Origin of the sequence: Lentisphaera araneosa HTCC2155, from assembly GCF_000170755.1 — a bacterium.
GTDB lineage: Bacteria > Verrucomicrobiota > Lentisphaeria > Lentisphaerales > Lentisphaeraceae > Lentisphaera > Lentisphaera araneosa.
On sequence record NZ_ABCK01000023.1, the window covers coordinates 1 to 57,671 of the forward strand.

Sequence of the window (57,671 nt, forward strand, 5' to 3'; positions counted from 1 at the left end):
AAGTCTCAGCAAGTGTCAAGCCGTTTTGATTTCAAAGGAGTTGAAGCTGGTCTAGGGAGCAGCTTTTTAAGAGCTTGGGGAGAGCCTTTTATTGGAGCGATAGATGAATTAACCCTTTCCCCAAAAGCACTGAGTGCTAAGGAAGTTGCGGAGCTCTATCAGGCTGACTTGATAAAATAATCTCATGCGGTTCTCACTCAAGTAGAATCCCTTACTCTATAGCGCAAGAAGACGATCCCAGTACAGATTTTTTATTAGAATAGGGAGACTCATCAGGCCCGATGACGACATGAGTCACGATAGGACTTCAGGTGATAAGAGGATATTTACGAGGGTGCATAAATTTATAATATAATCTTCATTTTTGGGTAAAAAATATTTTATGTGCAATGAAAGATAGTGAATTTTCTTGACATTCTATAAGATGTGGAGTATGATTGTTTGATTAATCAAACAATCAAAAATGGATTTTCCATAAGAGATTAGTTATTTTAATAACAAAATTAAGGCTTTTTATGAATTTCAATTTATTTATATTTCTCAGTTTCTGTGGATTCTCAGTCATGGCAACTGATCCTGTCTATCGTCATTGGTCTTTTGATGAAGTCTCGAATAATCAAGTAAAAGATCACTCTGGCAATCAAGTGGATTTAAATTTATCAAGCCAAAAGTCGGACGATGGCGTTCTGGGTAAAGGACTTGAGTTTCCGGCAGGAAGTCAAGCGCTTGACTTAGGTGACTTAGGTTTAAAGGCTCCTGTGACGCTTAGTTTTTGGATGAAAACAAATACGACGCAAAATGATGGTAGAATCTTTTCACAGCTCAATGGTCCCGTTCATGGTCAAGCGGGTGCTTTGCGCATCAATGGGATTAATATTGAATTGTGGAATGCAAAGAATTGGATTTCTATCATCAAAGGCATCAGTGATCAAGGCTTATGGCAGCATATAGCCTTTGTTTTTAGGCAAGATGGGAAAGTGATTGGCTACCTCAATGGTAAAGCGAGTAGTGCATACAGAAGTTCTTTTGATTTTAAGGGAGTCAGTGCAGGGCTGGCAGGCAAATATATGGGCCAATATGGTGAAAATTTCATTGGCAGTTTGGATGATTTTAGGATCTACAAAAGTGCTTTAAATGAGCAAGAAATTAAGGACTTATACCCTAGTGATTTATTTGAGAAGTCTCAAAAGTTACTTGCTAAAGAAGTGAAAAATCAAATTGGGGCTAATGGCCTATACGACTGGAAAGATAACATGGTGATTGCGCCACGAATGCGTGATGCGGCAGGACTTTTATTGCCTTTGCAATCCTATGATGAAACGATTAAACGCGGCATGTCTTTTATCTTAGATGATCACTTAGAGTGGTTTGGCGCAGAAGAAACCTTGCTAGATGACAAGGGGAAAATGCAGAGACCTTGGGTTTATTATTCTAACGTTCAGCACAATGGCATACCTTTCCCGAGAGCGGTCGATAGAATGACTTCTTACCCAGCTTTTCACCATGCACTTAATATAAAAACCTTTATTTCTTATTGGAAATATGCGGGGGATGAACGAGCCTTGCAGGAGGCCATTGATTTAGCGGATTGGGATATAGCCAATAGCACACCAACTGACTGGGCTTATGGTAGCATGCCCTACAGTACTTTTGAGCACAAAAAGCCAGGTGGCTTTCGCGATGGTGCGGGGATTATGCCCGATAAATCAGCTATCTTAGCACTGGCTTATCTCGACCTGTATGAGGCGACTGGCAAAGATCGTTTCCTCAAAGCAGGAGAAGCGATTGCAAAAACCTTGAGCTTGCGTCAGCGTCCCAATGGAACTTGGCCCTTTAGAGTCGATCCCAAGACCGAAAGAGTGGTCGAGGAATATACCAGTAGCGTGATTTATGCGGTGAAGTTATTCGAGCGCGTGGACAAGTTTAACGAGAATAGTCATTATCGTCCCTATCGCGATAAAACTTGGCATTGGTTGGTGAATGGTCCCATCAAAACTAAAGAATTCCGTGGCTTTTACGAAGATATTCCCCCGAGCCCACGTGGCCGTACAAATTATGATTGCCTCGATACGATTCGCTACCTCTTGGCCAATAGAACAGAAGATAACGGCTACCTCGAAATGGCCATTGAACTGAATCAATGGATTGAGAAGATCTTTTTGGATAAGATTTCCGGTTTTGAGCCAGCGGAAGGGATTCGCGAGCAATTGCAATGCAATTATGTGATGGGGATCCATAGCTTGAACTGGGCGTCTATGCTGATGGAATTAGCACAAGCAACAGGCGACGAAAAGATGCGTCAACGCGCCCAACAAACCGCCAATTACACCACTTATTACCTTCAGCCTGATAATCGTATAGTTGTGGGTTTCGATTATAAGCAGTTGTGGTATAGCTGTCACGTCGGTGTCATTCTTTACCTCTTTGATTTTGTTGAGACAAGTAAGAAAAATCCCAAGAGCAAGGTCAGATTTAAAATTTAATTAGTACGATTTAGATGAACTGCCTGTAAGCATCGCAGGCGAAACTTAATAAGAGACATAAACAAGGAAATAGCATGAATACAAATAGCTTAAAACAGCCAAGAAGTTTCACCTTGATTGAATTGCTCGTGGTCGTAGCAATCATTGGAATATTAGCATCGCTTGTATTACCAGCTTTAGGAAAAGCGAGGAAAAAAGCTAGGACAGCAGTGTGCAAGAGTAACCTAAGACAAATAGGTACCCTGAGTCAAATGTATTCAGATGATCATAATGGATCATTTGCTAGTTATGATAGCAATACTGTTCAGGTTCAATATGATTACCAGAACTGGGGTGGCAAGCAAGGGACAGAGTATCAGGGGACGATACGTTTTTTAAACCCCTATCTCGGAATAGAAGGTCCTGTGACAACAACAAGTAAAGGAGCCATTGAGGTTTTTAAATGTCCGAGTGACGATGGTACAGAAGGAACTTGGGGTAGGGGTCCAACGATTTGGGATGCTTTTGGAACGAGTTATTTATATAATAATAGCGAAAATGGTAATAATCATATCTCGTCCATGGTGGGACGTACACAAAATAGTATAGCCAATCCATCACAAGTCATTCTTGCGAACGATTTTTCCTTTAATGCGTTTTTTGTTAATTTGGTTCCTTTTCACATTAGTTCTTGGCACAAAGAGGATAATGGTTGGGGGAACGTTTTGTTTGTTGACGGCCATGTAGCTTTTCGACAAGCCAATTATACGGCGGGGAACAATCACACTTTTGATGATTGGACTTTCATGCTCGATGGACCGTAAGAATTCTTTTAAAAGACAATGATTTGTATATAATAAGTAAAAAACATAAGGGTATAAAAAATGAATCAAGATAAATCGAACTTATCTCGTCGTGGATTTTTACAGGGCATAGGAGGTGCTGGTGCTCTACTTGGCATGGGCGCTCTGAATCAACAGAGTTTAGCAGCTGAAGCACCGCGTGATGCCCAAGGCAATATTATTCCGGGTTTTGAAAAAAATCAGAATACAGGAACACATGCGCAAGGTTGGAAGCCCATTTCTGACCGTAAGATTCGTGTGGGGATAGCGGGCTACGGTCTCTGTCAATTTGGTGCTTCTTGGTTTTATCAAAATCATCCCAATGTTGAAGTTGTGGCGGCAACTGATCTCGATCCAGGACGTTGTGCGGCCTTAGCAAAAGCAGTGGGTGCGAAAAAAACTTATCCATCTTGTGAAGAGATGATCAAGGACAAGAGTATTGAGGCGGTATATATTGCCACTGATGCGCCGAGTCATGCTCGTCTCGCTATCATGGCGCTCAATCATGGCAAGCACGTCGCTTCTGCAGTTCCCGCAGTTTTTGGTTTTGAAGCGGAAGATGAAGCTGAAGAACTCTTTAATGCGGTCAAGAAAAGCGGTATGAAATACATGATGAACGAGACCTCAACATTTCACGCGGGGCTTTACGCCGATCGCATGCAGTACCAAGCAGGAGCCTTGGGTAAAGTAATTTACTCTGAGGGTGAATATTATCATGACTTTGGCCCTCATGGCTTAGCAAGTTATAATCCCAAGAATGGTAAAATTGATAAGAATGGTTGGCGCCGTGGACTCGTTCCCATGTGGTATCCGACACATTCAACTGCTTATTATGTTTCTGTTACGGGTGGGCGTTTTACTGAGGTGTCAGGCTTGGGTACCAAGAGCCTTTACGCTGAATTCCAAGCAGAAAATAATGAGCATAAAAACCCCTTTGGCACTGAAGTTGCCATGTTGAAGACAAGTGAGGGAGGTATCTCCCGTATGGCCGTGAGTTGGGATATGAAAAATGCCCATGGAGAAAAGGGGCGTTGTTATGGTCAAAAACCACGAAGCAATAAAGTTAAGGGCACTCGACCAGCACTGCCTCCAGGGGTGAATGCAGGACATCATGGTGGATCACATGGTCAGTTAACCAGTAATTTCATCGAATCCATCTTATTGGATAAAAAACCGATAGTCGACATCGGTGATGCTCTCAATATGACTCTCGCTGGAGTGATTGCCCACAAATCAGCACTCGCTGGTGGCGAATGGATGAAGATTCCTCAGTACGATCTATAAAGATTGAAATGAACGTCAAGAAAAAGCGTGAGTTTTCTTTTAAACTCACGCTTTTTTCTGTCTGCTAGTGGGAGTGAGCTAGTCATTTATATGGTGAATTGTAATGTGAAATAAACGATTGCACAATCTTGTGTTGATGGCGAAATTTGGAGTTCCTATGAACTCGTTTGAAACTTGATGGTGAATAATGAAAAAAGCAAAAATTGGTTTGGGCGTGATTGGTATCAGTGCTGAGAATATGGGTAGTACGATGTTTTTGCTAAAGGATGAAGCGGATTTGCGCTATTCGCTAGAGGCCATTTGCTCTAATGAAGAGGGGATACACGATCTAGCTAAAGAGAAAACTGTGCCTTTTGCTACGATGGATTACCGAGAACTCGTGGAACATCCTCAAGTCGATGTGGTGGCGGTTTATTCACCGGATGGCTTACATGCTGAGCATTGCCTCGCAGCACTGGAGGCGGGCAAGCATGTGATTTGTACTAAACCCATGGTGACGAGTCTTGAGTATGCAAAGGCTATTGTCCAAGCAGTAAGAAAAAGCGGGACTAAATTTTTATTGGGTCAAACTATGCGTTTTGATCGTCAATTTAGCGCTCTGCGCAAATTTTATAAAGAAGGTGATTTGGGCGAAATTATGGCCGCAGAGGCTTATTATAATCACGATATGCGCCCCGTTTATGACTTCACTCCTTGGCGCCTTAGCATGCCGCAAGATTTGATGTATGGCGGGGTGACTCATCCCGTCGATATTTTGCGCAGTTTTATGGGTGATATTGCCGAAGTTCACTGTTTTTCGACTAAGGGTAAACTTACTCCCGAATTTCCCCAGGATAACTTATTCTTTCTCAATCTTAAATTTGACTCAGGCGCTATTGCGCAGGTACGCGGGCTCTATGATGTGGTTGAACCACCAAGTCCGATGATGCAAGTGACGCTTTATGGGACTAAAGCTACAGCAGTAGCGGAATTTAGTGATAATGGTCCCGGAAGAATTGTTTATTCGATGGATGGACAAAAAGAAAGGCAAGAGTTCCATTTTGAACCCGAAAAAGACCTCAGCGTTTATGGTCATGGTGCGACGGTTATTCGCTATATGCGCCATTTACAAGATTGCCTAGATAAAGATCTTCCACCATCACCCAACGAGATAGATGGAGCCAAAGCCGTATCAGTAGCTCACTCTGCATGGGAGTCATCTAGGACGGGTACAATGCAAACTATTTTTAATAATTTTTAATTCCATCAGGCATATTTTGTTTCTTTTTCGTCAATTTATATAATTTTAAAAGAAATATTCATGTATGGGCTTTAGTGATGTAGCATTAGGGTTTTTTTTTCTGTTTAAATTGTTTTTAGTATCAATAATTAAATTTCAGGTTAAGTCGATGAAGAAGATCTATCTATTACTCGCATACATGTTTGCGACTTGTGCAATTATAGCGAATGAAGAAGGCCCTAATTTAGTCCCACAAGCGAAAAGCACAGTTGCTAATTATTGGTGTACTTGGTATGCGCAAAATTATTGGATTGGACGAGGTTCTGATCTCAAAGACCTCAAGGGGGTGACCAATTCGGCTGCGCGGGAAGAGATCAATTATCACACAATATTTAATCCCAAGGATGGCTGGGCATCGACTTATTTGGATCGCGAAAGCCGGAAGGATTATGTTTTTCTGATTGACCATGGTTGGCAATCCAAACGCAAAGAAGAGTACATCGCCGGAGGGATGCCATTTTTTAATATGATCACTGACCCGCGTGATTTTGCGGAATACGCACATTTGGAGCCCAAGGATCGCCTTAAAAAGTTTAATGAAGAAATAAAAGCACTTGGCTGGAATTCACTGGGTCTTTGGACGCGGGGCAATATTACTGAAAAGCAGGCGCGAACTTTTGTTGAGTGGTCCAAGCATGCGGAGATTAAGTACTGGAAGATTGATGGCGGAAATGATGGCGGGAAATATTTTTCACAAAAAGTAAAGGATGCAATCTATCCAGAGCTCGTCCTCGAATACATCACGGGCTCAGGCGGCAATATCAATCCCAAATGGAATCAGGATCAGGCTTCTTACCCGTCGGTCTACGACTTTGGAGGCAATTTACGCAGGGCAATGCTGAGCATGGTGCAGAGTGTGGATGTCTTCCGCACTTACGATGCTTCGCCCCTATTAATGACCACGACGACTTTGCGAAGAACGCATGACGTTTTAAAACAAACTCAGCAGCAAGCCAAGTATAAAGCTTTAATTAATGTTCAGGATGATTGTAATGTCTCTGTAGGTTTAGGGGTGTTGGTGGCGAGTAAGCGTCACCCCAATATGGGAGAGAGAACGTATAATGGCAAAGATCTGCACCATCAGCTTTCGGGGCCAAGGCTCATGCAAAAGCGTTTCGATGAAGTGTCGCGCTTTGGACGTTGGGCACGCATTGCGCCAGCATTTTCAGCCGGAACGGGCACTTATCTGTCATCAGATAATGAATTAATTGATCGCTGTGTGTACACGCCTTGGGATACTTGGGCAGCGGGGACCTATGGTCGCATGGTGAGTCAGAGTGCACCAGCGATAATGGCGCGTAATATGCCTTTGCCGAAAGTCGAGAGTGATGGACCGGCACCATTTGTTTGTGTGAGTACCTATCCTAATGGGCCGACGGGGATTGCCACTGATGGTCGCGTGAGTCCTGAGAAGCGTTGGTTTGAACCAAGAGCTAAAGTGACGGTAAAAATCAAAGATGCTTCACAGCCAATCGGCGTAGTCGGGCGCTATAAAGAATTGATTTTGGCGTTTGCCTCTTCACTGGAGGATGTTGAACACATTTGGGCACAAGATCTTTTAGACGATAGCTCGATGGATATAAAATCGAAAGTCAAAATTAGTGGCAATACCATTTCACTCTCTGGAGATCTCATCGACGAGATTGGTTTATCAGCAGCGAGCCCCGGAGATTTGTCAGTGCCGGGTTTAGTTCTGCGTTTAGAGGGGAAAAATCTGCCGTTTTTTGGAAAGGAGTATACCCCAGTCGTACCAATACCTCAGGCGAGTGCTTTTGTGAAGGCAAAAACTAAGGGCTATGTCGGCCCAGCTTCAATCAAAAAAGTGAAGGATGGCCATGAAGTCATGTCCGATAATAAGTCTAAAATTGATTTTGCCCTCAAGAAATTAGCAAAGCCGATCAACACCGGCAAAGTGCAAATTACTTGGACGATGAGAGATCTTGATCCACGTGCGCTAACTCGCAATGGATTTCTGGTGGTGAGCAGCGATGAAGATGCGCTTTCTTCTGTTCTCGCAGGTGCTTGGACGGGCTCCAATGAAGTGACGGTGTTTGAGGGGCTTGGAGGACATAGTTCAGCGCCTAAGAAGAAATTTAAGCCAGGAAAAGAAATGAGCTGCAAACTGGTCTTGGATTTAGATAAACGCAGTGCTGAACTAACAGTCAACGGAGTGAGTTCCAAGATTTTATTTTCCGAGAGCATGACCAGTGTAAGTTATGTTGGTTTTGGCGTGAAGGGAGCAAAAACCTCCTTTAGTGATATAACGATCAAGTGAGCAAGGATTCATGAATGAGTAATCCATTGAAAGCGGTTCTTTTTATTCTAGTAACAATCAATTTGGCTCTGGCTCAGCTTTGTGCTCAAGAGTCAGCCGATTCTCAAGTTCTTGAAGTCAAGGCCATGTCCTTTAATATCCGCAATAGTTATGCTAGGGACAAAGAAAACTCCTGGGATCTCAGGAAAGAACTGGTTTATAAAGTCATACAAGATTATGCACCGGATGTTTTGGGACTACAGGAAGCTAATCACGAACAACTCGGTGAGCTTAAAATACAGTTCCCGAATTATAGACACATTGGCGTGGCTTCTGATGGTGGAACGAAGGGGCAGTATTCAGCTGTTTTATACCTAAAGAGTAAAGTGAGGGTTCTTGATTCAGGGGACTTTTGGATATCGGAGACTCCTGAAAAAGTATCTAAAAGTTGGAGAAGTGCTCACAGACGGATTTGTACTTGGGCACGATTGCAGGAATTAAAAACATCTAAAGAATTAGTCGTGTATAATACTCATTTGGATGATGGCTCAGGCAAAGCCAGAGAAAAGGGAGCTGAGATGATCATGAAGCATCTTCATGGTCAAAAACTCAAAGATGCATTTATTGTCATGGGCGACTTCAATGCGGCAGAAGAAAGTAAGGCCATAGCGCAAGTAAAAGGAACTGGGGCCTTTGTAAACGCCGTTTATCCCAAAGCAGTAGACCCTTTTCGAGTATTAAATCCTGAGGCAAAAAATGTTGGAACTTATCATGGTTTTTCCGGGAAGGATAGTGGGGCGAAAATTGACTATATTTTTGTTCCCAAAAACGCTCAGGTTTTAGCTGCTGAAATCTTAAAAACAAATCACAATGGGCGCTACCCTTCTGATCATTTTCCTGTAACTGCACGAGTCAGTTTTAAACAAACGTCAAGTGAGGTGCCAAAGAAGAAAGAGGTGCCAAAGAAAAAAGTGGATTCTAGAGATACGCTGCCAACTTATGCCAATGTGACTTATGGGGATTTTGAGCGTAATAAGCTGGATTTTTGGCAAGCCAAAGGTGAGGGGATACGACCTGTTCATGTCTATATCCATGGAGGCGGGTGGATTCAGGGAGATAAGACCCGCATGAAGGGGATTAAGAAATATTTGGATCGGGGGATCTCTGTCGCGGCCGTCAATTATCGCTTAACGGGTGAGAACCCATTGCCTGCGCCGGTACACGATGCCGCTCGAGCGATTCAGTTCCTGCGCTACAAGGCTAAGGAATGGGATATCGATAAGAACCGTTTCGTTCTTTCTGGTGATAGTGCGGGTGGTTGTACTTCCATGTGGCTCGCTTGTCACGATGACCTGGCCAAGCCAGATTCAAAAGATCCGGTTGAGCGAGAATCTACTCGCGTTCAGGGCATTGCGGTTGCGGGTGCACAAAGTGCTATAGACCCAAAAATGATTGCGCCCTGGATTGCGCCCTATGTTTATCACGGCATGATTGTCATGGCCGTGGGTGAAAAAAGCAAGGAAGACGTCATTGCCAATTACGCTAAGCACCAAGCGACTTATCAAGAGTTCTCGCCTATTAATCACTTAAGTAAGGATGATCCTCCCATGTGGCTGGCTTATAATGGTGATATTAGCTTGCCATCCAAGAGTTTTGGTCATGCGATTCATCACGGAAACTTTGGGATAAAAATGAAAGAAAAATCAAAGGCCATTGGCCATAATAAGCTTTACCTTCAGATCGGGAAAGACCGGGACCCAAAATACAAAAATGGCGATGATTTTATATTTCAGATGTTACTACAATAAACCATAGTTTTTAAGGTGTAAACAAGGGGCTTTTAACTCTGATTTAAAAGTGTGTTTTGTTCTAAAAATAGGTGATTAGCGCATTGTAAGTACCACTTTTCGTAATTCGAATAATGCATTCAGGCATGAAACGAAATATGAAAAATTCAAGCAAATCATTTAAGTAAAATAAGATTAGCTAAGGCTCGGACAATCTAGTCTTAGATAAATAAAAGAAAGGAAAAATGATGTTGAGAAGATCGCTCATGAATATTTTAGGACTCTTAATATTGCTCATGCATGTCGCTCTGGCAAAAGAGAACAAATTGAGTATCGGTTTAATAGGGGATTCAACAGTAGCCACAACCTATGGATGGGGACCTGCCTTTGCCTTAGAAGTCAATAAAAATGTCAATGTATTAAACTATGCTAAAAATGGTGCCGCACTCGACTCACTATCCTCAAAGCTAGATGTGCTCCTCAAGCAAAAACCTAATTATGTAATAGTGCAATTCGGGCATAACGATATGAAGCGATATGATACTAAAGCCTATGGTGATAAGCTGAAGAATTATGTAAAGAGAATTACAAATGCTGGCAGTAAAGCTATTATTTTTAGTTCAGTCACTCGTCGAAATTTTGATAAACATGGTAAAATTGAGCCTCGGATGATCAATGGTAGATCTCTGGCTGATTACGCGCAAGTAGCCAAGTTTATCGCTACAGAAATGCATGTGCCGTTCATTGACCTGAATTCAATCAGTATTAAACATCACAACAAGATAGGACCAAAGTTGAGTGCTACATATAATTTCACAGAAACTGACACGACCCATTTTAGTAAAGAGGGTGCCAAAGCCATTGCAGCGCTCATAATCAAGGAGCTAAAAAGTGTTATTCCAGAACTCGGAACGCACTTTAAATGATTGCGAATGGCCTATATGTAAATTTACCTTAAGCTGATAATTACGTTAAGTTTTTACTTATGTGCATCCCACATAGTATTGTTTACTGGATTGTTGCTAAAGCTACCCGAGGAGGTCGTTGCTGTAGAGAAGTAATTGAGCTTTCGCACACTTCCGTCCATTAATAAATAATTAGTTCCTTGCAAGCCATCGTGAGGGAGCTCAGCATCAGGGAAGTCAAGTGCAACGTTGAGATTTTCGTTTGCTGTACTGGAGCCGAGGTAGTGCGTGTTATGTGGACGCTCCGCCATGGCGATGACATCTGAAGGATCAATGGTGTCTGTTATTCTGGATGAACCATAAGGAGGGACTTCTCCTGGCCCCCAACTTGTTATGCCACGACAATATCCTCGCCAGTTAGTTTGACCCCATACAATTCTACCTAGGTTTAATCCGTAAGACATGCGTGCTTTTGTGCTGTCGTCTCGGGCGACTTCATCGGAGGGGCATACATAAACTTTTATATCTTCACCGATGATACCATTGGCATTTTTTTCTGCATCTGTATAATTCCGTCCATCATAATCAGAAAGTTTATCATCCCAAGACCCTGCGCCATTGGCATTGGCATTGACTGGGTAATAATTGTCGTTGTCATCCAAAAATGAGAAAAGAAATAAGTTAATTTGTTTTTGGTTGCTTTTACATACGGCAGTTTTAGCTTTCTCTCGAGCTTTACTCAAGGAGGGCATTAATAAACTGGCCAGTATACCAATGATGGCCACGACGACGAGTAATTCTATGAGAGTGAATTTTTTCCTTTGCATGATATAACCTTTAATAATTTCAAATCTTAAGCTTAAAAGCAAAAAAAGTTTTTAAGTGATACAAAAAAATCCCTAACGGTCCCTCATATTCTATGTTTTGAAGGTTTTGTTATATTTTATGGCGAATAAGCACAAAAAAAGAGCATCAGTTAAGATGCTCTTAGGCTTTAATTGGGTTTTAGTCTTCCCAAGAAAAAGCGATGTTGTAGCCTGAGTGGGCACGGATATTAAAGACTTCGTTAGTGTCAAAAATGAGGTACTGACCTTTGATGGCGATAAGAGTCGCGGTGTAGATGGGGACTTTATCGAGTTTGACAGATTTTACTTTTGTTGGCCATTGCAAGTGCGGGTACTCAAGTTGAATGGTCTGAGGAGTTTCTAACAAAAATTGCTTTTGCTCATCGGTGAGGATCTCATGAACTTGTTCAATGATGGGCTCGAATGCGGTGTCCGCAACATCGTGTTTGAGCATTTTTTGCCATCCCGTGCGATCTGAAATTCCGCTTGAGCTGATCGCTTTTTCTGCCTTGCCCACATCGAGGCGGCTGGGGAAAAGTCCGAGTACGAGCGCTTCTGAAGCGCCTTGGTCAGCCCAACGTGTGAGGTGATTGCCCCCACGAGTGATACCGATTTTAACACCGGATGAACGGGCTAAATAAAGTGCTTGATCCGTCATGCAATGTTCATCGGCCCACTTGGGTTGACGACAAGTACCATTAGCATAGTGACAGGTTTCTGGTTTCATGATACAGAGGTCATTGCAGGCTAAGTTATTGAAGCAGGGCCAGCATGAACCTTGGCCAACGGCCTTTTTTGTGCGAGCGCCGCAATGGATACAATTAATTTGTCCTTGGTATGACCACGAGATCTTCTTGCCGAGTAAAGAATTGAGCGGAAGTTTAGCTTCGCCATTCATAGTGAGTGAGTATTCCACTAAGCCGCCATTTGAGGGGCAGGAAGTGATCATTTTTTCGAGATTACCAATGAGCTGATTCATAGAGGTGAGTCCTAATTTAGTGGGTTGATCCCGTGCGGTAACCCGCGAGATCTAAAGTGATATGACGATAGCCAACTTTTTTGAGCTGGCTTAAAATGTTTTTGCGAAAGTCTTTGTCTAAAAAGCGCTCAATCGCCTCTTCTTCAACTTCAATTCGCAAGAGATCGCCGTGATGACGGGCGCGGTATTGATAAAATTTTTGTTCCTTCAGGACTTCTTCGGCCATTTCGATTTGAGTGAGTTTTTGTACAGTGACTTTTTCACCCACGGGCAAGCGTGAAGCTAAGCAGGCAAAAGAGGCGCGTGAAGCCGTAGGTAAATCACGTTCCCGCGAGAGCTCACGAATTTCTTCTTTACTAAGGATTTGCAGTGGGGCAATGACGGCATGTTCTGCTGCCGCTTTTGCGCCAGGGCGGTGATCGCTCAAGTCATCTAAGATGGCTCCATAAGCTAAAGTGCGAATATCTTTTTCTTTAGCATAAGCCGACATTTCGGAAAAGAGCTCCGATTTGCAGTAGTAACAGCGGTCACCAGAGTTTTCTTGGTAGTTGGGGTTATCAATCTCGTGAGTGTAGATAATAGTTAAATCCCAATTCCTTTCTTCAGCTAAAGCTTTGGCTTCTTTGAGTTCCGAGCGCGGAATAGAGGGGGAATCAGCAATGATGAGTTCAACTTTTTCAGGTGAGATGAACTCATAGGCTAAGGCGGCAAGAAGGCTGGAGTCAACCCCACCAGAGTAGGCAATGGCGAGGCTATCGAGACTTTGAAGTTCTTGTTTAACTTGAAGGAGTTTCTCTGTGAGTTCTTTATTCATCGACTAATTCGGCCATTGCGAAGTCCGCAACAGTATGAGTGATTTTAACGCGGCGAATATGACGGCTAAGGTTGCCGGGATACTCGACGGAGACGCGGATGAAGTTCTCGGTGTAACCGGTCCATAAGCCATCGTGACCTGATTCGAAAAGAACATCAAATTCCCTTCCGATGTAGTCATTATAAAACTTTAAACGTTTGCGTTCGCTGATCGCGCGTAGAACGGAGGAGCGATGTGATTTTTCTTTAGGATGTACTTTTTCCTCCATTTTAACTGCGGGAGTTCCATCGCGTTCAGAAAAAGTAAAAACGTGGAAATAATTCACCGGTGATTTAATTAGGAAGTCACAAGTATCTTCGAATTCTTTTTCGTCTTCGCCGCACATACCAACCATGACATCAGTGCCGATGCAGAGGTCGGGAACGCGTTCTGAAGCCATCTTGATAAAGTCGAGGAATTCTTGACGTTCATAGCGGCGTTTCATGATCTTGAGAACTTTATCAGATCCACTTTGAAGTGGGATATGCAAATAAGGAACTAAAGCGTGATTGGGGTCCGCCATGTAGTCAAAGATCTTCTCGGGAATAGTGGTGGGCTCGATGGAACTAATGCGAATGCGTTCGATTCCTTCGAGCTCGTTGAGGCGATCGATGACGTCGAGGAAAGTTCTTCCTTGGGAATCATACGTTGCCACATTGACACCAGTGATGACGATTTCTCTAAAACCTTGGCCAATGAGTGTGCGGGCTTCTTCTAAAAGATTTTCCATGTCACGAGAGCGAGAACGGCCACGAGCCATGGGGATAATGCAGAAAGTACACATGAAGTCGCAACCATCTTGGATTTTGAGGTTGGCGCGAGTTTTTGAGTCGGATTGACCCATGGTGTCGATCGTGAAATCTTCTTTAACAATGCGGTCACGAATGATGAGCGGCTTCTCGTTTTTACCCATCTTGACGTAATCAAGCACAGACATTTTATCTTGGTTGCCGATGATGAGATCGACACCCTCGATTTCTGCGAGAGTTTTGTAGCCCATTTGTGAGTAGCAACCAACCACAGCCACAAAGGCATCGGGGTTGCGGCGGATGTACGAACGGATGACATTACGGCAGTCCGAGTCGGCACGAGCGGTGACAGTACAGGTGTTTACAATAGCTATATTTGATTCGCCTTTAAAATCGACGATATCAAACCCTTGTTCTTTGAGTCCTTGTTCCATGACGGATGATTCCGACTGATTGAGTCGGCATCCGAGAGTATATACACTAGCTTTTTTTGTTTCTAAATTTTCTGTTGGGGTCATTCTGAGATATTCATGAGCCATTTTGCTAGGAGTCGAGCTCCAAAGCCACTGGCAAGGTTTTCGTTAATATATGAGCAGCCTTTCATTCCCCAAGCAGTTCCTGCAATATCGAGGTGAGCCCAGCGAGTATCGCCGGTGAAGTTTGAGAGGAAACAAGCAGCCGTTACTGTGCCAGCATAGGGAGGGCCAATGTTACAGAGGTCAGCGTCTTTGCCCTTAAGTAAAGATTTGTAGTCGTCGTTGATCGGCAAAGGCCAAAGACGTTCGTGAACTTGTTTGCCTGCTTCAATAAGCTCGCCTTGGAGTTCCTCGTCTTCCGAGATCACTGCAGCCATTTCATGGCCTAAAGCAACGATGGCAGCACCCGTAAGAGTGGCTACGTCGACCATGACATCAGGCTTGTGCTTTTCGACTGTATAAGCCATCGCATCACAGAGGATGAGTCGGCCTTCAGCATCAGTATTGTAGATTTCGATGGTTTTACCACTGTATGAAGTGACGATGTCGCCAGGCTTCGTTGCATCGCCATTGATCAAGTTTTCTGAGCTTGGAACAACGCAAACGACGTTGATAGCAGCGTTGCATTCGCAGATAGCTTTGAAAGCACCGAGTACGGCGGCTGCACCACACATATCGAACTTCATGTCTTGCATGCCTTTACTTGGCTTAAGGCTTGTGCCACCCGCGTCAAAAGTTAAACCTTTACCGACGATGGCAACTGTTTTACTGGCACTTGGGTGAGTGTGTTTGAGAGTGATGAGCTGAGCTTCTTCAGAAGAACCTTGGGAAACAGAGAGTAGGGCGCCCATGCCGAGTTTCTCCATATCTGTTTCGCCAAGCACTTCGATTTCGGACTCAGTTTCTTTGGCGAGTTCGCGAGCTTTTTCCGCAAGGATTTTAGGTGTGAGGGCGTTGCCTGGGGCATTGCCTAAGTCACGTGCATAATTAGCACATTCCGTGAAAGTCTGAGCACGATTAGCTTTGATCTGTTCGATAGTGATTTCTTTACTTGTGCAAAGGTGCACACAGAGGTTATCGACTTTGATTGTTTCAGAAGCTTTTGTTTTAAAGGCCGTGTGTTCGTATTGAGCGAGGTTAACTGCGGCAACGAAGTGGCGCGTTTGAAGTTCTGGTGCGTGTTCAAGTTCGAGGAGTAGGTGGTGCTTTTTGTACTTCTGTAAAAGCCCTACAGCTTTGCCCGCAGCATTGCGGAACTTATGGCTCATGTCGCCTTCTTTTTTACCGAGACCTAAAATGAGGATGCCACGATAAGCACTCATGGGAGTGGGGAGATAAAAAAGATCTTTTCCAGAAATTGTACCACGATCATTAATAAGGTTGAGTGAAGTTTGATCTTCTAAAGCGATTAAAGAACTATTGATGGCGACATGGACTTCGTTCTCCCAAGCAGGGATAACGAGGCAGTCGACTTCAGGTTCAATTTCGCAGTTCGTGATAAAATGTATGTCCATAATTGCGTTCCGGAATGGTGGTTATAGTTTCAAAAATAAGCGCTAATATGTGTTGCAAGAGTGGGTTTGTAAAGTTTTCTAAAAATTAAAGCTATGCTTTTCCTTATGTTTTCTGCTGTAATGGATTGTTATTCAGTAGTTTTTGATTTTCTTAAATGTTCTAATTTAGTGGCTCAAAAAGTGTTCCGATGAACATATTTCTGTTCGACTTTAAGTATTGACTATTTAAGGCATATTCAACTTTGCTAAATTCTACTAAATTAATAAGCTTTAAAATAAACTTTATGAAACGCGTAAAACATATCTTTTGGGACTGGAACGGAACCCTATTAAATGACGTTGACCTCTGTGTTCACGTAACGGGTAACTTTTTACAAGAGCGCCATGATAAATTATTGGATCGCGAGATGTACCTGAAAGAATTTGGTTTTCCAGTGATAGATTTTTACAAAAAGATTGGAATTGAACTCAAAGAAGAAGATTACGGTCAGATGTCGATAGACTGGATTGGAGCTTATAATCAATCTTTTGGTGAATTTGCCGAACTCCATAATGGAGTCGGAGAAGTTTTGCTAGGCCTGCAAAAGTTGGGTTACAAACAATCGATTTTGTCAGCCTGTGAAAAGGGGCTTTTGGATACATTAGTAAAAAAATTCGACTTGTGGGATCATTTTGATTCAGTTCATGGGGTTGAAGACTTCAAAGCTCATGGGAAAGTGGATTTGGCGCACTCTGCTGTGCGTGCGAGTCAGCTTAAGGCAGAAGAATGTATGCTTATTGGCGATACGATGCACGATTATGAAGTGGCGCGAGAAGCCGGAATGCAGTGTTTGCTAATTGGGGGAGGTCACCAAAATTCCGACCGTCTCAGAGCAACAGGCTGCGAAGTACTTGAGGATATCAGTCAAGTACTCAATAAATTTAAAAATATATAAAAGTTAAGGATTCAATTAATGTCTAAACATACAGTTGAAAAAATTGGTGGCACTTCGATGTCTCGTTTTGGCGAGATTGTGGATAATGTCATTTTGGGTAATCGCAAAGAAAATGAGATTTACAACAGAGTTTTTGTGGTGAGTGCCTATGGTGGAATTACGAATGCTTTGTTAGAGCACAAAAAAACTGGTGAGCCAGGTGTTTATCAGTACTTCAAAGATGGTGATCAGCGCTGGGAAGAAGCCCTTGATAAAGTGACGGAGCAGATGAAAGCAGTCAACGAAGAAATGGTGGCTGCGGGACTCAATCTCGAAGAAGCTAATAGTTATGTGGATCAGCGCGTTGAAGGGATTCGCAATTGCTTAAGAGATATTTGCCGCATTTGTTCTTATGGGCACTTTCACTTAGACGAATTTTTAATGGCGGCACGTGAATTATTGAGTTCAGTCGGTGAAGCACACTCGGCGTGGAACTCAGTTAATATTCTCAATAATCGTGGCATCAATGCTCTGCTGATTGATTTGACTGGCTGGAAAGATAATGAAGCCAAGCCTTTTGCCGAAAAGATTGAAAGCGAATTTGCGGGCGTTGATTACGCCAATAATATTTGTGTCGCGACGGGTTACACGAAATGTAAAGAAGGCTTGATGCATACTTTCGATCGCGGTTATAGTGAAATTACTTTCTCTAAAATTGCCTGTGTAACTGAAGCGCGCGAAGGCGTAATTCACAAAGAATTCCACTTGTCCTCAGGTGACCCCAATCTCATGGGTTTAGAAAAAGTTGAGATTATCGGCAGAACCAATTTTGACGTAGCCGACCAACTCGCCGATTTGGGCATGGAAGCCATTCACCCTAAAGCCTCCAAAGAAATGGAGAACTTAAGTATTCCAATCCGCGTCACAAATGCTTTTGAGCCTGAGCACCCAGGGACTTTGATCGACACGAGTTTCCGCAGTGAGTTCCCAAGGGTAGAAATGGTGACGGGTCGCGATGATATTTTAGCCATTGAAGTACACGACCCCGACATGGTGGGAGAAAGTGGTTATGATTTCAGAATCATGGAAGTTTTTGCTAAACATAAAGTGAGCTATACAGCTAAGAATACGAACGCCAATACCATTACGCATTTCTTGCCTGAGAAAGATGTGAAAGAACAATTCATGCTCGATTTGAAAGCGAATTTTCAAGGTGCTGAAGTTAGTATGAAGGAAGTGGCGATTGTCTCAGCGATTGGAAGTAACATGAATAAGCCCGGTTTCCTTTCGAGATCAGCGGAAGATTTAGCTCAAAATCAAATTAATATTTTGGCAGTCAACCAATGCATGCGTCAGGTTAATATGCAGTTTGTCGTTGAACGTCACGATTACGAAAAAGCCCTTAAGTCCTTACACAAAGGTCTCGTAGAAGAAGAGAAATAATTTATGCCTGAGAAGACTCACAGAATTGCAGTTGTTGGTGCGGGGCTTAGTGGCCTCGCAACCGCCTATTTTTTGGGTAAAGAATTACCCGATGCCGAGATCACTGTGTTCGAAGAAGAGTCTGCTGCGGGCGGAAAAATTTTAAGTGAGCGTAAAGCCGAGTTTCCCCATGAAATGGGACCCAATGGCTTTTTATCGAGTCGTCGCGAAATTTTTGAATTGTGTCAAGAATTGGGACTAGAAGTTTTGTTTGCCAATGAAGACGCAGCCAAACGCTACCTGTGGATGGATGGAGCCTTAAAGCGCATTCCTGAAGGGCCAGTTTCGATGATGACCTGGGGCGAGTTGAGTTTAAAAACGAAACTTAGCCTCTTCGGTGATATCTTTAAAAAACCAAGGTTAGAAGAAGACGAGAGCCTTTATGATTTCGTGAGCCAGCAATTTACGGAAGAGTTTGCGATGAAAATTGCCGACCCATTTGTAGCGGGAGTTTTTGCTGCGGACCCGAAAAAACTTTCTATGCGTTCGGCTTTTCCTGCAGTTTTTGAGGCTCAGCGTTCTCATGGCTCGGTCATTAAAGGCATGAAAGCGGCTTACAAAGAAAAAGTTGAGAAGGGTTTAGCTCCAGCTAAGCGCAAGCGTGGGCGACTTTGTAGTCTGAGGGGAGGTATGCGATCTTTACCAGCTGAGTTGTCTAAGCGTGTGAACCTAAAGAGTGATACACAAGTCACAACTCTCAATGTAGAAGATGAGAAACCTATATTATGTTTTGATGGGCAACAGCATGATTTTGATGCTGTCATCTTTGCGACGCCCGCAGATCGTACCAGTGAAATGATGACAGCTGCCATGCCAGGCGTTGCTGAAAATTTGGTTCATGTACCTTACACACCGGTGGGAGTGGCCGTTTGCGGTTTCAGCAAAACTTTAGATATCCCTCGTGGCTTTGGTTTTTTGGTTCCCAGTAATCAAGAGTCGCGAGTTTTGGGCGTCTTATTCTCATCTCAAATCTTTCCAGAAAATCATGCCGAAGGTACAACCTTACGAGTGATGTTTGGTGGAGCTAGAGAGCCTGGATTATTGGATCTGAGTGAAGAAGAGCTCAAAGAAATTATCGCCAAAGAACTCAAAGAAAAACTGGGTGTTGATGATGCCATGGACTTTTTCCGAGTCATCCCTTGGAAGCGTGCGATCCCCATGTACGAATTAGGTCATCACAAGAAAGTCGAATATATTCAAAATGCTTTACGTGAGAAATCAATTTTTATTACGGGGACTTCACTGTATGGTGTTTCAATGAATGACTGCATTGTTTCAGGGCAAAATTGCGCTGAGCAAGTGAAAAATTATTTGAGATCAAAATATGACTAATGTACTATTTTTCAGCGTGTACGCGCTCTTTATGCTCTCGGTTACTGGGTTTTGTACACATGCCCTAAGACGAGATAAAAAGAGTTTTGTCTTTGGTACTTTAAGCTCACTTATGGGTTTTTTGGGTCTTACTGTGTTGTTGATTACTCAGGTTTTTAATTCAGAAATTGACAATTTATTATTAACCAACTGGTTGATGGCAGTGATTTATTATTACACGGCCTACAAAACAAAAAATCGCTTACTCGGTACGGCGTTTATGCCGATTGTTTTAGTCTTGATGACTTTTGTTGTGTTCAATGACGGTACGAGTTTGTTGACAAAGACGTCTTATGATGGCCAGTTCTTTTTATTCATGCACCAAGCTTTGTTGATTGCGGCCTTCGCAATTTTCTTTTTCACCTTTGCGCAAAGTGTGACTTACCTTGTTAAATTGAGAGCGCTTAAGAATCACAAAGAGATGGCTTTGGACCAAGAACTTCCTTCGCTGGACCGATTGCAACAAGTATTTAGTGTGTCGTTTAATCGTGGTTGGTCAGCAATGACCGTGGGTATAGCTTTTGCGGTGATTTATTATTTTAAAAAAGACTCCGAGGGTTTTAACGAGCTCAAAGTTATTTGGGGTAGCATCCTTTGGGTTGTTTATACAGTTTTATTCGCCATGTATAATGCCAAGAAAATGACTTGCCGTACTCTGGCGCGCTTTGTCACCATTTTGTTTTTGGCCTTCATTATTTTCTATGGTTGCATTAGTACTTTTGCACCTGCTGCTGAGCCCGTGTTCACGGAGGTGCAGAAATGACAACTCCCTTTATTTCGATCATTGGTTTAAATCATAAGAGTGCGCCTGTTGAATTGCGTGAAAGACTCTCTTTTGGTGCAGATAAGTTAAAGGAAATTCTGACTTATTGCTGTGATAGCTTGAGCGAATTTGTTTTGATCTCAACCTGTAATCGCACTGAGTTTATTTTTAATGGTGAGCAATCAGTTTTAGAGAAGTATTTGATGGAAGTTGGATCACTCAAAGAAAGTGATCTGCAAGATTTTTTCTATAATTATAATGACTACGAGGCTTTGGAGCACCTTTTTAAAGTAGCTTCGGGTTTAGATTCACTCGTGGTTGGTGAAGTACAGATTTTAGGGCAAGTTAAGAGTGCCTTTGAATTGAGTTTTGAGCAGAATTATGCGACAGCAAATTTTGCACACATCTATCAGCAGATGCTGAAATGTGCTCGCCAGGTCCGACGAGATACTGAGATTGGCAAGGGTTCTGTGTCTGTAGCGTCAATTGCCGTGCAGTTATCTAAGAATATATTTGATCATTTATCAGGTAAAAAAGTTTTACTCATTGGTGCTGGCGAAATGTGTGAATTAGCCGGTGTTCATTTCTTTGAAGCAGGCGTTGATCAAATTATGGTCGCAAATCGCAGTTTAGATAATGCAGAGAAGTTGGCTTCAAAGTTTAAGGGCAAAGCATTTGCTTTAGATCAATTGGAAGATGCAGTGTGGAATGCGGATATCATTCTTTCTTCAACTGGGTCTCCAAGTTATGTGCTGGAAAAAGATCTCATTAAAGGCGCTATGTCGAAACGTCGTGAGCCGATGTTTTTAATTGATATTGCCGTACCACGAGATATTGATCCGAAGATTAATAACTTAACGGATGTTTTTGTCTACAATATTGATGATCTCAATAAGATTGCCGAAGAGAATCGCAAGAAACGCGGTCGTGCCTTTGGTCGTGCCGAAGAAATTGTCGAAGCGAAGTTACGTGAGTTCCGTGAAGAACAGGCGCTTTCATCTGTAGGTCCATTGATTAATTCCTTCCGTGAGCGTTTACATGGTATCAAAGATGATGAGCAAAAGAAACTTTTTAAGAAATTGAATCATTTATCTGATTCTGATAAAGAGGCCATTAATAAAAGTTTGCATCAGATTGTGAATAAGTTACTTCACGATCCTATTATCACTTTGCGAGACGAAGTGAAGCGCGATGATTCATCGCGTTTAGTTAAAGTTTTTAAAGATTTATTTAATTTATAAGATTTGGAGTCCCAATTGAAATTGAGAATTGCCACCCGTGGATCACAGCTAGCACTTTGGCAAGCTGAGCATGTAAAGAGTCGTTTGTTAGAAGTCGATCCTAGTTTAGAAATTGAGTTGAAGATTATTAAGACTCAAGGAGATAAAATTCTCGATGTGTCACTCGCAAAAATCGGCGGCAAAGGACTTTTTGTTAAAGAAATTGAGCAGGCGATGATGGATGATGAGGCTGACTTAGCCGTGCATTCCATGAAAGACGTGCCAGCAGAATTGCCAGAGGGATTGATTCTTCAGGCTATTTTAGAACGTGAGGATCCGCGTGATGCTTTTGTATCTAATAAGTATAAGTCACTCGATGAATTACCTGAAGGCGCCGTTGTTGGGACGAGTTCACTTAGACGTGCGAGCCAGCTTTATAGACAATATCCCGTTAAAACTGAGCTCTTGCGCGGCAATGTTAATACGCGTTTGGCTAAATTGGACGACGATAAATATGATGCGATTATCTTAGCGGCAGCGGGCTTAATCCGTTTAGAGTTTGGTGATCGTATTGCCGATAGTCTCGATCCAGATAAATTCATCCCAAGTCCAGGTCAGGGTGCCGTTGGTATTGAGTGTCGTGAAGACGACGCAGAGCTTTGTGCTTTGCTCAATAAATTAAATCATACTGAAACATCAATAAGAGTTAAAGTTGAGCGTGAGTTCAATTTAGCGATAGGTGGTTCTTGCCAAGTCCCAGCTGGCTGTTATGCGACAATCGATGGTGACTCATTCGAGCTTAGAGCTTTTGTGGCTTCTCCAGATGGCAAAGAATATTACCGTGAAGATATGTCAGGAGACCTAAAAGATCTTCCGGGTAAAGGAACTGAGATTGCCAATAAATTGATTGCTCGTGGAGCTGCTGAGATCATTAAAGATTTGTTAGGTAAAGACGTCTAGAAACTTAGTGAGTTAGATGAAGCTTCTCATTAATTTATATAGCCCCGTTCATGCTTTTTGTGGGAGCAAAGAACATTTTCAGCCGCTCTTTGAAATTTTCGGTGAAGAGCAATGTATTTTGGCTGAGAGTAAAGAGCATTTCAGGTCTTTACTTCCTGAAGCAGAAGCCGTTTTTTGCTGGAATTTCCCAAAAGAGTTTTACTCTTTAGCAGATCAACTTAAACTGATTGTGACTCCTGCGGCAGGTCGTGATTGGGTCGCTCCTGCTCCAAGTTCAGTTGTTCAGGTCGAATTTTCAAGTTTTCATGGTCCCATGATTGCCGAATCTTTCTTGGCAATGATGTTGTTCTTCAATAATCAATTTAGTAAGCAGCTTGAATTGCAGGGACAAAAAACTTGGGATCGCAATGCTTGTTTTGAGAGGCGCTTATTAAAAAATCAAAGCTTACTGATTCTGGGCTGTGGTAATATTGGCCAGCACTGTGCGGCTTTAGTCAAAACACTAGGAATGAAGGTAGTGGGAGCGAATCGTCGGGGAATAGGCGGGGGTGACTTCTCGTATGTTAAGATGTCTGAACTCAGCGACATTATTGAAGATTTTGATCATGTTTTATCACTCATCCCCGGGGATGAAGAAAATGAAAAGGTCTTGGGGGATAAGTTTTTCTCATCTTTAAAATCAGGAGCTCATTTCTACAACTTTGGACGTGGTACAGTCGTCGATGAAGAGAGTTTACTCAGCTTCCTATGTAAAAACCCAAGTTCTTTCGCGGGCTTAGATGTCACTTACAATGAGCCTCTGAGTGAGGGGTCACCACTATATGCGCATAAGCAAGTATTGCTGACACCGCATAATTCTTGTACATATGAAGATTATTTACACCTATTTGTGGCTGAGTTTATAGGGCGTTTTGAACTTGGTCAATTTCCGAGTCTCAAGGCTTAAGTGGATTGAAAAGCCTAGTCACGAGGTTAAACTTGGTTAGCATTAATTTTGGGATACTTTAGATGATCGATTTTGTTTTGAATTTAGCCAAAGATGGAGGGCCATTTGTTTGGCTCATTATGGTTTTGGCAATAATAATTGTTGTGCTTGCAGTTGAGCGCTTTTACTACTTTCACAGTACGGATATTGATCGTACTGACTTTATGCAGGGCATTTGTTCCAACTTAAAAAAGGGTAATGTGATCGAGTGCGTCAGTCACTGTGATGATACTCCCGGAGCGATTTCTCAAATTATTCGTGTGGCTATTTTGCACAGGAAAGATGAGCCAGTTATTTTAGAAGGCGCAATTCAAGAGGCCGCTCGCAACGAACAGTTTCGCCTCGAAAAACGCATGGATGTACTTGCGACTCTCGCACAAGGTTGCGGAGTTTTAGGGCTTTTGGGTACAGTGGCAAAGCTGATTGAAGCTTTTCGCCAAATTGGTATAGAGGGGAGCTTCGTTAATCTTACAAATTTAGCGCCTTATGTTGGCGGAGCTCTTGTTGCAGCAGCCAGTGGCATGACGGTTTCGTTCGTGGCCTACATGATTTATAATGTTTATTTATCGCGTATTCGTTCAATCTTGAGAGATATGGAAAAGACGGCTTATGAAATGATGTATTTCATTCGCAGCGGTGAATTTATTAGTGATGATAGAGACCTTAATTAATGCGTTTTGAGACCAAATTAGAGTATAGAAGTAAACCTGTTTCGATGACGGGTCTACTCTCTGTGTTTAGTTTGATTCTTTTTGCTTTCTTAGTATCTACTTCCTTGGATTTCCAGCAGGGGCTTAAGGCGACGATGCCGACTGCGAGTAGTGCTAGGCTTGTTGCGACAGATAAGTTGTCTGTTGTCATTGTCGATCACGAAGGTAAATATTTGCCTTACTTTAATAACAAGCCCGTGCCTTGGGAAAAACTCGAAGAGAGTTTGGTGGAAGTGGTTCAAGAAAAAACCTTAAATATCGAAGAGAATGGACGTTCAATTCAACGCCGTCCTGTGCTTTCCTTGAAAGCGGATAAAGCAGTTCCTTATGAATATGTGATCACTGTTCTAGATATCGTTAGGCATATGAACATTGAGGTGAACTTAGTCACAAGTAAGCTCGAGAAAGAAGTTATAAAGAGTGAGTAAATCCAATAAATCACTTAGGGTGACTATTATAAGTTTGGTAGTCATTATTTTATTTGTGAGTCCTTTCTTTTTCTTTAATTTCCAAGACTCGCTCAATACACCTTCTCTTACAAAAATGGACGAAGATGAAAAGCTTATTTTACGGTCGCCTCTTGAACAAAGTGTCGAAGAACTAGATGAGGATCCCCGCGTTATTTATATGCCTGATCATGAGCAGGGTTTTTCGGTTTGGTTAAATGAAAAAATTGATTTACCGTCTTTAGAGTTGCCTGATATGGAAATTAGAGAGGCTGACTTTTATTCTGAAGAAGATTTTCCCGAAGCTCAAAACTCACTCACTTTGAATTTAGAATCCACAATCAGAAAAGAATGGCCCTTGCCTGAATTAGAAGAAGATTTGCCTAAGCTTGAGCTTAAGAAGGGTTTGGCCGAGTTGTTGGTTTTTGTTGACGAAGTGCCAGTTGAGAATACTTATTATACAGATGAAGCATTGCTTGTTTTATTTACAGATGTTTCAAAAGAAGAACTCGAGGGACCTACTTTATTGAGCGTTAAGATTGAAGATGATGAAATGCAGGTTGATTTAGTTCATAGCTGTGGCGTGCGAAAACTAGAAAATGATTTTTCAAAACAATTACTTCGTCAGTTTTATAAAGATAAAATTTTAAGCTCTATTACTCATAAAAAGGGTGATCGTAGCGGAGAAAGTACCGCATTTTATTTAATTGAATGGAGATTCGCTTTTTCCAGTTTAAAAAAGTAGTGATTATAGGGGCAAATGATTGTTTTTATATGATCTACAATTACATTGAGGGAAAAATTACGGTAATGTATGAAAAACACACTTTTTAAAATATTTTTATTCTTTTTTTTCGTGAGTTCGGCTTCTGCTCAGAACGTCAGTCCAGAGTTAAAGTTTGACGACTCAGGCTACGTTGATGACTTGGCAGGTGAGCATGCACCTGATATGGGTGAAGAAGCGGCGCCAGAGTTAAAAGAGTTAAAGCCAGTTAAGAAAATTGAGAAAAAGAAAAAAACTATTAACGTTGGACAAGCTCAAACTTTCCAAGGCAAGAAATATTCAACTGGCAAAGGTATGTCACTGCTCACTATACTGGCGATCGGTGGTGTTGTTATTCTCCTTATTGTTGGTGCCTTAGCCTACTTATTTGTTATTAAGAAGCCCAAATTTAAAGTGGATGAAGATGAATTTGAAGACTTTGATAAAGATATCGTACATAAAAATGATCAAGCTATTCAACAGGCACCTGAAAAAGTGGCGGATCCTAGTTCGACAGTTGTTTACTCCAAACCTTCACTTGGTTCTGATTTAGCTGCGGCAACACGAATTGATGAAATGGGTCGTAATCCATCTGGCATTATTGTAGATGAAGATAAATACTTCGCAGCAGGCGATGGTTTTGTAGATGAAGATTTAGATGGTTGAAACCTACAACATTTTATAAAAGCGAAGCAATTTCTTGCTTCGCTTTTTTATGTCTAGGATTTAATTTTCTTACTTTCTTCGAAGCGTTTGATATGCACTTGGATCAAGCCAATTTCCGCCGGTGTCACGCCGTCAATTCGTGCAGCTTGCCCGAGGTCTACGGGACGATAGCGACTGAGTTTGTTCTTAGCTTCGTTACCAAGTCCGGTGATATTTAGGTAATCTAAATCTTCGGGGATAGGATTTTTGGCTAAGCGTTTTTGACGTTCCACTTGCTGTTTCTCGCGTTGAATATAGCATTCGTATCGAGCGTCAATTTGTACCTGCTCCTTAACATCGTCAGGGAGGTCGCTTTCACCGACAACTGATTCGTAAGTGTTTTTATGGGAACTCAAATGTTCCCATAAGCTTTTGCCATGATGCCGCTCGTTTTTGAGGCGCTCAATTTCATCGTCGATTAAAGTTTCTTTGTCTTTAGCGATTTTGTATTTCTCGTAAGGCAGTAAGCCATAATCATAAGCAATTTTAGAGAGGCGACGATCGGCATTATCCTGTCTAAGTAGGAGGCGGTACTCTGCACGTGAAGTGAAGAGTCGGTAAGGTTCAGAGATGTCTTTTGTGACTAAGTCATCAATCATCACGCCGATATAAGCTTGATCACGTTCAAGAATTAATGGTGGTTTGCCAGCAACTAAGCCCGCAGCGTTTGCCCCAGCAATAAGTCCTTGGCCCGCAGCTTCTTCGTAGCCACTAGTGCCATTGATTTGACCAGCTACAAAAAGGTTGGGCCAAGATTTGAGGGCCAGAGAGTTTTGCGTTTGGTGAGGAGAAACCACATCGTATTCAACCGCGTAAGCGTAGCGAGCGATCTCTGCCTTTTCTAAACCAGGTATGCTGTGAACGATTTTATTTTGAATTTGTACAGGAAGTGAAGTCGAAATGCCGTTGAGGTAATACTCTTCAGTGAAAACACCCTCTGGTTCGAGGAAAACTTGATGTGAATCCTTGTCGCCAAAGCGGTGGATCTTATCTTCAATAGAGGGGCAATAACGAGTGCCAATCGCATCAATCGAACCATTATACATGGGGGAGAGATGCAAGTTGTCTGCAATGACCTGTTTTGTTTCTGCACTTGTTCTGCCAATGTAGCAAGGCATTTGCGGGATGCCACCGCGGTCAATTGTCTCGTATTCTTTTTCACGAGGCCAATAAGAAAATTCGCCACACTCTCCATCTTGTCTTTCAAGCTTCTCAAAATCAATTGTCTTGGCTAAGACGCGCGGAGGTGTTCCCGTTTTTAAACGCATGAGTTCTAAGCCCAAGTCATTTTTGAGAGACTCAGAGATAGCATCGGCGGCAGTGTCGCCCGTACGTCCACCAGGGAGCTGTTGGGGACCAAAGTGCATAAGGCCGCGCATGAAAGTTCCGCAGCAAAGAACAAAAGATTTGGCTTCAAACTTGTCGCCAAACTGAGTTTGGACGGCAATGATTTTACTCTTTTCAGTAACAAAGGAGAGGCCTTCAGCTTGGTGGGTATGAAGCTTTTCAGTTTTCTCTAATTGTTGCTTCATACGTCTTTGGTAAAGTACTTTATCACACTGAGCGCGAGGTGACCAAACCGCAGGGCCACGTGAAGCATTAAGCATGCGGAATTGTAGTGCAGAGGCATCAGTATTTTGGCCCATTTCACCACCCATGGCATCGATTTCACGCACCACATGACCTTTCGCAATACCACCAATCGCTGGATTGCAGCTCATTTGCCCGATGTGGTCTAAATTTTGCGTTATTAGCAGAGTTTCAGCACCCATTCTAGCAGAAGCGAGTGAAGCTTCTATGCCTGCGTGGCCACCGCCAATAACGATAACATCATAATTTTTCATTTTTAAATCCTGTCTATTTGGGGAGGATTGTACTCGAATAAGTGAGTTTGTCAAGAAAAAATGAAGTTCTTAGCTTTTTGTTTAAATGACTGATAGTAATTACAAATGAATGACTTAGATGGACTTGAGGTGTTATTGATGTCACTTTTTACGAGGTTTAACTTTCCTCGAGAGCTATTTCATTAAGCGCTTTCTTTCTTTTGAGAAATTGCAGGAGCATAAAGCCAAAAATAAAGAGAGATGCAAAGCTTAGGAAACTGGGTGTTAAATAATAGAGTTTATTGTAGAAGGTTTTTTCAGGGTTAACACAAAAGTCGAGTTCAGTAAAAAGCACACCACGAGTGAAGCGTGAGCCGTTCTCAGGGTTGAGTAAGAGCTGTTCAACTTTGCCCTTAGATGAGACCAACATGGTTTCGCAAGTATTGCCACATCGCAAAAAGGGGAGGCCATTTTCAACGGCACGAAAAATACTGTGAGCGGAGTGTTGAGCTCCACCAGCGGTTTCTCCAAACCATGAATCATTAGTGATTGTACAGAGGATATTGGCATTGTTGCGGGCAAAGCTTCGCGATATATTTTCAAATACATCATCAAAACAAATGTTGATACCAATGCGACTTTGCTTGGCGAGGGGGAATACGGAGAATTCGCTTCCATGGCTAAGGCTAGGGCCCATTTGGCGGAATTTATTTAATTTCTCGTGGAGTTCATGGCTCATTAAATAACGTCCAGGTAAGTATTCGCCATAGGGGACGGTATGGATTTTATCGTAGCGAGCAATGATGTCACCGTTGGGATCGCTGATGAGGGCAGAATTATAATATTTTTTATGCTCAGGGTCTTGAGGGTTAACATCAGTCATACCAGTGCCAAAGAGCAAGTGAGCATTGGCTTTTTTACTTAGATAACGAACAAGTTCGGGGAAGGCGGCATCGCGTTGGTAGCTTGAGGGCATGGGAGTTTCTGGCCAAATTATGAGGTCAGGCTTCTGAAGAATTGCCGCTTCGCTTAAATTTTTGTAGGTTTGATGATGAAATTGGTACTCTTCATAAGTTAGCGGTTTGAAGTAGGGTTTGAAATTGCCCTGTATCATCGCGACGCGGATAGTTGAGTCAGCTTTATTTTCGGGCTGAAGTTTGTCGGCAATGATGGTGGAGAGCAATAATGTGATCAAGGCCAATATGGGAAGGCTATAGTAGTTTTTTAATTTAGGTAAACTTTTTGGTAAGTTTTGTTTTTCTGCGCTCTTTCTCACTAGATAAATTTCCAAGAGGATGGCGAGGCTGAAGTTGATGAGCGATATAAGGAAGGCAAGGCCATTGGCTCCGATGAAAGAGGCGTTTTTTAAGAAATGTAATTGATAAACTTGGCTGACTTCAATGCTATTCCATGGGAGGCCAGTGAAAAGCCATGTGCGGACCCATTCAAAAAATGACCAAAGCACGGCAGCTGCAATAAAAAGTTTATAACTTGAGCGCAAGTTAAGTATGCGTCTGTAATGAGGGGCAGAGACGTGTTCTTCACTGGCTTTTGGGAAGAGCAAGTAATGACGTAGTTTACAAGTGAGATAGAGCCATATTCCCGGAATAGGCGTCCAAATTAAGGCGACCAATAGGGGGCATAATAGGAAGATGGGGTAGAGGAAGTAAAAGGTGCCTAGGAAATAGCCGAAGCCCCATGCCGAGCCAATATAAAAATTTCCACGGTCGTGCCGGCCTAAGCCAAGCAGATGAAGGGGGATTAATGCGAACCACGCAAGAAAATGTAAGTTGAAGGGCTCGAAACAAAGGTTGACTGATAAGCCTAAAGCAAAAGCAATTAGTGCTTTTAAAAGCGGGTGAACCTTGTTGGTGATGGTTGGGTTTTCGTTGGGCATGAATGGGTATCCAAATTGACTCTTCAATCTAAAGATAAAGAAAGATAAGTCAAAGCTTATTTGCCGTTTAGGTCACCAGATTTACGAATAGACAAGAGGAGTTTGATCGTGAGCACAAATGAGGTGGCATAGCCCATGAATCCGAGAATAGAGATTTCAAAAATCATTGGGGGGATACGCTGGCCAATGAGTTGAGATGAACCGATAAACAAAGCGGCAATGATAATGCCATAGACGAGTCGGTTGATAACTGCATCGAGTTTTCGGTGCTCAAGTTTTACATCAAAGGAACCCGCCTTCATGTTTTCAACGAGATGGATGAGTTCCCGAGGCATCATTTCGATAAGGCGATCCCACTCTTTATATTTTTTCTTGAGCTTCTTATATGTTCGCAAGGGAGAGTGGCGAGCCTTGAGTCTTTGAATCTGGAAGCTTTTGATCAGTGGGATAAAATTGAAGTTACGGTCGAGTGAACGTGATGTTCCTTCAAGCATGATGAGGGTTTTGATGAGTAAAGATATGTTGCTGGGTAAAATAATTTTGTAGGTGCGAATTATGCGTGATACTTCTTTTAAAGCCCCGCTAAAATCAATGTCTTCGAGGTTTTCAACTTGGAATTCGTAAAGGAATTCGGTTATGTCTGCCTGCAGTTCATCGCGCTTTAGTTTGGGTTGACATTTGCCAATACGTAGAACATAATCAGTAATGAGTTGAGCATCTTGATCCAAAGCGGCAAAACCCACATCCTCAATCATTTCGCGGTATTCTTCATCAATAATGCCAATGAGACCAAAGTCTAAAAGGCCAATGCGTCCATCGTTAAGGATCCATATATTTCCAGCGTGTGGATCAGCGTGATAGACTCCGTCACGAAGTATCATGTTGAGGAAGACGAGGGCGCCATTTTTTGCAATTTCCGCAGGAGTTACAGGGAGGTGGTGGTGAGTTTTTAATTCTGAAACACTCATACCATAAAGGCGTTCCATGGTGATAACTTTTTGAGATGATAGCTCTTTGTAGGTGTGGGGGATGTGAACTGTTTTATCATCGGCAAATTTTTTGCCGATTTTAGCCATATTTTGAAGTTCGCGTTCAAAATTCATTTCTCGGAAGAGACTTTTTTTAAAGTCTTCGAGGATCTTTGTTGGTTGGTAGGAAGCGAGGCCAGAGTCATATTTTTCAGCTAACTGCAAAATTTTTGAAAAAACGCTAAGGTCTTTGACGACTTTATCTTCAATGCCATGATGCTGGATTTTTACGACGACATCTGTGCCATCAAATAGTTTTGCGAAGTGCGCCTGTCCAACTGAAGCTGAGGCAAAAGATTCGAATTCAAATTCAGCATAGAGTTCTTCGACTTTTTTGCCGAGTTCATCTTCAATAGTTTCACGAACTTGTTCAGCGCTGTCAGGCGTAGTGGAGTCCTGTAGAAGTTTGAGTTCGGCTGCGAGTTGCTCACCGACTAGGTCCTCTCTCGTGCTTAAGATTTGGCCGAGCTTGATGAAAGTTGGGCCGAGCTCAGTAAATGCGAGGCGCAAACGACAGGCATGAGACATGTTTTCTATGTTGGGGTGCGAGTGAATTTTCTGACGCAGGTTTTTCATGAACTCAGGTTCATAATTTTCGACCCAGTCAATTAATCCGTACTTAATGAATACGGTGATGACTTCGCGAAAGCGCTTGGTGTCTCGGGTTAATTCTGGGATTGACTGAAAGTTCACTATTTTCTCCTACATGTCTTAAATATGTGTGATCTTTATTTGTATGCAAGTCTTGGATTGTATAAGTCAGTGTGTTTGGGAGGCTTTAAGACTTGTACAAATTGCAGCTTTATAGTCCATGCAATAGCATTTAAGGTTTTGGGCTCTGATAAATATTTAAAAAGGTGATAGATGCTTTGCATTAAGCTAAAAAGTCTTTAGCTTAACTGAAGTCAAAAGAAGATGGATTTTATGGGAGATAAAATAGACACGATTTTTTGGGTGGAAACACCCGAAGGCGTTAATTTGAGTATGCGTTTGGCAAGCTTGCCAATACGAATGACGGCGTATTTACTCGACTTTGTTTTTAAAGGTATCATTTTTATAGCGCTGGCTATTATTTTGGGACTTTTTGGAGATGCTTCTACAGGACTTTTTCTCGTAGCAATTTTTGTTTTATGGTGGTTTTATCCCGTATTATTTGAGGTGCTTCATCAGGGGATGACTCCGGGTAAGAGAATCATGAAAATTCGCGTCTTACATGGCAATGGTACTCCCGTCGGTTGGCGGTCATCGATGATTCGAAATTTTTTACGTTTAGCTGATATGTTTGCCAGTATATGGGGCTTGGAATTTCTTGCGATGTTCGCAGATTCACGAAATAGGCGCTTGGGCGATTTGGCGGCAGATAGCATTGTTGTTTACGCAGATAGTCAAAGGTCTAAAGTTTTTTTACCAGAGGTTGAGCCTTTGCTTCCTCCTGTGGCTCTCAATCCAGAAGAGCAAAAGAGCTTTATTGCCTTTGGCGAACGTTATCACATGTTGAGTAAACAACGACAGGTTGAGTTGGCGGAGATTCTAGAAGAGATACATGGAGAGGAAGGCGCTGCAGCAGTGAAAAAACTTTATGCTTATTCCTTAGGTTTAGCCGGTGGAGAGGGAGTGAAAGATTCATGAAACAAAGAGTTTTTGAAGATAAGCATCGCGATTTTTGGAAAGTACTGGAAGATCTGTTTAATAAAAAAATTAAACGAGATGTTGAACTCAATGACAATTTTCCATCTATGTATCGCAACTTGTGCAAGCAGCTCGCAGTGGCAAGGGGTCGGAATTATAGTCCGATATTGATCCAATACTTAGAGGAACTCGTGGCTTCTGGTCACCAGCGTCTCTATGGGCGCCGTGGTGGAGCTGAGATGAAAATTATTCGTTACTTTCAAAAAGATTTTCCTCGTATGGTTCGAAAGGAATGGAGGCTGATCCTTTTTTCTCATATTTTATTTTATCTTCCTTTAGTTAGTATAGCTGTTTTGATTCAGTATTACCCTGATTTAGCTCACATGCTCTTGCCGACGGATATGCTGATGCAAATGGAAGAAAGTTATGATCCCGCCAACGGTCACTTTGAAGAGGTTCGTCCTGCGAGTCAAGACTTCATGATGTGGGGGTACTACATAATGAATAATGTGGGGATTGATTTTCGTTGTTTTGCCGGTGGTTTGTTTGCCGGAGTCGGCTCGATCTTTTTTATGATTTATAATGGTGTGGCTATTGGTGGAGTGGCTGGGTATATTACGCAGATTGGCTATGGCGAAACTTTTTGGCCATTTGTCTGTGGTCATAGTGCACCAGAACTTACTGCAGCGGTATTTTCAGGCGCGTGTGGTATGAAGTTAGGGTTCTCTTTTATAATGCCAGGCAATAAGAGTCGTTTACAGTCTTTGAAAGATTGTGCGGCAGATGCCATGACGCTTCTATGGGGAACGGCATTCATGACTTTTTTGGCGGCATTTATCGAAGCCTTTTGGTCATCATCTCCACTCATTCCAGTAGATGTTAAGTATTGGGTCGCTGGATGCATGTGGTTGGGAATGATTTTATATTTCTTATTTATGGGTCGTCGTCGTGGATCTGAATAATTTACAAATTGCACTACGCCCCCGAAATAACTGGGAAGCTTTTGACTTGGGTCGAAGTTTACTGAAGAAAAATTTATTATCGTTTTATAAACCTTGGTTGGCACTTACGATCCCCTACACCCTGCTACTATTTCTCCTTTTTAAGGATTATCCATTTTGGGGCTTTTTTGTGTTTTGGTTTTTCTTACCTATTTTCGAACGTGTTATTATTTTTGATCTTAGTCGTATTATTTTTGGAGAGACACCGAGTGTCAAACATAGTTTAAAAGAGTTTCCCAAAGAACTCAAAAAAGGTTTCTTTAGTCTGCATTTCATGTGGCGCTTCACATTCTCAAGAGCCTTTATGATGCCTATTTGGCAGTTGGAGGGTTTAAAGGGGGCGAGTCGTAAAAAACGTTTACGCGTTCTTTCTGGTTCGAGTACGAGTAGTAATTGTGCTTGGAATGGAGTGATGTACCTCCATATAGAACAGTTAGTTGCGGCAGGTATTTTAACTATCTGTTATTTATTTGTTCCAGTAGAAGTTAAGGGAGATATTCCCAGTAAAATCTTTGACTTGGATAGTTTTGTTTATTGGTTGGAGCAATTGCCCACGTGGCTGTCATTTTTTGTGTACCTAGTGACGGCGCTGTCGATGGTATTGATACGCCCCTTTTATGTTGCGGGTGGATTCACTCTCTATATTTGCCGCCGTATGGTTCTTGAGGGTTGGGATATTGAACTTCAGTTTAGAAGTCTTGCGGATCGAATCAAAGAAAAAAGTATGTTGACAAATAAAATTGTTCCCTTGCTGATAATGGCATTTATCTTTCTATGCCCTTCTCCCGTTCAGGCTCAATCTAGTGAAGTGGATCGTGAGTTAGAGACGATTATGGCCGATGAAGAATTTAACGAGTATAAAAATGTAAAGAAGCGTGAGTTTAAAGACATTGATGCGAGCTTTTTAGACTGGCTATTTGATGGGAGTAATCAAGAAGAACAAGAGGAGAGCGATTTTGATTGGGTGTCTATGGCGGGCTTCTTTAAAGGTTTGTTTATCTGTTTGATGGCAGGCGCTTTAATTTGGTTGATTTGGAAAATCATTGTGATTGTTATGGATGAACGTAAGCTAGAGTATAGAACTCCCAAAACGACGAAAGAAGTCATTAAGTTTATGGGCATGGATCTCAGTGAAGATTCATTGCCGGATGATATCGCAAAAGAAGTCACTAGCCTGTTACAGAAAGGCGACGTTCGCGGAGCTATCAGCCTGTTGTACCGAGGGAGTGTCTTTCAGCTCTTGGAAGCGGGGATGAAATTACGTTCAAGTGATACGGAGATGGATTGCTTACGTCGTGTGGAATCTCTAGGTGAAAAAGATAAAAAATACTTTTTTAAGGACCTAACGAATATTTGGCTCAAAGCAGCTTATGCACATGATTTACCTGAGAAGAATCGCTGTGAAGAGCTTTGTAAGCGTTGGCAACAGTTGTTTGAAAAGCGTGAAGAGGTACAAGCATGAGTAAGCTCTTTAAAGTTTTTCTTGTGCTCCTGATTGCCTTGATAATGTATATAATTTATTGGTTTATTTCGAACACAGAAGAAGTGGAAAAGCGTGAATATGTAGGTTTTCAGGGGGATGCTAAAGCCAAGCCTTATTTAGCCTTGCAGAGATTGTCGGAGAGCTTGATGAATTCTACTAATGCGGAGGCCAACTTGACGAGCTGGGGCAAATTTGCGAAAGATGAAGTTGTGTTTGTTCCATTAGAGTACATCCCTACGGATATTAGTTTGTTTGGTGACTTGGAAGACTGGTTAGAGAATGGGGGCGTTTTGATTAGTGGTAGTGCGAGGAGCCGTAATGATTTTGAGGTTGAGCTTTCTCCTATGCACCAGCGATTGTTTAGCATAAGTGAAGTCGATGGTGGCGATAAGAAAGTTTTGAATGGCAAAGTGGGGGAGTATGACTTACATATGCCCAATGCATTGAGCTTGGAATTGGATGCTTATACGGAAGAATATCGTACCGATAAAGGAGTTTTGCTTTACGGTGTTAAGAAGTTTGGTAAGGGCAAAATCTATCTCTTTAATTCACTGCGCGCTTTTGATAATAATAACTTGCGACAAAAAGATAACGCTAAGCTTTTGTTTGATCTAATTGATCGCGATAAGGCGATGGTTTTAGCAACGCGCCCTGAGTACATGGGAGTGTGGTCTTGGATCAAGACGCGAGCACGGATTACTTTGATTTTGTTGATTTCCTGTGTTGTGGTTTGGTTGCTAATGGTTTCAAAAAGGTTTGGTCCCTTAAATTTGGATAAAAGTGCGAATTCTCGTAAGATTATGGAGCATATTCAGGTTAGTGGTGAGTATCAATGGAGAGCCAAGCAAGGGCATTTATTAGTTGAAGAATTGCGCTTTAACATACAAGAGCAATTAAAGATGCGACATCCGCAAAGCAATAGACTTTCACCTACGGAACAAACACAGTATTTGGGAGATTTGAGTCAACTTCCGAGTAATGAAGTTTTTCTTTCAATGACGGAGACCTACAAGACTCCGGATCAGTTTTATAAAATAGTAATGATTCTTAAAAAAATAAAGGATTCTTTGTGATGGATGAAGATAAAGTAAATGATGAACAAGTTCCGGTTAATCTTGAGGAAGTCGCTCAAGAAGTAGAAACGACTGAAGAGATTGAATCGAATATTGAAGTAGCCTCCTCTTTGAATATGGAGATGAACCAAATTATGCGAATTCGCGATCAAATAAGAAAGGTGGTGATTGGTCAAGATAAAATTGTTGATCAAGTTTTGGCGGCATTTTTGGCGGCAGGTCACGTTTTGATTGAGGGTGTACCTGGACTCGGCAAAACTCTTTTGGTAAAAGCGATTGCTCAAACTTTTTCAGGTGACTTCGCAAGGGTGCAATTCACGCCTGACTTAATGCCTGCCGACGTTATGGGCCACGCTATGTTTAATATGAAAAATCAAGAATTCGTGATTCGCAAAGGGCCCGTGTTTTGTAACTTGCTTTTAGCTGATGAAATCAACCGTGCGCCCGCAAAAACTCAATCAGCTTTGCTTGAGGTTATGCAGGAGAGTCAAGTAACGATTGAAGGCGAATCGCATGCAGTGAAGCCACCTTTCATGGTTTTGGCGACTCAAAATCCACTTGAACAGGAAGGGACATATCCTTTGCCTGAAGCTCAATTGGACCGCTTTATCATTAAGGTAAGCGTGGAGTATCCTGAAGAAAAGGATGAGTTTGATTTAGTTAAGTTAGTGACGAAAGGGCAAAGCCGAGAAAAGCTCGATGTGAGTTTAGTAGAAAATGTCATTAGTAATGACGAGGCGGAAGCTTTGCGCAAAAAAACCGCTGAGGTCACAGTAGACGAACAAGTCGTTGAATATGCAGTTTCAATTGTACGTCAAACTCGTAATTGGTCGGGCATCTCAGTTGGAGCTGGTACAAGGGGAGCTTTGGCCCTAATACGTATTGCTCGTGCGATGGCTCTCATTGCTGGAAGAGATTTTGTTGTGCCTGCCGATATTAAAGAAATGGCTTTGCCTGTTTTACGTCACCGTATTACTCTTTCGGCTGAAATGGAGATCGAAGGTTTTAGCCACGATCAGGTTTTAGAAGATATGCTTGACAAGGTAGAGGCGCCACGTTTGTGAAATTAAAAAGCTTCAGACCGGCATATAGATTACTCTTTGTCCTATCTGTCGCTTGTGCCTTTAGTGTGGGGCAGTTGTTTTATCCAGATTTGAAATGGTTAATGCTGAGTACTTGTGTGATCTTAGTATGTATATTTCTTTTCGACTTACTGAGCTTATGGAAGCAACCGATTATTGAATTTGAGCGAATTGTCTCGCATACGATGCCTTTAGGTGTGGCAAGTAAAGTTAAGTTAGCTTTGAGGAATCGTTCAAATCAACGTTTTGATTTTGAGCTCGTGGATCACTACCCAACGGAGCACGAGGTTAAAGACTTCCCTTTTAAAGTGAGCTTGGATCCAGGTCAGCGAATTGAGTTGGATTATGCGATTACACCACAGCAGCGTGGAGATTTTGAGTTTAAGCAATGTGAGCTTCGCTTCAATTCACTTTTGGGTTTTTGGAATCGTTACTTTAAGCTTGGTGAAGAAAGTTCGGTGCGAATTTATCCCAATTATGCAGAGGTTATTCGTTATGGTGTTTTAGCTGCAGAGCAGCGTTTGGCTCAGCTAGGGATTATGAAAAAGCGTCAGAGAGGTTCAGGAACAGACTTTTTGCAACTTCGTGAATTCCGCAAGGGTGATCGAATGGGAAGTATTGACTGGAAAGCAAGCGCTCGTATGCAGAAGGTAATATCGCGCGAATACCAAGCAGAGCGAGATCAGCAAATCTTCTTTATGTTAGATTGTGGGCGTCGTATGCGATCAATGGACGGTCAGCTCTCTCACTTTGATCACACTATGAATGCGATGCTGTTGTTGACTTATGTAGCTTCGAGGCAAGGTGATGCGGTTGGTATGATGACTTATGGGACTCAAGAGCAGCGTCGTTTTTTACCAGTAAAAAAGTCCGTCAATAATGTTAACCGCTTCTTAACTGGTCTGTATGACTTACACCCAAGTACAATGGAAGGAGATTCTGCTGCAGCGGTTCAAGAGCTTAAGAAGGTGTTAAAAAAGCGTGCACTTATTATCGTTTTAACTAATATGAGAGATCAGCAAGATCCAGAAATGCTCGAATCCTTAAAAGCTTTGCGTAAATCGCATTTGGTGGTTTTTGTAGCTTTGAGAGAAGAGGTTTTTGCTGAGCAAGAGCAGGCTGAAGTTACTGACTTCAAAGGTGCGTTGACGTATAGTGCTTTGAGTCAGTTTCTGCGCGCTCGGAAAAAAGCTCTTGAGTCAATGCAAGGTAATCAAATTATTACTCTTGACGTCGCTCCAAGCCAGTTGCACACAAAGCTAGTGAACTGTTATTTAGAAATTAAAAATTCAGCTGCTTTATAAGATTAAACGATGAGAGAAGTACCAAGCAACTAAGTCACGTAAACTGTGGAGGAACTTTAGTTGATTTGTATTTGGCCATGGTGAGCTGTGAATGCAAGTGAAGTAAACATTGCCCGCAATGCTGACGGAGAGGCAGTTGTCCCCTAGATAAAATGAGAAATCTTGTGCTTGTGGAATATTGGTGTTTTCTAAGAAGTCTTTTTTCGTTGAAATAAGTTTCGGGATGTAAGCAGCGAGTTCTTCTTTGTCAATACTGTTAGTTGTTCCACAATCAGTGATATTTAAACCATCTAAAGTTGAGAGCATCACAAAATCAAATTCACATTTATCTTTGAGTTGCTTTATGAAAGTATTGACTGAGGAATCGTTAGTTTCTCCGGCAATAGAGAATAGATAAGTCTCTTTTTGGATGTGGTATTCCTTAGCACTAAGTCCAGTTAGGCTGTGGTACTCATCATTACTGAGCTGAGCTTGGTGTTTTAGACTCTCAAGGCTGGGGTAGGGCTCAGTGCGTGCATCGAGTACTTTTTGTGCAAGTTCTTTGTTACAGATGAGTAGCAAGTCGTCAAGCGTACATTGATTAATATGGATACCGTTAGGTGCAACAGAGGCACATTCTTGAGTGTGGGGGTGATCAGATTTTTTGGTGGCTTTGCGTTCAGGTGGGGTAGGGTGCGGGATTGAATGGGGGTTGAGTTCTTGCTCACGATTTTCAATGAGGCTATGCAGCTCCATATCGTATTCATTTGAAACCACAGTCTTCGTTTTAGGTGGTTTGCGGAAATGAGAATTAGTTATTCCTTTTTCAGCTTTTTTACCGACTTCTTCGTCTTCTACATCGAGATCGACAAAATCAACCGAGGTGTTTTCTTCAGTTAAAGCATCTTTGATGGGAGTCGCTTCTTTGATTGCATCGTCTTTGCTTAAGCCAATATGAATTGTCTTATGTGTTTTGATGTCGTTCTCCAAACCACTTTTGTCTGCATCGAGCACGGATGTGTCCATTGGAGAGACTTCTCCGGTAGCTTCATCATCACTTTCTTGTAAAAAGCCCATAATTGAAGAGTTAGCTCCTATAAGGTTATCCAATAAGCTCCCCCCTCCTCCAGGATAGACTTGCGTTTCTTCATCATGCATAGGTTCAGTAGCTGTCTCTAGAGCAGTAGATGCGCGTGTAGTCGATTCTTCGGTTTGATCATCGATATTTTCTAGCTGAGCTTCCATGTATTTGGAGTCGGCGAGTTGTTCGAGTTGTTTCTCAGTAAAAACATCACCCATATTTTTCAGAACATTTTCTAACTCTTGTGATTGGTCAGATAGATACCAATCATTTGGTATGAGCTCGAGGATATCTGTAAGCGGGAGATCTAAATCGCCAGTTTTTGGGCTGCCATTAGGGAGTTTAAGGAATTGGTGGATAGTTTCTTGAGAGATCGAACAAGTTCCCTTTTTTATAATATTTAAAATATCTTGTTGAGGGATTTCTAGGAATTCTTCGGGGTTTAAAGATGAGGACTCAAAAGTGAGCTTAGCTAAGATATATGAAGTGGAAAAAGAAATACATTCTGCATAGACGACGATGTCGCCGGTAGGACGATTGTACATGCAGACAGTTTGTTTTGGATCTTCAAGAATGACTGCGTTTTGAACAGGAGTAAGAGTTGAAAGGTCGAAATCAGTTTTTTTCTTTTCAAAAAACTTTTCCTCGCTATGAGGAGAAATTTCGAGGGCCTCAGAGCTTACAGTTTCGTCAACTTCAAGGACGACACTTTCTTCTTTAGGTTCTTGTAAGTCAAAGACCGAGCTTTGGCGTCTACGCTGAGCGCTATTATTTATTTTGGTAACTCGTGGATTTAAAGGTTCTGAAATTGGCGAAGCAGCGGTGATAGATTTGGGTCTTGAACTCGGTGCTTGATTGTTTTCCTTGTCCCAAAAATCACTGACGGAAAATTGCGCTGTTTCAGGGTACTGAGGTTGAGATGAGCTAATGAAATCAGGGGGAGCTTGGAGTTCCATTTCTTGCGTGATCGCCATGTCTGGATGATTGTTTTTAGGGGACTGGGGAAGTACGGTTGGTTTAGGTAGTCGATTATTAGGTTCTGTAGCAGGTGTATGGACTGGAATTGAAGTGGTTTCATCAGCGCTTTCACTATATTCATGTGTCGCAGAATTAACCGTGTCTTCAAGTTCAAAAGGGTTGTCCATGGCGGCAATCGTCTCGTCGAGTGCGCAGGATTGATAAGGGTTCTTAAACCAATCTTTTGGGATAACTTCTAGAAGTTCATCTAAGGGGAGTTCAGTGACGGCGGTAGAATGGTAGCCTTCTGCAGTTACCAGTGTGTTGGGTAGGAGGCAGGCTAATGGGCCAACCGTAATACGAAAGGTACCCTGTTGTAATACGTTGAGGATATCTTCTTTATTGAAGGTGATTAAAGGTTCAGAAGTGTCCAGTTGACTGTGCCAATTTTGATGTAGACAGTCTTTTGGGAGAGAGTCAAGTATAGTCAAGGTAGGGATAGATAAAGTATCGTCAAGTATAGACATGACGACTTCATGATGATGAGGCAGGCCTGAAGGAGTTTCAGTCTTATCGGTGGATTGACCAAAGCTTATCGATGGTGGTGCATCTGGAGTCTTAGTTGTTGATCCTCTGCGAAGTACTGGCTCATTAGTATTATGATTATTCTTAAAACCCATTTTTTCATTCCCAAATTGACATATATTATTTGTAGTTTACAGGAACTGGCGAGCAAAATCAAGAATGGATCATAGGACTGAGAAAGTTTTCGAGATAAAAGCAGATTTATTTAACTTTTAGGCACTTGTTTTCGAGATTATGCGATGAGTTAAACTTTCTAAGATAAGTCTTTTTGAACTGCCACTTTTAAAGAGTTTTTGCATGGAAGTATTTATGAGGTCCATAGCTCCTAGTGTTTCTTTGTTCGAGTAACGACGAGAATCTTCCACAATTAGTTTAAGTCTGTAAGGGTGAAAGCTCACAATCGGATATTTACTTTTATAATATTTGAAAGTATCGGGATCTACAGATTTTAGGGTGGCTTCAAGTTCGCTACTGTTCTTTAATTTCAATGCTTGCATTACGAGTTTGGCTTGGACAAAGTTGTGGAAGAGGGATGAAGCCTGCATGAGTAAGCGCGAGACTAAAGACTCGGGGTCTTTTTCGCGACTCATGAGTATGTTAAGTGAATTGAGAGCTATCTCTAGACTACGCTTTGATAGTGCATTGGAATAGATCCAAGCATCAGCGGCTTCGTTGCCACTAATAACATTTTGTACTTGATTAAGGTTGATTGGGTTTTGGCCGTTAGCATAGCACCACAGCGTTTCGAGAGTGGGCTGGACTCGTTGGGTGTCATTTCCTAAGCAGGTGACTAAATAATCGAGGGCTTGAGGCTGAATGGATAAATGCATTTCATTGGCCTGTTCGCGAACAATTTGAGTCATTTCTACTTGCCAATTACGATTTTTTTTCTCAGGTTTATTAAAGAGGTGAACTTCACCATTTTTTGAGCAGGCTTTGTAGAGGGCTTTGCGCTTGTCGCAATCATTACCACTGATAACGAAGTTGATATTATCAGCGGGGAATTGGCTGATTTGCTCTACAAGATTACGGATTTCTAGAGCAGTCGCCGATTTTGAGGTCCCATTTTCTTGTTTGAAAGCGGGAAAATCATCTAACCAAATCGTTTTTTTGCCAAAGAAGGGTGGAGACATGTAAGAGAGTATGGTTCGTTTAAGCATCTCATCGGGGCTTTCACTCTCTTGGCGACTAATGACCTCCAATGCAAAAGGGTCAGTGGAGCCTTCGCTGAGTATTTCAACGAGCTCTTTCGCTTTGAGCTTGATGCGAGCTTCATCGTTTCCGCTGATAAGGTGGAGTGCTGAGGTCATTAGCGATCCTTAAGTTTTCTATAATTTAGGGTCAATATATCTACGATTGAAGCAAAGTTCATCTAGGTGAGCTTAAAAACTCCCAAGTTTTAGTCGTGGGAAGGTAAAATTAAACTTTTAGGTTTGAAGGCTCAAGTTTCTGAACTTTATTAGCATAATTATAATGTGTATTTAAAAAAGTGTTTATGAAGAAAAATTTGAGTGAGTTGCGATCTGAAATAGATCGTTTAGACCGTAGCATAGTAGCGATGATTAATGAACGTTACACATACGTACGCCAAGTAGGGGATTGGAAACATGCGAATTCTAGCGAAATTTATGTTCCAGAAAGAGAGAAAGCACTCCTCGAAAAATTAGAAACAATCAACGAGGGACCTCTAAAGAATGAGACGCTACATGCCATATATCGCGAAATTATGTCTGGAGCAATTGCCTTAGAATCACCGGTGAAAATTGCATTTCTTGGGCCTGAAAATACATTTTCTCATCAAGCAGCCTTATCAAAATTTGGTCGTAGTGTTTCCTATATGGCTAAAAATAGTATTGCCGATGTCTTCGAGGCAGTGGATAGAGCTAAAGTTGATTATGGAGTTGTTCCAATAGAAAATTCAACAGAAGGTGCAGTTACTTACACTTTGGATATGTTTAATCAGGCTGAGGTAAGTATTTGTGCAGAGATTAATTTGGCGGCTCATCAGAACCTCATGGCTCGCTGTGCTAAAGAGCAAGTGAGAGTGATTTATTCTCATCCTCAAGCTTTAGCTCAGTGTCGTATTTATCTACACAATAATTTCCCTTTAGTGCCACAAGTTGAAGTTCGTTCTACTGCTGAAGCAGCGAAACGAGCTGCACTGGACGATCATGCTGCTGCGGTAGCAAGTGGTCTAGCCGCAGATGCCAATGGACTCAATATACTTGATGGGTCAATTGAAGATAATTCTCGAAACGTAACGCGTTTCCTAGTTATTGCTCGTCAAAATCCTAAGCCAACTGGAGATGATAAGACTTCAATCGTTTTTGCTTTAAAAGATAAAGTTGGTGCCTTAATGGAGTGTTTAGCTGCCTTCGGTACACAGGGTGTGAACATGAGCATGATTGAGTCAAGACCAGCAAAAACTCACCAAGGCGAGTATTTATTTTTTGTGGACTTTAATGGTCATCGCACAGATGAAAATGTCTTAAACCTTATCGAAGAGCTTAAAAAACATTGCCTCTACGTAAAAGTGCTTGGATCGTTTCCTTGTGGCTTGAGCATAGCGGCGGATTAACTAGGTATATTATAACAAATGCGCTACGCAATAGTAACAGATATCCATGCCAACTGGCAATCTTGGAGTGTTACCTTAAAAGATATTCGCAAGCGCGGCGTTGATAGTATTTTGTGCCTAGGTGATGTGGTCGGTTATGGCCCATCTCCCGTAAAAGTTCTTGAAAGCACTTATGAAAACTGCGATGGTTTTATTCTTGGTAATCACGATGCCGTTATTGGTAATCGCTTAGATTCTGATCTATTCAACGATCACGCAAAACAGATTATTGAGTGGACGCGTGAGCAAATGAGTGATCAAGCAGTTGAACTCTTTGCAAATATGCCTTTGAAAATGGAAGGGCCTGGCTTTGAATGTGCTCATGCGGAATTAGCAGTTCCAGGTCGCTTCGGTTATATTTATCAATCGGAAGATAGCATTGAGTCATTTGGCGCGACACAATCATCTTTGATGTTTGTTGGCCATACTCATTTGCCCGGATATTTCCAATGTGATATAAGAAAAGGTGAAGTGAAGAAATGTGATCCACTTCAATTCCAAATACAAAAGGATTTTCGTTATTTAGTTAATGCAGGATCAACGGGAGATCCCCGGGATGGCTCACTCAAGTCAAGTTATGTGATCTACGATGCGGTTAAACAGACGGTTGAGTTCTGTTATGTTCCCTTTGATGTGGAAGCTTATAAGCAGGAAGTCTTAAAGGCTTCGATCCCCGCAAGAAATTATTTTTTACAGGTGTACTCGGGTCAATTAGAAGAAACTGAAACGCTACGCGATATGCGTATTTCAACCGAAGGCATGGCGAAAGAAGTCAAACGAAAACCGGTAAAACTCAATGCGAACTCCGCAAAACGTAAAAATGTTAACTTTCGAAAAGTGGATACTCGACGTATTGCCAAGCGAGCAGCGTCATCCAAAACTATTGAAGAAGAAGGATCCAGAAGAAGAGTAGTTCCAAGAGAGTCGGGAGCGAAGAAGAGTAACTCTATTTTGATGATTACTGGTGGTGGCTCGTTATTACTCATCATTATTTCTTTAGTGATCTTTTTTATGGGGGGAGAGGATAAGAAAGAAGCAGAACTTGTTGCTCAAGAAAAGGTAGAAAGTAAAGAGCCGCCTTCTGAAGAAGAAGCCCTGCAACGAGCTCTACATAATGTACCAACTCAACCTGGTCTTAAGGACGCAAAAGTTGGAAGCTTAGGTTTTGAGAAGAGAAATATTCCCCAAGACCAACAGGTGCACGGGAAAAATGGTTGGGATGTCATTTCTGATTTTGATGTGATGAAGGAAGGTTGGTTAATGCACTCACAGGTACCTCGAAAAGCAATTTTTAGAAGTGAGGAAATTCATCAGAAATATTTAGAAAATGCTAAATTTAGATCTCATGATTTTTTACATACTTATGTGGTGAGAGTTCAAGATAAAAGCCTATTTAGAATCTACAGCCCAGGATTTTTACTGAAAAAAGATTTTTTACATTTGCAGAAAGATTATCAGGGTGAGAGTATAAAACTTTATTTGATCAAAGATGGTTCAACAACCGCCGAATCGATCATTCCTTATAGCGAAGATCAAAAGGCGGTAGCGACTATAAATGTTAAGGACTTTAAAAAAGAGCGTGTCCGCTTTTTAATTGATGGCAATGAAATTGAAAAGGGTGATTACCTTCAAATAGATAATTTGGGTCAGTCTACTAGTCAGTCCGGTCATTTAGTTAGAAGGCCTTTGTCCTCAGAGACTGGTGATGGTAGAATGTTCGTCTCTAGTTTATTGTGGGGGAACCCTAGGGACGCTGTCAAAAATTTAGATGATTTGGCTAAAGATTTATTTGGTGTAAATGCGAAACTCTTGAGAGGGCAGGTAGCCGAGCTTGGCGTTTTGTACGATGAAGCGCTTGCCTACTTAACAGGGAAAGTTGGTCAGCGAATTGATTTGCAACTCGCAGGTATGGAGGCCCCCCGAAAGTTAGAATTTCAACAAGGTAAAAGTGAGGACGTATTTCAAGTTGAAATTGATGGACGTAGCTATGCTTTTTATCCTTTTGAGCTTCATCCCGAGTATTTGAGTCAAATTATTAGTCAAGAATCTCAAGTCTTAGGGCTCATAAAAAAGTATCAGTCGCTACACGACTTTTATTCTAGTGAAGATTTTCCAGCTCAGAAACTTTACAAAAAATTTAATTACATTGTCTTTGCAAATGAAATAAAAATTCAAAGTAAGAAATTAAATGATGAGGTCAGTATCTCTTTAAATGCCGACAATGCTCAAGCTGTTTTTAAGGCAGAGAATAAACCGGAAATAAAAATTTCTTTACCTTACTTGATGCCGGTGAAGAGAGTTGACGTAGACAAATTAGACTTTGGTAAAGTCTTGACTTTGAGTAGAGATTCTAAACAGCTTTGGCAGGGAGCTGGAGAACAAAATTTATTTCATACACACAATTATAATTCCTATATAATGGGACAAGATATCTCTGCCTATGCCAGTATTGATGGTGAGCGATTATCTAGTATGGATTTACTTAATTTGAATAGGTCGTTGCAATCGGATACAGAATTTTCACTCAGTTTTGATAAGCCTACACAAGCCGATTATATACGCATACTTTTTTGGTCGCCAGTGGGTTTGGAAGACGATAGTACTTTCTATTTAAAGGTACGGCATAAGGAAGAAGGGATGACGCGTGGTAACTTAACTTTTCAGGGAGTTTTACGCCCTTATAAGGGACTGAATTATATGACTCTTGCTTTACCGGCAGAAAAACTTAAAAGTATAGACCTTGAGTTTGGGTTAAGTGAGTCGATAACTATTCGTTCTATAAAGCTTTTCAGAACGAAGTAAGGCTCTAGTTCATCTTTCGAATATCTACAAAAGATCCACTCGGGTAAGACTTGAGTTCTTCAAATACATTTGGTAGTTTGATGGCGAGCTCGTCAGCGGTCGGCATATTTTCTGTTCCTCGAGCACTCTGAATGCGTTCTAATGAAGTGAAATCCCCAATATCATCTATTGCGCAGAGTTGATCTTGCATGGCGGTATCGACTAGCCCTGGTGCAAAAGCACAGAAATGTGTTTGAGTGAACTCTTTCGCATAAAGACTTGTCATCATATTAAGTGCAGCCTTTGAAAGTGAGTAGCCATTCCATCCACGACTACCATTTACAGAGGCTCCAGAAGATAGTGTAATAATTTGCTCAGTTCGTTTTTCCTTACATATGTAATCAATAATTACTTTGTTTGACCATAAGTTGATGTCCATCGCCTGCTTCAGAGCATCAAGAGGAGCATCTTGGAGATCTTTGATTTCTCCTAATACTCCTGCGTTGAGGATTGCTAAATCGATTTGGTCAATTTCTGAGAGCAATTGCGATAGGAGGGGTTCTATGTCTTCAAGTTTTGATAAATCACATGCTAGCCATTGCACGCCCTTGTTGGGGCAAGGACGACGACTCAGGCCATAGACTTCGTGGCCTTCAGCGAGGTATTGTGAGGCTAAAGCAAGACCTATTCCACTACTAACTCCAGTAATGAATACCTTCATTCAGTAATCCAAGTGATCTTTTCATCTATAGAAGATTTTCTCACCCCATCGTGGACTTCATCTTTTGCGTAGCCAAGGTGAATGAAGCCAATGATGCAATCGTCCTTACCATCAAGGCCTAAAGCCTCCGCTGTTCCAGGGAGATGACTAATCGAGGAACCCCAGTAGGAGCACACACCATGAGCTTCAGCAGTTAACAAGATGTTTTGTGTAGCTGCGGAGACAGCACAGAGTTCTTCGATTAAAGGGATTTTACAAGCTTCAGTTCTCTTCATTCCAACTGCAATGATAACAGGGGCTAAGAGTGCATTAGACTGCCATTTCTTGAGCTTTTCAGGTGGGTAGACATCTGGGTTCTCATTATAGATCTTTTCGATTAGGTCCTGGAATTTGATTCGACCCTTGCCAGAAAATACAGTAAAGCGCCAAGGTTCAGTGCGCCCGTGGTTGGGTGCCCAATTAGCACTCTCCAAAATTTCCTTTAAAACGGCTTCGGGGATTTCTTCTTCGGTAAAGTTTGCGGGTTTAACGGTTCTGCGTTTGGAGATTAATTTAAATATATCGCTGCTCATGAGTTCCCTTATTGTTTTTATTTTTATAATTTAGTCCGCTTTGATAAGGAGCAAATCTATTCCGTGTCAAAATATCACAAATTGAGTGCCAGCAATGTGTCAGTATGACGGTAGCTGAATATGTTTCCTTATGGTCGTATTTATGTAAAGTGTTTATTACTAATATTTTGAGGTTTATTTTTGTTGTTTGTGCACGGCTTCTTTTATTTATCTTTCACACAAATTATAAAACATAAGGAGAAAAAAATGTATAAGAATAAATTTGTATTGGACCCTTGGTCTTCATTAGATAAGATCTTTAATAACTTCAACCATAGCCTTTCGACTCGAGAAGGTGATCAGTACCCAAAAGTGCACACCATTAAAGGCGAGAATGAATTAACACTGAGTTTTGAATTACCTGGAGTTGACCCAGAAAAGGTAGAGTTGACATACAAAGAAGATTCTTTGAACCTTAAGGCTGAGCGTAAAATTTTAGTTGAAGACGGACAGAAAATCTTAAGAAGTGAGCGTCCACAAGGACGATTTGAAAGAAATTTCATTCTCCCTTTTAAAGTCGATGAAGATAAAGTAAAAGCACAATATAAGGATGGAATCTTGACAGTGAAGCTTCAAAAAGAAGCGGCTCAAGCATCAAAGAAAATTTCAATTCAAACACAAGGAGTTGCATAATGAAACACAAAGTTCAACCATTAGTCGATATTGTCGATTCAGCAGAAAATTTTTATCTTTATTTTGATTTGCCAGGAGTTAATGAGTCGGATTTGGATGTGGGAGTCGAAGGGCATGTACTTAGTGTTCAGGCTAAGCAGCTTATAGGAGACCCAGATAAACCGGAGACATATAGAGAAAAGAATTATGAATGTCACTACGAATTAGGTGAAACAATTGATGTAGAAAAGATTAAAGCAAAACTCGATCAGGGTGTTTTGAAGCTCGATTTGCCAAAAATCGCTAAAAAAGGGCCCTCAAAAATCAAGATTGACGTTGCTTAATTATGAAAAATAAAAAAAATGGAACATCTTAATGTATCATTTGCTAGCCCCTACCATCAGATGGGGCTAGTACATTTAAAAATTCAACATTGGAGATAGCATGAAAAAAATACTCTGTTTCACAGCTATGGCCTTACTTGCAAGTCCAGCTTTAGCGGAAGAAGATGTAAAAAAAGAAATTTCACAACTTAAACAAACCAGTCGAGCATTTGCGCATGTCGCAAAAAAAGTCTCGCCAGCAGTAGTGCAAATACGTGTGGAAAAGGATGTAGAGCGAAGAAGCAGGGGACGTAATAGTCAACAAGAAGAATTTTTACGTCGTTTTTTTGGTCAAGCACCAGAAAGAAATAAAGAAGAAGAGGAACCCCGTAAGCGTCGCGAAGAAGTCGGTCAGGGTTCAGGATTTATTATCTCTGAAGATGGCTACGTCTTAACAAATAATCACGTTATTGGTGAGGCCGACCACATTAAAGTGAGTTTAGCTGATGGGCGCGAACTTGAAGCCAAAGTTATTGGTAAAGATCCTAAGTCTGATGTGGCAGTTGTGAAAGTTGATGCCAAAGATTTACCTACATTAGCGCTCGGTGATTCATCTAAACTCGAAATTGGTGAGTGGGTAATGGCGATTGGTAATCCCTTTGGACTCTCCCATACAGTGACAGCAGGTATTGTTTCGGCAAAAGGACGCAACAGTGTCGGTATCACAGATTACGAAAACTTCATTCAGACTGATGCTGCTATTAATCCTGGTAATTCAGGGGGTCCATTAGTTGATCTCGATGGAAATGCAGTGGGAATCAATACAGCAATTTTTAGTCAGAGTGGTGGTTATATGGGCATCGGTTTTGCCATTCCTATTGATATGGTGAAGAATATTACTGAGCAACTCATTGCCGATGGCTCCGTTACGCGTGGTTTTATAGGTATCTACATGCAGGAATTAACCTCTGAGTTAGCGGAAAGTTTTGGAGTTAAATCGGGTATTTTGATTTCTCAAGTGAGTCCTGGTTCTCCAGCTGAAGACGCTGGTCTGCTCTCGGGTGATGTCATTGTAAAACTTAAAGGGAAAGCCATTAAGAATTTGGCTGACTTCAGAAATAAGATTGCCATGGAAAAACCTGGAGACAAAATCTTACTAGATATCATTCGTGAAGATAAAGAAAAAGAAGTTAAGATTGTGGTTGGTTCACGCGATAAAGTTTTAGCTAAAGTAGAAAAGTATGGACTCACGGTGGAAGAGACGAGTTCTATAGATGCAAAGGAATTTGGTTCTGATCTTCCGGAAGGTTTAATTATTACACAAGTAAAGGCCAATTCTATTGCGGAAGATGCGGGCTTGCGAGCTGGAATGGTTATTGCGCAGGTTAATCGCCGAAGTGTAAAGACTACAAAAGAATATAACGAAGCTTTATCTTTAAAGCCTGGCCAAGCTTTACTGCTAGTGAAAGCGAATGGCGTCTCGCGCTATGTGCTCTTAAAGAAATAAGAACTCATTCAAATGAAATAAAAAAAGGTCCGTATTTACGGGCCTTTTTTTATGGATTTGAGGAAGCCGGAGTAATTTTAGTTACGGGATAAATTGGGTATGAGCTATGGTTTTTAGTGACGTAATCATGTCTCCAATTCAGGATGACTTTGTCGCCTTCTTTAAGTGTTTTGGGAAGTGGGTAAACATTATCCAAAGGCTGTTTGTTAAAGTCACTCACTTGAAAATGGAATTGCTTTTGTTTAGCGCCGTATTTGCCAGTCTTTACGAATTTGGTGTATTCTAAAATTGTAAAAGAGGCGATTTCTCCCGATTTACCGCACTTATCAGGACATTCAGTCGTGCGACCCATGCATTTTTTGTATTTTACACCATCGAATCTGGCAATAGTTTCATGAATGGCTAGATTTTCGCGTTTATCATAAGGTTCGGGAGCTTTGTTAGAGTAACAGGAGCTAAATAAAAAAAAGGAAAAAACTATTAATAATAGTGATTTCCTCATTTTCTTCTGCGTCGCAGTCTCTTAACTGTAACGGGGACTGGACGAGGTTTTACTTCTGGAGCTTTCATGACTTGAGCGATAGCAACAAGTGCAAGAAGAGCAATAATTAAACTAGTCATAATTTTTCCCGTTGGTGTTTCTGTTACAAAGCTAAACTAACACGAATTTGGATCAAATACAAAAAAAAATATAACAAGATCGAAATTATCTTAACATTTTTTTCATGAAAGACTTTTAATCGTAGACCTCATGGCACTTATCACAGGACCTTTTGACGAAGGTCCATTTATCGAGTCGTTCTTCTAGGCTCATTTTTGGGAGATTGGCTACGAATTGATCAATAGCCTCAGCCACACGTTTCGCTTCATCTTGAAAGAGTGTGTCTGGGTGATTGAGAGCGATTAAATCATGGCTCTCTTTTTGTAGAATATGTAGTTGATCTAACCAGTCTGATTTTTGTGGGTGTTTGGCCTTTTGCATACGGTTAAGCAACCAAGTAGGCTCATCCATGTTTTCCATGATTTCATCAATTTGGACAGACTTATAGTGATAGTTAGGTTCTGAGCTCGTACAGCTGAACAATAGGGTGCTTAGGAGTAGGATATTTTTTTTCATTATTGCTTTAAATATAATAAGTTTTCACGAAGAACTTGCATCTGATAAATGATCGAAAGCAAGCGGTAGCGGGATTCAACTAACTGTAGATTAACATCGCTAACTTGCAAGAGGGTTAAGAGGCCAGCGCGGTATTGTTCGCGGGCAATTGTGTAGTTTTCTTCGGCAAATTCTAAAGCTTTTTTTTCGTTATAGATTTGTTCTGCAAGGCTTTCCCATTGGCTTTCGAGTTGGAGGTAGATGCGTGTGCGTTCTCTAATCTCTGCTTTGACCGAGAAATCATTGGCAAGAATGTTTTTTGACTCAAATAATTGACGTGAGCCGCGTTGTTTGCCATCTAAGATAGTCCAGTTTAATGTAACTCCCACGAGCCAGCCATCTTCGAGATCATCAGTTTCAGGCCCTGTGACACCAGCACTCGCTAAACCGTAGAGTTCAGGTGCATATTCAGATTTGACTTGTTCAATCTTGGTTCGTGACACATTTGAGTCCGCTTCCAGGATGGCAATTTCCAAACTCTTATCGAGCATGGTTTTGACTTGAACTAAAAGCTTTTCTACATTTTTTGGAGGTACTAAAGTTTCTAATGATTTAATTTTTGCGGTGACTTCGCCAATCGAGGAGGCGAAAGCAAACATACTTTCGTTGAGTCGAGATTGTTGTGCACGCGTTGTGTTTAAGGATTGCATCTTAGTCACTTTTGTTTGCAAGACATCGACACGACTTAAGGTACCGACTTCAAATAAACTCTCGGTATCTTGCTCTTCTTCTTCACTGAGTTTTAAACGTTCTTTGGCCACTTCTAAGCCAGCTTGTTCAAAGATGTAGCTCCAGTAATCGAGTCGAGCCTTAAAGCTGAGGTCACGAATCATCATGGCATTTTGTAAACGGCTCAATTTAACTTCGGCTAAGCCTTCTTCTAAGGCCCATTTTTTACGGCCAAAACCATAGAGGTATTGACTGATTTTCAGAGAACTACTTAGGCGTTCATCCTCATCATTGTCATAGCCAAAGGCTAGAGGTTCACTACTCTCAAAAAGGTTTTCGTATCCTGCAGTTACATCGCCTTGAGTTTTAAAACGGGCAATGCGAAGATCTTTATTAACTTCAGTTTGTTGGATGCGAATTTCGCTATTGCGAATTTCGCTTAGGTTCTTGATGACAAGTGAACGAATGTCATCGAGTTTAATTTCGAGTGCTTTGGCTACTTCGCTATCTTGAGCCTGTACAGCCATAAGCGTGAAAAGGCATAATATGGTGAGATGTTTTTTCATCTTTCCTCCAAGGTATTGTGAAAACGTTTGAAAAACTTATTGCGTCGAAACTTCTCTAATATTTCGAAAAGTACAGGTATAATTAAAAGAGTCATGCTCGTACTCACAGTTAAGCCTGCAATAAATGCGGTGGCAAAAGGGCTCCAGGCAATACTGAAATCAGGAATTCCAATAGCCATGGGGAGTAAACCAGCAATGGTAGTGAAGGTGGTCATCATAATAGGTCGCATACGTTGATGTCCGGCAGTCAGTAGGGCTTGCTGTAATGGTAAGCCATCTTTGATACGTTGATTGATAAAGTTAATTAAAACAATCGCATCATTAATCACGAGTCCAGTCAAACCGACCATGGCCATGAAGCCATTAACAGTCAAAAAGGAGCGTTCGGGACGAATGCTGCCCTCGGGGAGTAAATCTGAGCCAATGCCGAGTAAAGCCATAACAATGATAACGCCAGTAAAACTGAAGACGATATTGGACATAATGAGTAATGGTTGAAGATAACTGCGGAATTGACTAGCTAAAATTCCGTAGATGAGAATGATTGCGAGCAAAAAAGCTGATGCTAAGGAGCGGTAGCTTTTGCCAGTACTTTCGGATTCACCTCCAAAAGAAATGACTGTGCCAGGATAATTGGCTCGATTTTCTAGCCACCACTTATTGAGCCTTGAACTAACATTAATAGCGCCGATTTTGGTGTCTTCATCAAGGTTGCCGGAAATGGTCACGATGCGTTGGAAATCCCAGCGAATGAGTGAAGAAGAAACGGTTGATGAAGTAAAATGACCGAGGTCACTAAATAAGACTCGTTTCCCATCCGCTTGATTAATAAAGGGGATGTTAAGTAAATCAACGGGATCTTGTATATGGCTTTCGGCTAAACGTAGCTTGAGGGGAATATCTTCGTCGGAGCGCCTAAAGTCAGCTATGTAGGCACCATCTAAACTATCTGCAATAAAGCGCTGGACATCGACTTCTGAGAGCTTTAGCCCTGCAAGCTTTTCACGATCAATTTTAAATGAAAGGATATTGGAGCGCAGTTGACGATCGTGTTTAAGATCAATGATGCCTTTTAGACTATTGTTGGATTCCTCGTCTAAATAGGACATGATATCATCGACGGCTCTCATGATGGTTTCGTCATTATTCCCAGAGACACGAACATTTATGGGGAGGCCTACGGGGGGACCGTCTTTAGCTGAAACAACTTCTAAATCTATACCATTTACTTCGAACTCATTTTCTAGTTCTGTGCGCGTATCGCGAATGAAACCTGCCGCATCGGTAAATTCGCGTTCAGCTTTCGGGGGTAATTCGGCCATGATGAATCCGTACTGATTACTCATGACAGGTTTGTAATCTAAGTCAACCAACATGCCTGATTGAGCTGTAGTGCTTGAAATACTTTTTGGCCCTTTAGCCATAAGTTTTTCACTTATTTTACGCACAACTTTATCTGTTTCTTCCATTGGAGTCCCTCCAGGCATGCGCACATAGATTTGCATGATTGATGTGTTGTCAGGAAAAAAAACAAGTTTAAGTAAAGGAGTGAAGCCAAATGCGGGCATGATAATAATGAAGATAGCAATTAAAAAGAGGAGGCCCGAAGATAAGATACTGATGACCGGGTGGTTTAGGCACCAATTTAAGCAGGTGTGATAAAAGCGAGAGATTTTACCCAAGAGTCCTTCGCGATTCAAGAAGTCATCTAAACATTCTTCTTTATGGGTCTCGGGAGCGGAATCTCGTCCCAATAAGTTTTCTAAATCGATGACGTGAAGGGGCAATAAGATGAGGCATTCAATAATACTGATGGCTAGGGCAGTACAAACTGCGATGGGGACAAGAGAGAAAAAGTCGCCCACGGAACCTGTCATCAAGAGTAAAGGTAGGAAGGCCGCCATAGTTGTTAATGTGGCACTTAGTACTGGCCAAAAAACTTCTGAAGTTCCATCAATTACGGCGATTTTGATTTTTTTACCCATTTCACGATGGCGTTGAATATTTTCTATAACAACAATCGCATCATCAACCACAATACCCGAGACTAAAACAAAACCTAATAGAGTAAGCTCATTAATGGATTGGCCCGTGAGATAAAAGATAAGTAAACTGCCTAAGAAACTAAAAATAATTCCCGAAATAGTGAGGACCGCAGCTCGGCAGGCATACATAACGAAGCAAGCTAAGACGCCAATGGCAATTGCTTGGACGAGGGTTGAGCTAGAAGCATAACTAACCACGGTTGCGGAGAGCGCAATAACAGTGCCGATAGTCGTGAGTTTCTTGCTTCTTTTCGCTAAAAATATGAAGAGGAGGTACATCACGAAGATAATGGAAAGAACTAGACTTTCTGATAAGACTCCGAGGCCATCTTTAATTTTCTTAGTAGTATCGAGTGTATAGACAATTTCAAATGAATATTGGTCATAATCTTTTTTGAAAAGTTCAACAGCCTCTTTGACATCGCTTTTAATTTTAAAGGCATTTCCTGAGCGTAGTTTGAGAACTTTACACGCGGTAGAATCGGCAGCATTGATACTATTAATTAAGTTGCCTTGAAGTTTACGAATCCCCGATTCCTCATCAATGACTAAGTCACCAACTGTAACTTGGTTGCCATCACCATCTTGTCGAATCGTGATGCTGTATATGTCGCTTGATGAGCGATAGCGTTGGTCAATGCGGATTAGGCTTTCTCCTGCAGAACTAGTGATACTTCCTGAGGGGGGTGCTTGACCAGCAAGGCGCATTTTTGCAGCTACATCTTGAAGTGTAATTCTATTTGCATCGAGTTTTTGAGGATCTAGGGCAATAGTATATTGTTCTTGATTATCTCCTAGGAGTAAGACTTTTTTAACTTTATCTATTTGCTCTAGTCTAAGTCTTAGGTCCTTAGCTAGCAGAACTAGCGTTCTTTTTGGTAAAGGATTCGCGTCATTTTTTGAAATTAGATTGACTTGGATGACAGGTAGCCATTCATCTACATCAGCTTCTGAGAAAAAAGGAGTTAATGGTTCGCCATTTTGAACAGGGAGTCGATTTTGGATTCCCATGACGCGAAAGCGCAGCTCGTTATATAGGGCTTTGTAATCTGTGTCATCAACAAACTTTACATTTATGTTTGAACGGTCAGCTTGGGAAGTAGATTTAATATAATCGAGGTCTTCCATACCACGCAAACTGTCTTCAATCTCCTCTGTCACGAGTCTTTCGACTTCGTCAGGCGTGGCTCCTGGATACATGGTAGAGATTTGAACTTCCCCGAAGGTGAAATTAGGGAATTGCTCGACAGGCATATTGGGGAGTGCAATGGTCGCACTAAAGATGATCATCCCAACAAAGATGATGTTCAGCAAGACTCCCTGCCTCAGAAAAAATGCAATAAAATTTTTCATTACTTTCTCTTAACTAAAATGCTTTTTTCGGGGATGTCACTTTTTTTGATAATGTAAGAGTTTTTATTTCTTCGTAATGCTTGGAAAATGATTTTGTTTCCTTTCTCATCTAAGAGCCAAGTTTGTTCGAGGCCCATGTGCACAAATTCGTTAGGTACAATGACGGCTGGGGATGGGTAGTCAACTGCTAACTCAAGTTTCACCTCTAAGCCTCCTGAGGGATCTGCAAACTGATCACCGGCCACTCTCAGTTCTACATGGCGTTTACGGCTCACGGGGTCATAGTTTCGATCACTTCGGTGGAGTTTGGCTCTTAACTGCTTTTCTTTATATTTGAGTTGTATAGGTGATTTGGTGAGTACTTCATACTCTTCTTGGCTAATTCGAAAATCAATACTCAATTCCTGAGTGTCGACTATTTGACAAATGACTTCATTCGCATTTAGCCAACTACCTGCTTCGCTGATTTGATGGTTTAATATCCAGCGCTTAGGTCCGTAAATATAGTGGCGAGCAAGCTTTTCTTTAACAAGTTCTGAGGCAACTTCGGCCTCTGTGATTTTTTGTTTTTGTAAAGCAATATTTTGATTCACTTCAATCAAGGTGAGCTCGGATTGGTCATATTCATATGAAACTCTATCGAAGTTTGATTTGGCGATTTTCCCGTCATCACTCAAGCGACTAATGCGGTCCATTTCGAGTTTGCGGTACTTCACATTTCTTTTTTCAAGAAGGGCTCGAGCTTCTTGAGTTTTTAGAGTTTGTTTTTGGCTTTCTAGGGCGGCGTGCGAAGCTTTGAGCTCTAACTCAACTAAACTCGTGTCCTGCTTGGCAATAAGGATTTTATCGCTTGATCCTTTAAGGGTAGAGCCTTCGGTCACTTCATAAGAGATTAATCTAGCCGCATATTCAGCTTCCACATCGATGACTTTACATGGTTGGGTGAAGCCCATAATAACTCGTGTTAATTTTGCAGGGTGCTTATGGGGCTCCCAAGTTTTTTCATTCGCATTAATAAATAAGCACGAACAGAAGGTCAGTGCAATGAGCAAATTTTTCATTTGATGAATTCCTCCAGACGGTGGGGTTCTTTGAGTATTAAATTGAGGTACATGTTGGCCATGCGTTCAGGTCGAGTGAGTAACTCGTCTTCGTTGGCCCATTGCATTTGCCAAATCAAGCCATCTATCGTTGCAACTATGAAGCACGCTAAGTCTTCAGGATTGTCAATATCACGAAA

General features: G+C 41.6%; 49 protein-coding genes (1 of these 49 running past the window's edge). 30 read left to right on the plus strand and 19 right to left on the minus strand.

The annotated features are described in order from the left end of the window. From LNTAR_RS28045 to LNTAR_RS18780, 8 genes are all read left to right on the plus strand, one after another. On the plus strand, positions 1-180 hold a 180-nt coding region (locus LNTAR_RS28045; RefSeq protein WP_007280328.1), incomplete at its 5' end, for a hypothetical protein. 335 nt (positions 181-515) lie between these two features. Continuing rightward, complete coding sequence (locus LNTAR_RS18750) at positions 516-2,483, plus strand: LamG-like jellyroll fold domain-containing protein (protein WP_083800089.1); 1,968 nt, start codon at positions 516-518, stop codon at positions 2,481-2,483. Between the two features lie 74 nt (positions 2,484-2,557). Then, positions 2,558-3,286 (plus strand): type II secretion system protein, encoded by a 729-nt coding sequence (locus LNTAR_RS26080; RefSeq protein ID WP_007280331.1) that lies wholly within the window; start codon positions 2,558-2,560, stop codon positions 3,284-3,286. Positions 3,287-3,346: 60 nt separating this feature from the next. Beyond that, positions 3,347-4,588, plus strand: a complete 1,242-nt coding sequence (locus LNTAR_RS18760) for a Gfo/Idh/MocA family protein (RefSeq protein WP_007280332.1) — start codon at positions 3,347-3,349, stop codon at positions 4,586-4,588. A 187-nt stretch (positions 4,589-4,775) separates the two neighbouring features. Continuing rightward, positions 4,776-5,828, plus strand: a complete 1,053-nt coding sequence (locus tag LNTAR_RS18765; RefSeq protein WP_007280333.1) for a Gfo/Idh/MocA family protein — start codon at positions 4,776-4,778, stop codon at positions 5,826-5,828. A gap of 148 nt (positions 5,829-5,976) precedes the next feature. Further along, positions 5,977-8,142: a hypothetical protein gene (locus LNTAR_RS18770; RefSeq protein ID WP_007280334.1), complete on the plus strand. Its 2,166-nt coding sequence runs from the start codon at positions 5,977-5,979 to the stop codon at positions 8,140-8,142. Between the two features lie 14 nt (positions 8,143-8,156). Then, positions 8,157-9,929: an endonuclease/exonuclease/phosphatase family protein gene (locus LNTAR_RS26765; RefSeq protein ID WP_007280335.1), complete on the plus strand. Its 1,773-nt coding sequence runs from the start codon at positions 8,157-8,159 to the stop codon at positions 9,927-9,929. A 245-nt stretch (positions 9,930-10,174) separates the two neighbouring features. Further along, on the plus strand, positions 10,175-10,834 hold the full coding sequence (locus LNTAR_RS18780; RefSeq protein ID WP_040915337.1) for a rhamnogalacturonan acetylesterase: 660 nt from the start codon (positions 10,175-10,177) through the stop codon (positions 10,832-10,834). A 53-nt stretch (positions 10,835-10,887) separates the two neighbouring features. Here the strand turns inward: LNTAR_RS18780 and LNTAR_RS26085 are convergent, their stop codons facing one another. From LNTAR_RS26085 to LNTAR_RS18805, 5 genes are all read right to left on the minus strand, one after another. Further along, positions 10,888-11,640: a type II secretion system protein gene (locus LNTAR_RS26085; protein ID WP_007280337.1), complete on the minus strand. Its 753-nt coding sequence runs from the start codon at positions 11,638-11,640 to the stop codon at positions 10,888-10,890. A 178-nt stretch (positions 11,641-11,818) separates the two neighbouring features. After that, on the minus strand, positions 11,819-12,637 hold the full coding sequence (locus LNTAR_RS18790; protein WP_007280338.1) for a DUF2797 domain-containing protein: 819 nt from the start codon (positions 12,635-12,637) through the stop codon (positions 11,819-11,821). Positions 12,638-12,653: 16 nt separating this feature from the next. Then, positions 12,654-13,451: an ATP-dependent sacrificial sulfur transferase LarE gene (larE, locus tag LNTAR_RS18795; RefSeq protein WP_007280339.1), complete on the minus strand. Its 798-nt coding sequence runs from the start codon at positions 13,449-13,451 to the stop codon at positions 12,654-12,656. Continuing rightward, complete coding sequence (mtaB, locus tag LNTAR_RS18800) at positions 13,444-14,757, minus strand: tRNA (N(6)-L-threonylcarbamoyladenosine(37)-C(2))-methylthiotransferase MtaB (RefSeq protein ID WP_007280340.1); 1,314 nt, start codon at positions 14,755-14,757, stop codon at positions 13,444-13,446. Before mtaB ends, larE begins: the two co-directional genes overlap by 8 nt. Continuing rightward, on the minus strand, positions 14,754-16,229 hold the full coding sequence (locus LNTAR_RS18805) for a leucyl aminopeptidase (RefSeq protein ID WP_007280341.1): 1,476 nt from the start codon (positions 16,227-16,229) through the stop codon (positions 14,754-14,756). Before LNTAR_RS18805 ends, mtaB begins: the two co-directional genes overlap by 4 nt. Before the next feature lie 284 nt (positions 16,230-16,513). Between LNTAR_RS18805 and LNTAR_RS18810 the strand changes: the two genes are divergently transcribed. The 11 genes from LNTAR_RS18810 (at position 16,514) to LNTAR_RS18860 (ending at position 26,509) form a co-directional block, all read left to right on the plus strand. Continuing rightward, positions 16,514-17,164: an HAD family hydrolase gene (locus tag LNTAR_RS18810; protein WP_157473720.1), complete on the plus strand. Its 651-nt coding sequence runs from the start codon at positions 16,514-16,516 to the stop codon at positions 17,162-17,164. An 18-nt stretch (positions 17,165-17,182) separates the two neighbouring features. Continuing rightward, on the plus strand, positions 17,183-18,586 hold the full coding sequence (locus LNTAR_RS18815) for an aspartate kinase (RefSeq protein ID WP_007280343.1): 1,404 nt from the start codon (positions 17,183-17,185) through the stop codon (positions 18,584-18,586). A 3-nt stretch (positions 18,587-18,589) separates the two neighbouring features. Further along, on the plus strand, positions 18,590-19,957 hold the full coding sequence (gene hemG, locus LNTAR_RS18820) for a protoporphyrinogen oxidase (protein WP_007280344.1): 1,368 nt from the start codon (positions 18,590-18,592) through the stop codon (positions 19,955-19,957). Then, a complete protein-coding gene (gene ccsA / locus LNTAR_RS18825) occupies positions 19,950-20,759 on the plus strand; it encodes a cytochrome c biogenesis protein CcsA (RefSeq protein WP_007280345.1) in 810 nt (269 codons plus the stop codon). The genes hemG and ccsA overlap by 8 nt, the downstream gene beginning before the upstream one ends. Continuing rightward, positions 20,756-22,000 (plus strand): glutamyl-tRNA reductase, encoded by a 1,245-nt coding sequence (hemA, locus tag LNTAR_RS18830; RefSeq protein WP_007280346.1) that lies wholly within the window; start codon positions 20,756-20,758, stop codon positions 21,998-22,000. The genes ccsA and hemA overlap by 4 nt, the downstream gene beginning before the upstream one ends. 15 nt (positions 22,001-22,015) lie before the next feature. Continuing rightward, positions 22,016-22,939, plus strand: a complete 924-nt coding sequence (hemC, locus tag LNTAR_RS18835) for a hydroxymethylbilane synthase (protein ID WP_007280347.1) — start codon at positions 22,016-22,018, stop codon at positions 22,937-22,939. 16 nt (positions 22,940-22,955) lie between these two features. After that, positions 22,956-23,885: an NAD(P)-dependent oxidoreductase gene (locus LNTAR_RS26090; protein ID WP_007280348.1), complete on the plus strand. Its 930-nt coding sequence runs from the start codon at positions 22,956-22,958 to the stop codon at positions 23,883-23,885. Positions 23,886-23,947: 62 nt separating this feature from the next. Beyond that, positions 23,948-24,595: a MotA/TolQ/ExbB proton channel family protein gene (locus tag LNTAR_RS18845; protein ID WP_007280349.1), complete on the plus strand. Its 648-nt coding sequence runs from the start codon at positions 23,948-23,950 to the stop codon at positions 24,593-24,595. Further along, positions 24,595-25,062, plus strand: a complete 468-nt coding sequence (locus LNTAR_RS18850) for an ExbD/TolR family protein (RefSeq protein ID WP_007280350.1) — start codon at positions 24,595-24,597, stop codon at positions 25,060-25,062. Before LNTAR_RS18845 ends, LNTAR_RS18850 begins: the two co-directional genes overlap by 1 nt. Continuing rightward, on the plus strand, positions 25,055-25,825 hold the full coding sequence (locus tag LNTAR_RS18855) for a hypothetical protein (protein WP_007280351.1): 771 nt from the start codon (positions 25,055-25,057) through the stop codon (positions 25,823-25,825). Before LNTAR_RS18850 ends, LNTAR_RS18855 begins: the two co-directional genes overlap by 8 nt. 69 nt (positions 25,826-25,894) lie before the next feature. Then, positions 25,895-26,509 carry a hypothetical protein gene (locus tag LNTAR_RS18860; RefSeq protein ID WP_007280352.1) on the plus strand — a complete coding sequence of 205 codons (615 nt, stop codon included), beginning with the start codon at positions 25,895-25,897 and terminating at the stop codon, positions 26,507-26,509. Between the two features lie 53 nt (positions 26,510-26,562). On the opposite strand, the gene mnmG is transcribed toward LNTAR_RS18860, so the two are convergent. The 3 genes from mnmG to LNTAR_RS18875 form a co-directional block, all read right to left on the minus strand. Beyond that, entirely contained in the window at positions 26,563-28,392 is a 1,830-nt protein-coding gene (gene mnmG, locus LNTAR_RS18865) for a tRNA uridine-5-carboxymethylaminomethyl(34) synthesis enzyme MnmG (protein ID WP_007280353.1), read from the minus strand. Between the two features lie 157 nt (positions 28,393-28,549). Continuing rightward, positions 28,550-30,268, minus strand: a complete 1,719-nt coding sequence (lnt, locus tag LNTAR_RS18870; RefSeq protein ID WP_007280354.1) for an apolipoprotein N-acyltransferase — start codon at positions 30,266-30,268, stop codon at positions 28,550-28,552. A gap of 56 nt (positions 30,269-30,324) precedes the next feature. Continuing rightward, positions 30,325-31,989 carry an ABC1 kinase family protein gene (locus LNTAR_RS18875; RefSeq protein ID WP_007280355.1) on the minus strand — a complete coding sequence of 555 codons (1,665 nt, stop codon included), beginning with the start codon at positions 31,987-31,989 and terminating at the stop codon, positions 30,325-30,327. Positions 31,990-32,220: 231 nt separating this feature from the next. On the opposite strand from LNTAR_RS18875, the gene LNTAR_RS18880 reads away from it, so the two are divergent. From LNTAR_RS18880 to LNTAR_RS18905, 6 genes are read left to right on the plus strand one after another with little or no spacing between them, the layout of a single operon-like run. Further along, positions 32,221-32,925 carry an RDD family protein gene (locus LNTAR_RS18880; RefSeq protein WP_007280356.1) on the plus strand — a complete coding sequence of 235 codons (705 nt, stop codon included), beginning with the start codon at positions 32,221-32,223 and terminating at the stop codon, positions 32,923-32,925. Beyond that, positions 32,922-33,887, plus strand: a complete 966-nt coding sequence (locus LNTAR_RS18885) for a stage II sporulation protein M (protein WP_007280357.1) — start codon at positions 32,922-32,924, stop codon at positions 33,885-33,887. Before LNTAR_RS18880 ends, LNTAR_RS18885 begins: the two co-directional genes overlap by 4 nt. Further along, the gene (locus tag LNTAR_RS18890) at positions 33,874-35,388 is read left to right on the plus strand and encodes a hypothetical protein (RefSeq protein WP_040915330.1); all 1,515 of its coding nucleotides are present in this window, start codon (positions 33,874-33,876) and stop codon (positions 35,386-35,388) included. The genes LNTAR_RS18885 and LNTAR_RS18890 overlap by 14 nt, the downstream gene beginning before the upstream one ends. Continuing rightward, positions 35,385-36,482, plus strand: coding sequence for a hypothetical protein (locus tag LNTAR_RS18895; RefSeq protein WP_007280359.1), 1,098 nt, complete (start codon positions 35,385-35,387; stop codon positions 36,480-36,482). The genes LNTAR_RS18890 and LNTAR_RS18895 overlap by 4 nt, the downstream gene beginning before the upstream one ends. After that, positions 36,482-37,546, plus strand: coding sequence for an AAA family ATPase (locus LNTAR_RS18900; protein ID WP_007280360.1), 1,065 nt, complete (start codon positions 36,482-36,484; stop codon positions 37,544-37,546). Before LNTAR_RS18895 ends, LNTAR_RS18900 begins: the two co-directional genes overlap by 1 nt. Then, positions 37,543-38,868, plus strand: a complete 1,326-nt coding sequence (locus LNTAR_RS18905) for a DUF58 domain-containing protein (RefSeq protein WP_040915331.1) — start codon at positions 37,543-37,545, stop codon at positions 38,866-38,868. Before LNTAR_RS18900 ends, LNTAR_RS18905 begins: the two co-directional genes overlap by 4 nt. On the opposite strand, the gene LNTAR_RS18910 is transcribed toward LNTAR_RS18905, so the two are convergent. Together LNTAR_RS18910 and holA are read right to left on the minus strand one after the other, a co-directional pair. Next, positions 38,863-41,565: a hypothetical protein gene (locus tag LNTAR_RS18910; RefSeq protein WP_007280362.1), complete on the minus strand. Its 2,703-nt coding sequence runs from the start codon at positions 41,563-41,565 to the stop codon at positions 38,863-38,865. The genes LNTAR_RS18905 and LNTAR_RS18910 overlap by 6 nt on opposite strands. Positions 41,566-41,682: 117 nt before the next feature. After that, the gene (holA, locus tag LNTAR_RS26095; protein WP_007280363.1) at positions 41,683-42,780 is read right to left on the minus strand and encodes a DNA polymerase III subunit delta; all 1,098 of its coding nucleotides are present in this window, start codon (positions 42,778-42,780) and stop codon (positions 41,683-41,685) included. 185 nt (positions 42,781-42,965) lie between these two features. Here holA and pheA point away from each other — a divergent pair, with 185 nt between their 5' ends. After that, the gene (pheA, locus tag LNTAR_RS18920; RefSeq protein ID WP_007280364.1) at positions 42,966-44,048 is read left to right on the plus strand and encodes a prephenate dehydratase; all 1,083 of its coding nucleotides are present in this window, start codon (positions 42,966-42,968) and stop codon (positions 44,046-44,048) included. 18 nt (positions 44,049-44,066) lie between these two features. Beyond that, positions 44,067-46,889 carry a metallophosphoesterase family protein gene (locus LNTAR_RS18925; protein WP_007280365.1) on the plus strand — a complete coding sequence of 941 codons (2,823 nt, stop codon included), beginning with the start codon at positions 44,067-44,069 and terminating at the stop codon, positions 46,887-46,889. A 4-nt stretch (positions 46,890-46,893) separates the two neighbouring features. Here the strand turns inward: LNTAR_RS18925 and LNTAR_RS18930 are convergent, their stop codons facing one another. Together LNTAR_RS18930 and LNTAR_RS18935 are read right to left on the minus strand one after the other, a co-directional pair. Further along, on the minus strand, positions 46,894-47,589 hold the full coding sequence (locus LNTAR_RS18930) for an SDR family NAD(P)-dependent oxidoreductase (RefSeq protein ID WP_007280366.1): 696 nt from the start codon (positions 47,587-47,589) through the stop codon (positions 46,894-46,896). After that, entirely contained in the window at positions 47,586-48,161 is a 576-nt protein-coding gene (locus LNTAR_RS18935; RefSeq protein ID WP_007280367.1) for a nitroreductase family protein, read from the minus strand. Before LNTAR_RS18935 ends, LNTAR_RS18930 begins: the two co-directional genes overlap by 4 nt. A gap of 246 nt (positions 48,162-48,407) precedes the next feature. Between LNTAR_RS18935 and LNTAR_RS18940 the strand changes: the two genes are divergently transcribed. The 3 genes from LNTAR_RS18940 (at position 48,408) to LNTAR_RS18950 (ending at position 50,642) form a co-directional block, all read left to right on the plus strand. Next, entirely contained in the window at positions 48,408-48,833 is a 426-nt protein-coding gene (locus LNTAR_RS18940) for an Hsp20/alpha crystallin family protein (RefSeq protein WP_007280368.1), read from the plus strand. Continuing rightward, positions 48,833-49,156: an Hsp20/alpha crystallin family protein gene (locus LNTAR_RS18945; RefSeq protein WP_007280369.1), complete on the plus strand. Its 324-nt coding sequence runs from the start codon at positions 48,833-48,835 to the stop codon at positions 49,154-49,156. The genes LNTAR_RS18940 and LNTAR_RS18945 overlap by 1 nt, the downstream gene beginning before the upstream one ends. A 100-nt stretch (positions 49,157-49,256) precedes the next feature. Further along, complete coding sequence (locus LNTAR_RS18950) at positions 49,257-50,642, plus strand: DegQ family serine endoprotease (protein ID WP_007280370.1); 1,386 nt, start codon at positions 49,257-49,259, stop codon at positions 50,640-50,642. Between the two features lie 49 nt (positions 50,643-50,691). Here the strand turns inward: LNTAR_RS18950 and LNTAR_RS18955 are convergent, their stop codons facing one another. The 7 genes from LNTAR_RS18955 to LNTAR_RS18980 all read right to left on the minus strand — a co-directional run. Further along, positions 50,692-51,144, minus strand: a complete 453-nt coding sequence (locus LNTAR_RS18955; protein WP_007280371.1) for a hypothetical protein — start codon at positions 51,142-51,144, stop codon at positions 50,692-50,694. Beyond that, positions 51,141-51,263 (minus strand): hypothetical protein, encoded by a 123-nt coding sequence (locus LNTAR_RS28285; RefSeq protein ID WP_007280372.1) that lies wholly within the window; start codon positions 51,261-51,263, stop codon positions 51,141-51,143. The genes LNTAR_RS18955 and LNTAR_RS28285 overlap by 4 nt, the downstream gene beginning before the upstream one ends. Positions 51,264-51,378: 115 nt before the next feature. Beyond that, positions 51,379-51,759, minus strand: coding sequence for a hypothetical protein (locus LNTAR_RS18960; RefSeq protein ID WP_007280373.1), 381 nt, complete (start codon positions 51,757-51,759; stop codon positions 51,379-51,381). Next, complete coding sequence (locus tag LNTAR_RS18965) at positions 51,759-53,033, minus strand: TolC family protein (RefSeq protein ID WP_007280374.1); 1,275 nt, start codon at positions 53,031-53,033, stop codon at positions 51,759-51,761. Before LNTAR_RS18965 ends, LNTAR_RS18960 begins: the two co-directional genes overlap by 1 nt. Continuing rightward, positions 53,030-56,431: an efflux RND transporter permease subunit gene (locus LNTAR_RS18970; protein ID WP_007280375.1), complete on the minus strand. Its 3,402-nt coding sequence runs from the start codon at positions 56,429-56,431 to the stop codon at positions 53,030-53,032. Before LNTAR_RS18970 ends, LNTAR_RS18965 begins: the two co-directional genes overlap by 4 nt. Beyond that, the gene (locus LNTAR_RS18975) at positions 56,431-57,492 is read right to left on the minus strand and encodes an efflux RND transporter periplasmic adaptor subunit (protein ID WP_007280376.1); all 1,062 of its coding nucleotides are present in this window, start codon (positions 57,490-57,492) and stop codon (positions 56,431-56,433) included. The genes LNTAR_RS18970 and LNTAR_RS18975 overlap by 1 nt, the downstream gene beginning before the upstream one ends. Beyond that, positions 57,489-57,671: the 3' portion of a TetR/AcrR family transcriptional regulator gene (locus tag LNTAR_RS18980; protein ID WP_007280377.1), read on the minus strand. 447 nt of this gene lie beyond the right edge of the window; only the last 183 of its 630 coding nucleotides appear in the window; its start codon lies off the right edge, out of view; it ends in the stop codon at positions 57,489-57,491. The genes LNTAR_RS18975 and LNTAR_RS18980 overlap by 4 nt, the downstream gene beginning before the upstream one ends.

Excerpts from the sequence above, each read along its gene's own strand:
- LNTAR_RS18750 (WP_083800089.1), top strand. The coding sequence starts at position 516 with ATGAATTTCAATTTATTTATATTTCTCAGTTTCTGTGGATTCTCAGTC.
- LNTAR_RS26080 (WP_007280331.1), top strand. The coding sequence starts at position 2,558 with ATGAATACAAATAGCTTAAAACAGCCAAGAAGTTTCACCTTGATTGAA.
- LNTAR_RS18760 (WP_007280332.1), top strand. The coding sequence starts at position 3,347 with ATGAATCAAGATAAATCGAACTTATCTCGTCGTGGATTTTTACAGGGC.
- LNTAR_RS18765 (WP_007280333.1), top strand. The coding sequence starts at position 4,776 with ATGAAAAAAGCAAAAATTGGTTTGGGCGTGATTGGTATCAGTGCTGAG.
- LNTAR_RS18770 (WP_007280334.1), top strand. The coding sequence starts at position 5,977 with ATGAAGAAGATCTATCTATTACTCGCATACATGTTTGCGACTTGTGCA.
- LNTAR_RS26765 (WP_007280335.1), top strand. The coding sequence starts at position 8,157 with ATGAGTAATCCATTGAAAGCGGTTCTTTTTATTCTAGTAACAATCAAT.
- LNTAR_RS18780 (WP_040915337.1), top strand. The coding sequence starts at position 10,175 with ATGAATATTTTAGGACTCTTAATATTGCTCATGCATGTCGCTCTGGCA.
- LNTAR_RS26085 (WP_007280337.1), bottom strand. The coding sequence starts at position 11,640 with ATGCAAAGGAAAAAATTCACTCTCATAGAATTACTCGTCGTCGTGGCC.
- LNTAR_RS18790 (WP_007280338.1), bottom strand. The coding sequence starts at position 12,637 with ATGAATCAGCTCATTGGTAATCTCGAAAAAATGATCACTTCCTGCCCC.
- larE (WP_007280339.1), bottom strand. The coding sequence starts at position 13,451 with ATGAATAAAGAACTCACAGAGAAACTCCTTCAAGTTAAACAAGAACTT.
- mtaB (WP_007280340.1), bottom strand. The coding sequence starts at position 14,757 with ATGACCCCAACAGAAAATTTAGAAACAAAAAAAGCTAGTGTATATACT.
- LNTAR_RS18805 (WP_007280341.1), bottom strand. The coding sequence starts at position 16,229 with ATGGACATACATTTTATCACGAACTGCGAAATTGAACCTGAAGTCGAC.
- LNTAR_RS18810 (WP_157473720.1), top strand. The coding sequence starts at position 16,514 with ATGAAACGCGTAAAACATATCTTTTGGGACTGGAACGGAACCCTATTA.
- LNTAR_RS18815 (WP_007280343.1), top strand. The coding sequence starts at position 17,183 with ATGTCTAAACATACAGTTGAAAAAATTGGTGGCACTTCGATGTCTCGT.
- hemG (WP_007280344.1), top strand. The coding sequence starts at position 18,590 with ATGCCTGAGAAGACTCACAGAATTGCAGTTGTTGGTGCGGGGCTTAGT.
- ccsA (WP_007280345.1), top strand. The coding sequence starts at position 19,950 with ATGACTAATGTACTATTTTTCAGCGTGTACGCGCTCTTTATGCTCTCG.
- hemA (WP_007280346.1), top strand. The coding sequence starts at position 20,756 with ATGACAACTCCCTTTATTTCGATCATTGGTTTAAATCATAAGAGTGCG.
- LNTAR_RS26090 (WP_007280348.1), top strand. The coding sequence starts at position 22,956 with ATGAAGCTTCTCATTAATTTATATAGCCCCGTTCATGCTTTTTGTGGG.
- LNTAR_RS18845 (WP_007280349.1), top strand. The coding sequence starts at position 23,948 with ATGATCGATTTTGTTTTGAATTTAGCCAAAGATGGAGGGCCATTTGTT.
- LNTAR_RS18850 (WP_007280350.1), top strand. The coding sequence starts at position 24,595 with ATGCGTTTTGAGACCAAATTAGAGTATAGAAGTAAACCTGTTTCGATG.
- LNTAR_RS18860 (WP_007280352.1), top strand. The coding sequence starts at position 25,895 with ATGAAAAACACACTTTTTAAAATATTTTTATTCTTTTTTTTCGTGAGT.
- mnmG (WP_007280353.1), bottom strand. The coding sequence starts at position 28,392 with ATGAAAAATTATGATGTTATCGTTATTGGCGGTGGCCACGCAGGCATA.
- lnt (WP_007280354.1), bottom strand. The coding sequence starts at position 30,268 with ATGCCCAACGAAAACCCAACCATCACCAACAAGGTTCACCCGCTTTTA.
- LNTAR_RS18880 (WP_007280356.1), top strand. The coding sequence starts at position 32,221 with ATGGGAGATAAAATAGACACGATTTTTTGGGTGGAAACACCCGAAGGC.
- LNTAR_RS18885 (WP_007280357.1), top strand. The coding sequence starts at position 32,922 with ATGAAACAAAGAGTTTTTGAAGATAAGCATCGCGATTTTTGGAAAGTA.
- LNTAR_RS18895 (WP_007280359.1), top strand. The coding sequence starts at position 35,385 with ATGAGTAAGCTCTTTAAAGTTTTTCTTGTGCTCCTGATTGCCTTGATA.
- LNTAR_RS18900 (WP_007280360.1), top strand. The coding sequence starts at position 36,482 with ATGGATGAAGATAAAGTAAATGATGAACAAGTTCCGGTTAATCTTGAG.
- LNTAR_RS18910 (WP_007280362.1), bottom strand. The coding sequence starts at position 41,565 with ATGGGTTTTAAGAATAATCATAATACTAATGAGCCAGTACTTCGCAGA.
- holA (WP_007280363.1), bottom strand. The coding sequence starts at position 42,780 with ATGACCTCAGCACTCCACCTTATCAGCGGAAACGATGAAGCTCGCATC.
- pheA (WP_007280364.1), top strand. The coding sequence starts at position 42,966 with ATGAAGAAAAATTTGAGTGAGTTGCGATCTGAAATAGATCGTTTAGAC.
- LNTAR_RS18925 (WP_007280365.1), top strand. The coding sequence starts at position 44,067 with ATGCGCTACGCAATAGTAACAGATATCCATGCCAACTGGCAATCTTGG.
- LNTAR_RS18930 (WP_007280366.1), bottom strand. The coding sequence starts at position 47,589 with ATGAAGGTATTCATTACTGGAGTTAGTAGTGGAATAGGTCTTGCTTTA.
- LNTAR_RS18935 (WP_007280367.1), bottom strand. The coding sequence starts at position 48,161 with ATGAGCAGCGATATATTTAAATTAATCTCCAAACGCAGAACCGTTAAA.
- LNTAR_RS18940 (WP_007280368.1), top strand. The coding sequence starts at position 48,408 with ATGTATAAGAATAAATTTGTATTGGACCCTTGGTCTTCATTAGATAAG.
- LNTAR_RS18945 (WP_007280369.1), top strand. The coding sequence starts at position 48,833 with ATGAAACACAAAGTTCAACCATTAGTCGATATTGTCGATTCAGCAGAA.
- LNTAR_RS18950 (WP_007280370.1), top strand. The coding sequence starts at position 49,257 with ATGAAAAAAATACTCTGTTTCACAGCTATGGCCTTACTTGCAAGTCCA.
- LNTAR_RS18955 (WP_007280371.1), bottom strand. The coding sequence starts at position 51,144 with ATGAGGAAATCACTATTATTAATAGTTTTTTCCTTTTTTTTATTTAGC.
- LNTAR_RS28285 (WP_007280372.1), bottom strand. The coding sequence starts at position 51,263 with ATGACTAGTTTAATTATTGCTCTTCTTGCACTTGTTGCTATCGCTCAA.
- LNTAR_RS18960 (WP_007280373.1), bottom strand. The coding sequence starts at position 51,759 with ATGAAAAAAAATATCCTACTCCTAAGCACCCTATTGTTCAGCTGTACG.
- LNTAR_RS18965 (WP_007280374.1), bottom strand. The coding sequence starts at position 53,033 with ATGAAAAAACATCTCACCATATTATGCCTTTTCACGCTTATGGCTGTA.
- LNTAR_RS18970 (WP_007280375.1), bottom strand. The coding sequence starts at position 56,431 with ATGAAAAATTTTATTGCATTTTTTCTGAGGCAGGGAGTCTTGCTGAAC.
- LNTAR_RS18975 (WP_007280376.1), bottom strand. The coding sequence starts at position 57,492 with ATGAAAAATTTGCTCATTGCACTGACCTTCTGTTCGTGCTTATTTATT.